The sequence below is a fragment of the Mesorhizobium delmotii genome, assembly GCF_900149755.1.
Taxonomy (GTDB): domain Bacteria; phylum Pseudomonadota; class Alphaproteobacteria; order Rhizobiales; family Rhizobiaceae; genus Mesorhizobium; species Mesorhizobium delmotii.
Window position 1 is genome coordinate 1,063,603 of record NZ_FUIG01000013.1, and the last position, 57,671, is coordinate 1,121,273.

Here is a 57,671-nt window from a genome sequence, read left to right on the forward strand (position 1 = left end):
GGGGCGCCATAGAACGCCACCCTCCGCACTCCGTCCAGCACCCCTCATCCGTCTCGGCGCTACGCGCCGATCCACCTTCTTCCACAGGGGGAGAAGGGAAGGGCGCCTGCCATGACCTCCCGCTACCCCGCCATCGCATCAGACATCACAAAACTCTTCGCCGAGCGCGGCACGCATGCGGTAGAGGTGGCGGTGCTGCAGCCGGCCGACCCATTCCTCGACATGGCGGGAGAGGATCTGCGCCGCCGCATTTTTCTCACCGAAAGCGAGACTGGCCTCACACTTTGCCTGCGGCCCGAGTTCACCATTCCGGTCTGCCTCGACCACATCGCCAGCCAGGCCGGCACGCCGCGCCGTTATTCCTATCTCGGCGAGGTATTTCGCCAGCGCCGCGAGGGCGGCAATGAGTTCTTCCAGGCCGGCATCGAGGATCTCGGCGACCGCGACACGCCGCAGGCCGATGCGCGTTCGCTGGCCGATGCGCATGCGCTGCTTTCGCTGGTGCTGCCGGACCAGGCACTGGCGATCACGCTCGGCGACCAGACCATATTCGAAGCGGTACTCGCTGCGCTCGGCCTGCCGCGCGGTTGGCGCATGCGGCTGGCGCGGGCCTTCGGTTCGGCGGCGATGCTGGAGGCAGCGCTTGCCGACCTCGCCAACCCGCCGCGCAACGGCCAGCTCCCCGGCCCGGTCGCTGCCCTTGTCCTCGATGGCGACCTGGAAGCGCTTTCGTCGCACATCGCCGGCGGCATGGAGCAGGCGGGTCTGTCGGCGTCGGCCGGGCGCTCGCCGGCCGACATTGCGCGCCGTCTGATCGAGAAGGCCGAGCTGCGCAGCGTCAGGCTGTCGAACGAGGCGTTTTCGGCGCTGAAGGATTTTCTGGCGATCGACGTGGCGCTCGACGGCGCCGCACTGGCGCTCGAAACCTTTGCGGCCGAAGCCGGCCTTTCGCTGGGTGCGGCGCTGGACAATTTTTCCGCACGCGCCAAGGCGATCGAATCTCTTGGCCTGCCCGCGGCAAAAATCCGCTACGATGCCGCCTTCGGCCGTCCGCTTGATTACTACACCGGCCTGGTCTTCGAGGTCGCGGCGCAAAACGGCGACCGGCCGCTGGCCGGCGGCGGCCGCTATGACCGCTTGCTGACGCTGCTCGGCGCGAAAACGCCGATCCCCGGCGTCGGCTTTTCCGTCTGGCTCGACCGCATCGAAACGTTGCGGGAGAAGGCGCAATGATCACGCTGGCGATCCCGTCGAAGGGCCGGCTCAAGGAGCAGGCGCTGGAGGTGCTGGCCAAGGCCGGGCTTGCCGTCAGCCTGCCCGGCGACGAGCGTAAATACCGCGCCCGCATCGAAGGCGTGGAGAGCGTCGAGGTGGCGTTCCTGTCGGCGTCCGAAATATCGGGCGAGATCGGCCAGGGCTCGGTCGACCTCGGCATCACCGGCGAGGATCTGTTGCGCGAAAGCCTCGCCGACTGGGAGGCGCGCGCGGAGATCGTCGCCCGCCTCGGTTTCGGCAATGCCGACGTCGTGGTGGCGGTCCCCGACATCTGGCTCGACGTCGATACGATGGCCGATCTCGACGATGTCGCCGCCGATTTCCGCCAGCGCCACGGCAGGCGGCTCAGGATCGCCACCAAATACTGGCGGCTGACGCAGCAGTTCTTTTCGCAAAAGCACGGCATCCAGGTCTATCGCATCGTCGAGAGCCTGGGCGCTACCGAAGGCGCGCCGGCGGCGGGATTGGCCGATGTCGTCGTCGACATCACCACGTCAGGCTCGACGCTGCGCGCCAACCATCTGAAGGTGCTCGCCGACGGCGTCATCCTGCGCTCACAGGCCTGCCTAGTTGCATCTAGAAAGACGCGTGCGGCGGCCGACGAGGCAATCCTGCGCGATATAGCGGCGAAGATGGCAGGCGCAATCCCTCCCCCTTGAGGGGAGGGTGCCTCGCGGAGCGAGGCGGGTGGGGTCGTCTCACGTCGAGCACTGCCGCAACGACCTCACCCCTCCATCCGCCTTCGGCGGCTGTCCAACCTCCCCTTAAGGGGAGGGATGGCGCTCCTTAACCATCAACGGGATTTCCACTACCCCTGCAGGCTGATAGACTCGGTCGCCTGCGGAGGAGACGGCGATGCCGATCAATCTCGACGAGTTGAAGAATGCCACCAACCTGCGCGGCCGCCGCCCGCGCAACGGCGCCACGTTCGTCGCGCCGATCGACGGCAGGGCGCATGTATCGGGCGAGCGCACCGTGCCGTTGCTGCAGCAGACCATCCCGGCACTGCTTTCCGATACCGTCAGCAAATACGGCACGCTCGATGCCGCCGTCTTTGTCGACCAGGACAAGCGCTTCACCTGGAGCGAACTTTCAGACACGGTGGACGCGCTGGCCGCAGGCTTCCTGGCCCTTGGCCTGGCAAAAGGCGACCGCGTCGGCATCTGGTCGCCCAACCGCTGGGAATGGCTGGTGACGCAGTTCGCCACCGCGCGCATCGGGCTGATCCTGGTCAACATCAACCCGGCCTACCGGCTGACCGAGCTGGACTATGCGCTGAACAAGGTTGGCTGCCGAGCGCTGGTCACGGCCGTCAAATTCAAGAGCTCCGACTATCTCGGCATGATCGAGACGCTGGCGCCGGAGATCGCGACGGCGACACCGGGCGAGCTCAACGCGAAGAAATTGCCGGCGCTAAAAATCGTCATCCGCATGGGCGAGGAGAACTCGCCGGGCATGTTCAATTTCGCCGACGTGCTGGCGATGGCCGGGCGCGACGAGCATGACAGCCTCGACCGGATCTCCGAGGGGCTGAAGCCCGGTGACGCCATCAACATCCAGTTCACGTCAGGCACGACAGGTGCGCCAAAGGGCGCGACGTTGACCCACAACAACATCGTCAACAATGGCAATTTCGTCACCTCGGCGATCCGGCTGACCGTCGAGGACCGGTTGTGCATCCCGGTGCCGCTCTATCACTGCTTCGGCATGTCGATGGGCACGATCGGCTGCGTCACCAAGGGCGCGACCATGGTTTTCCCCGGCGAGGGCTTTGATGCCGGCGCCACGCTGAAGGCGGTGGCGGGCGAGCGCTGCACCGGCCTCTACGGCGTGCCGACCATGTTCGTCGGCATGCTCGACCATCCGGATTTTGACACCTTCGATCTCACCAGCCTGCGCACCGGCATCATGGCCGGCTCGCCGTGCCCGATCGAGGTGATGAAGAAGGTGGTGTCGCTGATGCACATGGCGGAGGTGACCATCGCCTATGGCATGACCGAGACCAGCCCGGTGTCGTTCCAGAGCAGCGTCGACGATCCGCTGGAAAAGCGCGTCTCGACGGTCGGGCGCGTCCACCCCCATGTCGAGGTCAAGGCGATCGATGCCGATGGCGCCACCGTTGCGGTCGGCGCGCCGGGCGAACTCTGCACGCGCGGCTATTCGGTGATGAAGGGCTATTGGGACGACGAGGAAAAAACCCGCGAGGTGATCGACGCCGACGGCTGGATGCACACCGGCGACCTCGCCACCATCGACGCCGAGGGTTACTGCAATCTCGTCGGCAGGGTCAAGGATATGGTCATCCGCGGCGGCGAGAACGTCTATCCGCGCGAGGTCGAGGAATTTCTCTACCGCCACCCCAAGGTCAGGGAAGTGCAGGTTTTCGGCATTCCCGACCCGAAATACGGCGAGGAGCTTTGTGCCTGGATCGTGCTCAAGCCGGGCCAAATCGCCACCGAGCAGGAGATCAAGGCCTTTTGCGCCGGCCAGATCGCCCACTACAAGATCCCGCGCCACATCCGCTTCCGCACCGAATTGCCGATGACGGTGACCGGCAAGCCGCAGAAGTTTCTCATGCGCGAGGCGATGGTTGACGAACTGGGGCTGGTGACGCCGAAGACCGCCTGAAGCGGGGTGTCCGCATCGCGCCACGCGGCCGTTAGCTCCACGATTCCAAGGCGGGATTCGGTCACCTCGATCTGGCCAAATCAGCAATAGAATTGCCGTCAGAATGGAGTGTCCAAAAATGAAGGTCTTGTTCATTTCGAGTATGGCCATCGTTGCGCCGGATCCAGCCGAGAGCCGCAAGCTCTTCATTGACGTGCTGGGCTTGCCGCTCAAGCGCCACGAGGGCGATGAATACTACTTCAGCGAGAGCATCGGCGGCAGTAAGCATTTTGGCGTATGGCCGCTCTCGCAGGCTGCCGAAGCGTGCTTTGGCACACGCGAGTGGCCGGCAGATCGGCCGATACCGCAAGCCTGTATCGAGTTCGAAGTCGAAACCCCAGACAGCGTTGCTGCCGCCGCGCAGGAGCTTCAGGAAAAAGGGTATGACCTGCTCCATGGTGCACGCACCGAACCCTGGGGCCAGACCGTCGCCCGAGTCCTGACGATTGAAGGAGCAATCGTCGGCATGTCCTATGCACCGTGGATGCACTTCGCTTATCGTCGGGAACCCGGGCCAAAGCGGACAGCGACGTTAAGGTAAGCTGCCCTTTGCGATCGCCCGGGCGAGACGGACGCTTCCGGGGGTGGAGAAAAGCGGTTGGCTACCTATTTCGGAAGAGGGAAACAAGGCCGAAATCTTGGCCTCAAAGCGAAAGGGACCCACAATGGCAAAGAATACGATTTGCCTCTGGTACGATAAGGACGCCGAGGCTGCCGCCCGCTTCTACTCCGAGATCTTTCCTGACAGCGTGGTGAGTGCCGTGGACCGTGCACCCAGTGACTACCCGGCCGGCAAAGAGGGCGACGTGTTGACGGTCGAATTCACAGTTGCGGGCCTTCCTTGTATCGGCCTCAACGGGGGTCCCGAGTTCAAGCACAACGAAGCCTTCTCGTTCCAGATCGCCACCGACGATCAGGAGGAGACCGACCGCTATTGGAATGCCATCGTCGGCAACGGCGGCCAGGAGAGCGTGTGCGGCTGGTGCAAAGACAAATGGGGAATTTCCTGGCAAATCATTCCGCGTGTACTGACTGACGCGATTGCGGCTGGCGGCGACGAGGCAAAGCGCGCGTTTGATGCCATGATGACCATGGTGAAAATCGACGTCGCCGCGATCGAGGCGGCGCGGCGCGGTTGACGCTCTATCGCGTCTTGCGGCCAAATTGCTGCCAGAGCGTGTCAGCTCGCCACCCAGTGCGGAAGTCGCCAGCTTGCATTGCGGCGACGATCAGTCACCTACGATTGGGTAGCGCCAAATGCGGACCTCTGTATCCTTGGCGAGAGCGGTCATTCAGTAGCGAGATGCGTAACTGCTACTCGCCCACTGCTTGGGAAAATCCCAGCACCTGTCCTTAAGAGAGAACCGCACTAGTTTAGGCGATAGGACGTGCGCTGCAATTTTTGCTGGGCCGTCTTTGAGTGGCTATTGTCGGACGTGGGTTTGAAAAGCCCGACACCTTTGGGAGGAACCGATGACCAAAGCAAGGATCCAGAATATGAGGTCGCGCCGCAAGTTCCTTGGCGAGGCGGCCGTGGCAGCTGCGGCGATCGTTGCCGCGCCGAGCGTCGTCAAGGCACAGGGGCCGGTCAACATGCGCTGGCAGAGCACATGGCCTTCCAAGGATATCTTTCACGAATTCGCGCTCGATTTCGCCAAGAAGGTCAACGACATGACCGGCGGCGACCTGAAGATCGAGGTGCTGCCGGCGGGCGCCGTGGTGCCGGCCTTCGGCCTGCTCGACGCGGTGTCGCAAGGAACGCTCGACGGCGGCCACGGCGTGGTCGTCTATCACTATGGCAAACAGTCGGCGCTGGCGCTGTGGGGTTCCGGTCCGGGCTTCGCCATGGATGCCAACATGCTGCTCGCCTGGCACAAATATGGCGGCGGCAAGGAGCTGCTCGCAAAGCTCTATGAATCGATCGGCGCCAATGTCGTTTCGTTCCTCTACGGGCCGATGCCGACGCAGCCGCTCGGCTGGTTCAAGAAGCCGGTGGCGAAGGCCGAGGATCTCCAGGGCCTGAAATTCCGCACCGTCGGCATCTCGATCGACGTCTTCACCGCGCTCGGTGCCGCAGTCAACGCGTTGCCGGCCGGCGAGATCGTCGCGGCTCTGGATCGCGGCCTGATCGACGCGGCCGAGTTCAACAACGCCTCGTCCGATCGGGTCCTCGGCTTCCCGGACGTCTCCAAGATCTGCATGCTGCAAAGCTATCATCAGAATGCCGAGCAGTTCGAGATCTTGTTCAACAGGGCGAAATACGACGCCTTGCCTGACCAGATGAAGGCCATCATCACCAATGCGGTCGAGGCGGCCTCGCAGGACATGCACTGGAAGGCGATCGACCGCTATTCGAAAGACTATGTGGAGATGCAGACGACCGATAAGGTCAAATTCTACAAGACGCCGGAGGCGATCCTCAAGAAACAATTGGAGGTCTACGACGAGGTCGTGAAGAAGAAGGCGGCGGAAAACCCGGCTTTCAAGGAAATCATCCTCTCCCAGATCGCCTTTGCCGAGCGGGCAACGCGGTGGGAGCAGGACACCGTCGTCGGCCGGCGGCTGGCGTTCGATCACTACTTCGGACAGGGCGGCGTGGCGAAGGAGTTCTGACCCGAAAGTTCGGGCATCACCGGGCAGCGGCCCGGTGATGCTTCTGACCAAGGTACCCGTCATCCGGGGGCGCGCATGAACGTCCAGCATTTCCTGAATACAGTCGATGCAATCAGCACGTGGGTCGGCAAGGCCGCGGCGTGGCTTATCATCGGGCTGATGACGCTGGTCTGCGTCGAGGTCTTCAAGCGCTACATCCTGAACATGCCCACGGCATGGATATTCGACGCCAGCAACATGTTCTACGGCTCGCTGTTCATGCTCGCCGGAGCCTATGCGCTGGCGCAGAATGCACATGTGCGCGGCGACTTTCTATACAGCTCGATGCAGCCCCGGACTCAAGCCGCGCTCGATCTGTTGTTGTATGTGGTTTTCTTCCTGCCGGGGATCGCGGCGCTCGTCTATGCAGGCTACGACTATGCCGCGATTTCTTGGCGGATCGGGGAGCATTCGACCGTGACAGCGGAGGGTCCGCCGATCTACCATTTCAAGTCGGTCATTCCGCTGGCCGGCGCCTTGGTGATGCTCCAGGGTGTGGCGGAGATCGTGCGCTGCATCGTCTGTCTCAGGGCCGGGCAATGGCCCAGCCGGCGCAAGGACGTTGCGGAGATCGACGTCGTGGAGGAACAGCTCGCGCTTAGCGAATATGTGGATGAAGAGACGCGCAAGACCGCGATCGAGCGCGCACAAAAGATAGACGAGCAAGCGCGCCAGCGCGGAATGGGTGGAGACCTGCAGAGTTGAGCGATCCAGCCCTCGGACTCACGATGCTTATGCTCATCGTGGTCGTCATAGTCATGGGTTTCCCGACAGCCTTCACGCTGATGGGCCTTGGCATGTTTTTCGGGTTCTACGCGTTCTACAACCCGGCGGAGCACTGGATCGACAACCGCGTCTTCGATCTGATGGTCCAGCGCACCTATGGGGCAATGACCAATGACGTTCTGATCTCCATCCCGCTTTTCGTGCTCATGGGATATGTGATGGAACGCGGGGCGCTGGTCGACAAGATGTTCTACAGCATCCAGCTTTCGTTCCGACGAGTACCGGCGTCGCTGGCCATCGCTACGCTCATCGTCTGCACCTTCTGGGGCATCGCCAGTGGCCTCGTCGGCGCCGTTGTGGTTTTGATGGGGGTGATTGCCTTCAATCCGATGCTGCGCGCCGGATACGATGTGAAGCTCGCTTCCGGCGTGATCACCGCGGGCGGCACGCTGGGCATCCTGATCCCGCCGTCAGTCATGATCATCGTCTATGCGGCAGTTGCAGGCCAGTCCGTCGTGAAGCTCTATGCCGCGGCGATGTTCCCCGGTTTTTTCCTCGCCTTCCTCTATCTCATCTACATTCTTGGCTGGGCGACAATCAGTCCGAAGATCGCCCCGCCTTTGCCGGAGAATCAAACAAAGGTTCCCGTGCCTGCGTGGATGCGAAGCCTTCAGACAGTTTACTCGCGCAACATGCTTGTTGGACTTCTTTCCGCATTGTTCTCGCCGTCCAGGGCGATGGCGCTCGAGACGGAGAACGGACGCCTCACATATTGGGTGCTGTTCAAGAATTTCTGCGCTGCGCTGGTACCCCTCGCCTTGACAGCACTCACCCTCCTGCTGGTGTGGTGGTATGTCGTCATCCATCCGCAGGCATCGGCCGACGTCGAAGCTCCAGAGGGATTGGAGCAGCTCGGCGCTCCGGCAGTGGAGGAACTCGGCGCACCCGCAGTGGACGCAGGGCCGGCAACCAGCTTCTACGCCACCTTCGGCATCATCGCAGCACTCGCTGCAGTGGTGCTCGTCCGTTACTACCGGAACATGACTGCCGAACGGCTCGAGGTCGTAAAGCTCCTGGTCTCGTCGGTCATGCCGCTGGCCATACTTACTGTCGTCGTGCTCGGCGTCATCCTATTCGGAATCACGACGGCGACCGAGTCCGCGGCAGTCGGCGCCGCTGGTGCCTTTCTGCTGGCGTTACAGGCCCGAACGCTCGACTGGAAGCGCATCAAGGAAGCAGTGTTCCTGACGGCCAAGACCACAGCCATGGTTTGCTGGCTCTTTGTCGGCTCGGCGCTGTTCTCCGCCGTTTTTGCGATCCTCGGCGGCCAGGCACTTCTCGAGCAATGGGTACTCGCGCTCGACCTGACGCCCGTGCAGTTCATGATCCTGTCGCAGGCGATCATCTTCATTCTCGGCTGGCCGCTCGAATGGACCGAGATCATCATCATCTTCGTGCCGATCTTCCTACCGATGCTGACGCACTTCGACATCGATCCGGTTCTCTGGGGCGTGCTCGTTTTCGTCAATCTGCAGGCGGCGTTCCTGTCACCCCCGGTCGCGATGTCGGCCTACTATCTCAAAGGCGTTTCGCCTCCGCATGTCACGCTCAACCAGATATTCGCCGGGATGATGCCCTACATGCTGATCGTCATCCTTTGCATGATCCTCATGTATATCTGGCCCGGCATGGCGCTGTGGCTTCCGAACTATCTTTACGGCGGCTGAGAAAGACTCCGTTCTCGGACGCCTTCCGCGACCGCGCGTTTTCGGCCGCTTCGACCCACGGGATGTCCTTTTGAACGCTAAAGCAGGATCTCGGAGATACAGGCGATCGGAAGGTCTACATCGGCGCGAGCGAATGACGGCTTAGGGTATGGGCGTGAACTCGGCCGAGGGCGAACGAGCTTCGGCAACAGGCTCATAACAGACTTTCCGTTGGATCGTACGACGCGCCTCACGCCGCCAGCACCGCCTCATCCAGTCCGCGGATGATCTTGGCCAGCTCAACAAACTCGTCGTGCCGGACCTTGTTGCGCCGCTGCGGCTTCGGTTCCTGGAACGGCACGATCTTCAGATCGCGCATGTTGGCAAAGGCTAAACCGCCGGTCCTTCGAGCCCGCTTCTCTCGTGCGATTCCCACAGGTACCAGCCGAGGACGGTACCGAAGAAGAATGTGTGGGCAATGAACTGCACGACCGGGCTTGCTTGCAGGAACCAGGGGAAAGCGATCGGCGCGATCACATAGAAATTGACGAGCCACAAGGCGAGGCCAAAGATGCTGCCGAGACCGATGAAGGCTGCTCGCCCTCGCAGCATTGCGGCAATCTCCCCGAACACGATCCCATAGGCGATGGCCAGGATCAAATGCACGACCACGCCAGCGATGCTGGCCGTCAGGAGCGGGTAGCCGGGATCGAGAGCTTCCGGTCCAAGCGCGATGGCGCCGATCATGCGCAGGGGCATGAAGAACGCTTCCGCCCCCATCATGAACGCACTCGCCGCCATTTCGAACGCCGCAAAGACGATGCCTGCGACAATGCCCGCAACGGCCCCCTGCTGGAGTCCCCATCGGATGTCGCGCGGCGTCACCGGCGTATGGATGTAATCACGGTAAGCCATAACACTGCTCCCTGTCCTGGACGCAGACTTCTCCGCAAAATCAATGCCGTAGACGCGTCGACGGTTCCGGGCGTTCGGTACAATTCACGGTGATTTGATTGAAGTTGACGTTTCCCAGGCCGAGCGGACGGGGAATGATACGTCCCCGTAGCATACACTGACTGCGCCCCCTAACTCTCTCCGCACCCGTTGCACGCTCCACCTGGAATGCCTGAGATCCCGAACGCCATCCTTCAGGAGGTGCAGCTGCTTTCGTCCCCTTGGCGTATTCCTGACTCTCAGTGCGATGATTTGAACATTTGCTTTGGGTCATAGCAGACTTTCCATTGGATGGTGCGACGCGCCTCACGCCGCCAGCACCGCCGCATCCAGCCCACGAATAATCTTCGCCAGTTCGACACATTCGTCGTGCCGGACCTTGTTGCGTCGCCAGGCGAGGCAGATCGTGCGCTGCGGCATCGGCTCCTGGAACGGCACGATCTTCAGATCGCGCATGGCGCTGGCCGGTCCTGCCGCCATTTCCGGGATGAGCGTGACGCCGAGCCCGTGCGCCACCATCTGCAGCAACGTCGTCAGGCTGGTCGCGCCATAGCTTGCCATTGCCACCGGCCGCACGCTGCCGCAGACGGCAAGCGCCTGTTCGCGCAGGCAATGGCCTTCCTCAAGCAGCATCAGCCTTTCCAATGCCGGGCTTTCCGGCGGAACCGGCGGCGAGGCGAAGGCGGGGTCGCCGGCCGGTACGGCAAGGAAGAACCGGTCGGAGAAAAGCGCCTCGGTGATCAGCCCGGGCTGTTCGAGGGGAAGCGCCGCTATGAAGGCGTCGAGCTTTCCCAGGGCGGTGTCCTCGACCAGCGACGCGGTCACCGCTTCGCGCAGTTCGAGCTGCAAGGCCGGGAAATGCCGTTTCAGCTCCGGCAGCACATGCGGCAGCAGATAGGGCGCCACCGTCGGGATGATGCCGAGCCGGAAGCGTCCCTCCATGGCGGGGCGGCCACGCCGGGCCGTGGTCTCGATTTCGCGGATGTCGGCAAGAATACGCTCGATACGCGGCAGCATGGCCAGTGCCTCGTCGGTCATCCGCACCGATTTGCCGCCGCGCTCGAACAGCCGGCAGGTGAGCCGCAGCTCCATTTCGGCAATCTGTGAGGACAGCGCCGGCTGGCTGACGCCGGCCAGCTTCGCGGCGCGGCCGAAATGCAGCGTCTGCGCCAGCGCCTCGAAATATTGCATTTGCCGGACGGTGAGACCAATCATAAGGAAAACCTATCGCAACAAACAGGAAAGGCAATTTGTTTTTATCGGCAATGCGGCCTAGTCTGGAACCGTTCCAGAATGGCGTGGCTCAGGGCCCGTCCGGAAAATCAACAAATCCCCGGAAAATCAACAAATCCCGGAAAACGACAAATCGGAGAGAACGATGGACGCAAAGACCGATGACACCAGCGCGGGAAAATGCCCGGTCGTGCACACGACTGTCGCCAGGGCCAACCGTGACTGGTGGCCGAACCAGCTGAATGTGCAGGTACTCCACCAGCAATCCGCACTGTCCGATCCAATGGGCGAGGCGTTCGACTACGCCAAGGAATTCAGGAGTCTCGATCTGAACGCCGTGATCAAGGACCTGCATGCGCTGATGACGGACTCGCAGGAGTGGTGGCCGGCCGACTTTGGCCATTACGGGCCGCTGTTCATCCGCATGGCCTGGCACAGCGCCGGCACCTACCGTATCGGCGACGGCCGTGGCGGTGCCGGAGCCGGCCAGCAGCGCTTCGCGCCGCTCAACAGCTGGCCGGACAACGTCAACCTCGACAAGGCCCGCCGGCTGCTGTGGCCGATCAAGCAGAAATACGGCCGCAAGATCTCCTGGGCCGACCTGATGATTCTCACCGGCAACGTCGCCCTGGAATCGATGGGCTTCAAGACCTTCGGTTTTGCCGGCGGTCGCGCCGATGTCTGGGAGCCCGAACAGGACATCTACTGGGGCCCGGAAGGCAAATGGCTGGCCGACGAGCGCTACAGCGGCGACCGCGATCTCCAGAACCCTCTCGCAGCCGTACAGATGGGTCTGATCTATGTGAACCCGGAAGGGCCGAACGGCAACCCGGATCCGTTGGCCGCGGCGCGCGACATTCGCGAGACCTTCGCGCGCATGGCAATGAACGACGAGGAGACCGTCGCACTCATCGCCGGCGGACACACCTTCGGCAAGACCCACGGCGCCGGCGATGCGACGCTGGTGGGTCCGGAGCCTGAAGCCGCCGGCATCGAAGAGCAGGGCCTCGGCTGGGCGAGCACGTTTGGCACCGGCAAAGGCGGTGACGCGATCGGCAGCGGCCTGGAAGTGACCTGGACGACGACGCCGACCAAATGGGGCAACAACTTCTTCGACAATTTGTTCGGCTTCGAATGGGAGCTGACCAAGAGCCCGGCCGGGGCGCACCAGTGGACGCCGAAGGGCGACGCCGGCGCCGGCACCGTGCCGGATGCGCACGATGCAGCCAAGCGTCACGCGCCATCGATGCTGACCACCGACCTCGCTTTGCGGTTCGATCCTGCCTACGAAAAGATCTCGCGGCGCTTCCATCAGAATCCGGACCAGTTCGCCGATGCCTTCGCCCGCGCGTGGTACAAACTGACCCACCGCGACATGGGCCCGATCGTGCGCTATCTCGGCCCGCTCGTTCCCAAGGAAGAGCTGCCGTGGCAGGATCCTATCCCTGCCGTCGATCATGTTCTGGTCGATGAGCTGGATGTGGCCGCCCTGAAGGCGAAGATCCTCTCCTCCGGCCTTTCGGTGCCGCAGCTGGTGTCCACGGCCTGGGCGTCCGCCTCGACGTTCCGTGGCTCCGACAAGCGCGGTGGCGCCAACGGCGCGCGCATTCGCCTGGGGCCGCAGAAGGATTGGGACGTCAACCAGCCGGCTCAGCTGGCCAAGGTCCTGCAGAAACTCGAAGCGATCCAGAAGGAGTTCAATACTTCGCAGTCCGGCGACAAGAAAGTCTCGCTTGCCGACCTGATCGTCATTGGCGGCGGCGCCGCAATCGAAAAGGCCGCGAAGGACGCCGGCAACGACGTGAAGGTTCCGTTCACGCCGGGTCGCATGGATGCCTCGCAGGAGCAGACCGACGTCGACTCCTTCGCCCCGCTCGAACCGACCGCCGACGGTTTCCGCAATTATCTGCGCGGCCCGCAGCGTTTGTCGCCCGAGGAGGCGCTGGTGGACCGGGCGCAATTGCTGACGCTGACGGCGCCGGAGATGACGGTCCTCGTCGGCGGCCTGCGTGTGCTCGGCGCAAATACCGACCAGTCAACGCACGGCGTCTTCACCAAACGGCCTGAGACGCTGACCAATGACTTCTTCCTCAACCTGCTCGACATGGGCACGGTGTGGAAGTCGACATCGGACGCCAAGGAATTGTTCGAAGGATGCGACCGGGCAACAGGCGAGCTCAAGTGGAGCGGCACCCGCGTCGACCTCATCTTCGGCTCGCATTCCCAGCTGCGCGCCCTAGCAGAAGTCTATGCGACCGCGGACGCCAAGGAGAAATTTGCCAACGACTTCGTGGCGGCGTGGAACAAGGTGATGAACGCCGATCGCTTCGAACTCGCCTGATCTAGGAGCATGATCCCGAAAAGTGGAATCCGGCTTTCGGAAAAGATCATGCTCAATAGAAAGACAGAGCCCCATCCCGATTCCATCGGGATGGGGCTCTAGCTAGCGCCAAGGCGCTCTGGCCACAAAAAGGCGCGGGCTTGGCCCCGCGCCTTTTTGTTTTGAGGCTTCTTTCGGCCGTCAGTCCTTCTCGAAGATGCGTGTCTTGGCGACCACGCCGGCAATGGCGCCGCCGATCAGCGGTGCGACGATGAACAGCCAGAGCTGGCCGATCGCGGCACCGCCCGAAAACAGCGCCGGGCCAATCGAGCGGGCCGGGTTGAGCGATGTGCCGGTCACCGGAATCATGGCGAAGTGCAGTCCTGCCAGTGTCAGGCCGATAACGAGACCGGCAAAGGCCGTCGTATGGCTGGCGCTGGTGACGCCGAGGATCACCGTGACAAAGGTGAAGGTTCCGATCAGCTCCCACAGGAACGCCGAGCTGACGCCCCATTTCGTCGTATCCCAGCCATTGGCGCCGAAGCCGCCGGTGTGTCCGCCGACTTGTCCGGAGACGATGATCCACAGCGCCAGCGACGCAATGATGGCGCCGATGACCTGTGCGATCCAGTACGGGATGACGTCCTTGGCCTGCATTCGGCCGGCGAGGAACACGCCGAGCGTCACCGCCGGGTTGAGATGCGCGCCCGAGATCGGGCCGATCGCATAGGCCGCCGCAATCAGGCCGATGCCGAATGCTAGACCGATGCCCTCCTGGCCCAGCGGCAGCGCGCCACCGAAGCCGCCCGTCACCACCGAAGCCGTGCCGATGAACACCAGTAGAAATGTGCCTAGAACTTCCGCCAGATAAGTCTTCATTGCCCTCTCCTCGCAATTTCCCGCCGATCCGCTTGCAGTTCTTCGCGAATCACGCAGCGGAAGACTACCGCAACTTCAAAAGTTTGAAAGTACAAGCAATGCGCCGGTTGAAGTCTCGGATGCCGACAAGGCATTCGATCTGATATCCAAGACTCTCCCCGCTTGTGTGCGCCAGTCGAGCGCTTTAGAGCAGGGCCGGAAATAATTTGCTGAGTAACGGAATAACAAGATGCGACTGGGCGGACGGCTGGCGGCGGCCATCGAAGTGCTGGAGGATATCGGCCGGCGGCACCGGCCGGTGGCCGATGCGCTGAAGGATTGGGGCCTGTCGCACCGCTTCGCCGGCGGCGGCGATCGCGCCGCTATCGGCAACATCGTCTACGACGGGCTGCGCCGGAAGCGCTCGGCCGGCTTTTTGCTGGGCGAAGATACGCCGCGCGCCGTCGCTTTCGGCGCGCTGCTGCTCGAATGGAACCAGACTGCGCAATCGCTGAACGAAGTGCTCGACGGCGACAAATTCGCGCCGCCGCTGCTCAACGACAATGAGTTGCAAGCGGTTGCCGGCCGCCGGCTCGACGCTGCGCCGCCAGCGGTGCGGGCCGATATTCCGGATTGGTGCGAACCGCTTTTCGAGCAGGCCTTCGGTGCCAGCTGGGTCGATGAAGGTGCGGCGCTGGCGACCCGCCCACCGCTCGACCTCAGGGTCAACACGCTGCAGGCCGATCGCGGCAAGGTGCTCGCTGAACTGGCCGAGACCGGCGCCAAGGCTGCACGGATAGCGCCGCACGGCATCCGCATCCCGCCGATCGCGGGCGACGGCAGGCACCCGAACGTGCAGGCGGAACCGGCCTTCCAGAAAGGCTGGTTCGAGGTTCAGGACGAAGGTTCGCAGCTCGCCGCCATGCTGGCTGGCGCCGAGGCCGGAATGCAGGTCCTCGACTTTTGCGCCGGAGCCGGCGGCAAGACGCTGGCACTGTCGGCGGCGATGGACAATCGCGGCCAGGTGTTTGCCCATGATGCCGAAAAGGCGCGGCTGGCGCCGATCTTCGACCGCATCCGCCGCTCGGAAAACCGCAACGTGCAAATCGTCACCAAGCCGGCGGAACTCAGCCCCCTCTCGCGCCACATGGATATCGTCCTGGTCGACGCGCCCTGCACCGGCAGCGGCACTTGGCGGCGCCGGCCCGATGCCAAATGGCGGCTGTCGCAGAAGCAGCTCGATGCACGCAAGGGCGAGCAATCGGCGATCCTCGACGCGGCCAAAGCCTTCGTCAAACCCGGCGGGCTGCTGGTCTACATCACCTGCTCGGTGTTCGACGAGGAGAATGGCGAGCAGGTCGCTGCCTTCCTGGATCGTAACAGCGGCTTTGCCCCGGTCGATCACCGCCAGCTCTGGGACAGCCGCTTTCCGGGCCACGAGACGGCCGCGCGTATCGGCGCCGCGGGCGGCATTTCGCTGTCGCCGGCGCTGAGCGGTACCGATGGGTTTTATGTCTGCGCACTGCGCAAGGGCGGCTGAACGTTGCCGGCGGCCTGATTGCTGCAGTGCAGCAATAGCGATTGCCTGCCGCTCATGCCTCTGCAATAAGCTTTTCTGACAGGAGCGTGACAAGCCATGGCAGCAGAGATCGTACCCGCCCCCAACTATGAGGATCGCGTCAGGACGTCCTTCGCGCGCCAGAACGCCATGACCACCATCGGCGCCGAACTGACGCTGGTGACGCCCGGCATCATCGAGATCGAGATGCCCTATTCGGCGGCGCTGACCCAGCAGCATGGCTTTCTTCATGCCGGCGTCATTTCGACGGCGCTGGACTCAGCCTGCGGCTATGCGGCGTTCTCGCTGATGCCGGAAAGCTCCAGTGTGCTGACCATCGAGTTCAAGGTCAATCTGCTGGCCCCGGGCCGGGGCGAGCGCTTCCTGTTCCGCGGCTCGGTGACCAAGCCCGGCCGCACCATCATCGTCGCCGACGGCCAGGCCTATGCCTTCGCCGTCGACGGCGAGGCCAAGCTGATCGCCACCATGACCGGAACGATGATGACGGTGGTCGGTCGCGATGGCATTGAAGGCTGATCCGATGCGCAAGGCCGTCAGAATTGCGAGTAGGGACGTCCTCTTCGTGATGGCGGCGCAGGCCGAATACGGTCCGCATCTGCAGCGGCTGTTCACGCCTGTCATGACAGGGGTGGGGCCGGTCGAGGCGGGTGTCAGGCTGGGCGCGGAACTGTCATGGCTGAAGTCTGAAAAGGCGCTGCCGGACCTCGTCGTGTCGCTCGGCTCCGCCGGCAGCCGGACACTGGAACAGACGGAGATCTACCAGGCCGTTTCGGTCGCCTACCGCGACATCGACGCCTCGCCATTGGGCTTCGAGAAGGGTGCGACGCCGTTTCTCGACCTGCCGGTGACGGTGCCGCTGCCGTTCAGGATTCCAGGCATAAGCGAGGCGACGCTGTCGACCGGCGCGGCGATCATTTCCGGCAGCGCCTATGATGCGATTGTCGAGGACATGGTCGACATGGAGACCTTCGCCTGCCTGCGAGCCTGCCAATTGTTCGGCGTGCCGCTCATCGGCCTGCGCGGCATTTCCGACGGGGCTGCCGATCTCAGGCATGTCGGCGACTGGAAGGAGTATCTCCATGTCATCGACGAGAAGCTGGCGGATGCGGTGACGCGGCTGGAACAGGCGATCGGCTCCGGTGCGCTGCAGTTTGGACCATCGCATGACGCGGAAACGGAGTGAGAGAGACGCCTTCGCAACCCATTGCGCCGACTCGTTTCTTTCTCTAAACGCTCGCCATGAAGATAGCCAATCATCCCGACACCGTCCTGATTGTCGATTTCGGCAGCCAGTTCACGCAGCTCATTGCCAGGCGCATCCGCGAGGCCGGCGTGTTTTCCGAGATCGTGCCGTTCCAGTCGGCCGAAGCGGCGTTCAAGCGAATCAATCCGAAGGCGGTGATCCTCTCCGGTGGCCCGGCCTCGACCGGCGACATCGGCAGCCCGCGCGCGCCGCAGATCGTCTTTGATGCCGGTGTGCCGGTGCTCGGCATCTGCTATGGCCAGATGGCCATGTGCGTGCAGATGGGCGGCGTCGCCGAAAGCTCCGACCATCGCGAATTCGGCCGCGCCTTCGTCGAGATCCAGAAGGACAGCCCGCTGTTCGAGGGCCTGTGGGCGCCCGGCCAGCGCCACCAGGTGTGGATGAGCCATGGCGACCGCGTCATCTCCCTGCCAAAGGGTTTCGAGGTGTTCGGAAAATCGGAAGGATCGCCGTTCGCCATCTTCGGCAGTGTCGAGCGCAAGATGTACGGCATCATGTTCCACCCCGAAGTGGTGCACACGCCGGACGGCGCCCGGCTGCTCCAAAACTTCGTCCATAAGATCGCCGGCATCGAGGGCGACTGGACGATGCGCGCCTACCGCGAGCACGCGGTCGAGACGATCCGCAAGCAGGTCGGCAAGGGCAAGGTCATCTGCGCGCTTTCGGGCGGCGTCGATTCCTCGGTCGCCGCACTGCTGATCCACGAGGCGGTCGGCGACCAGCTCACCTGCATCCTTGTCGACCACGGGCTGATGCGCAAGGACGAGGCCGCCGCCGTCGTGGAGATGTTTCGCCAGCACTACAATCTGCCGCTTATCCTGGTCGACGCTTCGGACCGTTTTATCGGCGCGCTCGAGGGCGAGTCGGACCCGGAAAAGAAGCGCAAGACCATCGGCCGGCTGTTCATCGAGGTGTTCGAGGAAGAGGCCGAGAAACTCGGCGGCGCCGATTTCCTGGCGCAGGGCACGCTCTATCCCGACGTCATCGAAAGCGTCTCCTTCACCGGCGGCCCGTCGGTGACGATCAAGTCGCACCACAATGTCGGCGGCCTGCCCGAGCGCATGAACATGCAACTGGTCGAGCCGCTGCGCGAACTGTTCAAGGACGAGGTGAGGGCGCTCGGCAAGGAGCTCGGCCTGCCCGACAGCTTCATTGGCCGGCATCCGTTTCCCGGCCCCGGTCTCGCCATCCGCTGCCCGGGCGGCATCACCCGCGAAAAGCTGGAGATCCTGCGCGAGGCCGATGCCATCTATCTCGACGAGATCCGCAAGGCCGGCCTCTACGACGCCATCTGGCAGGCCTTCGCCGTGCTGCTGCCGGTGCAGACCGTCGGCGTGATGGGCGACGGCCGCACCTATGAATTCGTCTGCGCGCTGCGCGCCGTCACCTCGGTCGACGGCATGACGGCGGATTTCTACCACTACGACATGGCCTTCCTCGGCGCCGCCGCCACCCGCATCATCAACGAGGTGCGCGGCATCAACCGCGTCGTCTACGACGTGACGAGCAAGCCGCCGGGCACAATCGAGTGGGAATGAGAGGAGAGTGGCGCGCAGTAGAATAGAGTAGAAGAGGATAGCTAGGGAAACTGTTATGCGGCCGTTGTAATCTATAGTGCTCGAACGGCTCCGCGATACCCCTGGCAAAGGAGACGTCCCGATGGACCCGAACAGCGGAACGACGAAGCAATCAAAGGGGTAGCGAAAAAGATGACGCTAGAGTGTATCAATCCGCGCGATCTACCGACCCCAACGACCTATACTCAAGTCGTTGTCGCAAGGGGGACCAAGCTCATATTCGTCGCTGGTCAGGAACCGGAAGACATCGACGGGAAGCTTGTAGGCCCCGGTGATCTAGCGGTTCAAGCACGCCAGGTGTTCGCCAATCTTGGTCAAGCCCTTGCCGCCGCCGGCGCCTTTCCCGAACAAGTGGCAAAGATTACGATCTACGTTGTTGATTACGAGCGCGATCGCCATCTGGCGATCATCGAAGAAGCTCGAGTGGTGCTGTTCGGCGATCACAAGCCGGCCGACGTGCTTGTAGGGGTCACCGCCCTTTCTCCCGGTTATCTCATCGAGGTTGATGCGTTCGCGGTTGTGGACGGGTAGGCCACGACCGGGCAACCGAACCAGCAGAGTCTGTCCAACGACTGGCCGTGACGGTCTTTTTCCGACGACGCTGATCGTCAGCACGTTACGAAAGCCGAGAATGATCAAGTGGGAATAGGGGGGAGTCGCCCGCATCCACGGTTAACGTCTGGTGAGAAATTTTTCTGAACGGATTATGCTTCGATGAAATCCAAGCGCCAACGCCTGAATTCCGCGATCAAGCCGAACCGGGAGCCTAAGCTCTCGCGCACCCACGCGCCTGCCGATCTTTCGCCGGTCGACTGGCAACGCGGCTTGCGCCGCCAGTTCGGACGCGAGCAGGACTTCGGGCTTGAAAATCTGACCAGCGAACCGTTTTTCTCCGAATTTCGGGTCAGCAATCCTGTTTCGAAGTCCAGCTACCGCGTGGCGATCCGAGGCTTGGGGCCGGGTGGCAATTTCTGTTCATGCCCCGATTATGCCACCAGCGAATTGGGAACCTGCAAGCACCTCGAATTCACACTTGCCTGGTTGAAGAAAAAGCGCGGTGCCAGGACAGCGTTTGCGCGCGGTTACCAGCCGGCATTTTCTGAGCTGTATCTACGCAATGAAGGCAAGCGCTGCGTGTATTTTCGCGCCGGAACGGACTGCCCGCCGGCGGTCAGCGAGGCCGCCGACGGGTTGTTCGATGCCGAACACGACGGGATGCTGCCGGACGAGCGGTTTGGTGAGTTGGAGCGCTTTATGACCGTGGTGTCGAAGTGCGGCCATGAGTTGCGGGCCTATGACGATGCGCTCGATTTTATCGCGGGAAGGCGCGATGCGGACCGGCGCGCCGCAAAGCTCGAACAATTGTTCCAGCGCGGTGCCGCCGATCCCAAGCTGCTGGCACTTCTGAAGGTGCCGCTCTATCCCTATCAGGCCGAAGGTGCGCTGTTTGCGGTGCGAACCGGCCGGGCATTGATCGCCGACGATATGGGATTGGGCAAGACCATACAGGCAATTGCCGCAGCTGAAATACTGGCGCGACACTTTGGCGTCTCGAAAGTGCTGGTGGTCTGCCCGACCTCGCTCAAATACCAGTGGCAAAGCGAGATTATGCGTTTCTCGGGGCGGGAAGGTGAAAATGCGGCACGCGTGATCAACGGCGGTCGGGCGCAGCGGCAGATGGACTACGCCTTTGACGATTTCTGCAAGATCACAAATTATGAGAAACTCAAGCCCGATCTCGACCTGATCGCGGCATGGGGACCCGAACTGGTCATCGTCGATGAAGCGCAACGGGTCAAGAACTGGAACACAATTGCCGCGCGCGCACTGAAGCGCATCGATAGCTCCTATGCGATCGTGCTTACCGGGACGCCGTTGGAAAACAAGCTGGAGGAACTGGTGTCCATCGTCCAGTTTGTCGATCAGCACCGGCTGGGGCCGACCTGGAAGCTGCTGCACGAACATCAGGTCAAGGACGATACCGGGCGTGTTACCGGCTACACCGGGCTGGAGAAGGTCAGCCAAACGCTGGCGCCGGTCATGATCCGCCGGCGCAAATCCGAGGTGCTGCGGCAACTGCCCAGCCGGACCGACCAGAATCTGCTGATGCCGATGACCGAGATGCAAATGCTCTATCATCAGGAAAACGCTGACGTGGTGGCGAAAATCGTCCAGCGCTGGCGCAAGACCAGGTTTCTGTCGGACAAGGATCAGCGCCGGCTGACCTGTGCGCTACAGAACATGCGCATGTCGTGCAACAGCACCTATCTGCTGGACCAGGAAACCGATCATGGCGTTAAGGCCGACGAACTGGCGGCGCTGTTCGAGGATTTGTTCGCCGAGCCCGACGCCAAGGCGGTGGTGTTTTCGCAATGGATGCGGACCCACGAGATCGTCATCCGCCGCCTCGAAGCGCGTAAGCTGGGCTACGTCAGCTTCCACGGCGGCGTGCCGTCCGAGAAGCGGCCGGCATTGGTCGAGCGGTTTCGCGACGACCCCGCCTGCCGCGTGTTTCTGTCCACCGATGCCGGCAGCACGGGGCTCAATCTGCAGCATGCTTCGACCCTGGTGAACATGGACTTGCCGTGGAACCCGGCGATCCTCGAACAGCGCATCGCGCGCATTCATCGCATGGGTCAGAAACGGCCGGTGCGGGTCATCAATTTCGTGGCCAAGGGCACCATCGAGGAAGGCATGCTTTCGGTGCTGGCGTTCAAACGCTCTTTGTCGGCGGGAATTCTCGATGGTGCCAGCGGCGAGATTTCGCTCGGCGGTTCGCGTCTCAACCGCTTCATGAAGGACGTGGAAAATGTCACCGGGAGCATGGGTGAGGGCGAGGCCGTAACACCGGCCGAGGAAGTGAGGAACATCGCCGCTGCAGATGCGGCCGGTTCCGCGGAAGATGTAAATGCGGATGTAGACGCTGGAGCGGGCGAGACGGCGATTGCGCGAACTGATGCGGCCGGAGCACCGCCGAGCGATACGGGTGCCGATGCCGATCCCTGGCGCGCCTTGCTGCAGGTCGGCGCCCAGTTTGTCGCCGCGCTGGCGTCCGCCAACGATCCCAGCGCACCGGCGCATCCATGGATTGAGCGCGATCCCGCCACCGGCGCGCAAAGCCTCAAAATGCCGCTGCCGCCACCGGAAACCGCGAGACAACTTGCCGATACGCTTTCTGCACTCGCGGACAGCTTGCGGGGGAAGATTGCATGACGAGCCGTGGCTGAACGCATGATCGCTTCAATCGCGCAGTACTCTTCACCGCGTAGTCGAGTGCCGCTTCCTCGCAGGCTCATCTCAGCCGGAGATCACGCACAAAGCCTCTGGGCCATTTTCGCCGCCGGGCACCCGGTCGTATGTCCAAATGGTGAGCATGCTGTTCCCGCGAATTAGTCACTGTCTGTCGCTCACTTGCCATTGCGACTGGAGCAAGATGAGATTCTCCGCCGACCACGGGCTGATGCGCAGGGAAGAGGCATCAGGCGTGGTGGAGATGTTTCGCCAGCAGCGCCGGGCACAATCGAGTGGGAGTAGCGCGGAAACCGCGGCAATAGCATGTTCAAGCTTCCATCAACCTGGAAGACAGGAATTCGATGAAGCGCTGGGTCTTGGCTGGAATAAGGCGAGTTTCGGTGACGGCGTGAATGCTGACCGACGACCCCTGCCATTCGGGCAGGATGCGTCGGAGCCGGCCAGAGGCCAAGTCTTCGGCGACGATCTTCTCGGCAAGCAGGGCGATGCCCTGGTGGTTGACCGCCAGGGCGCGGATCATCCCGACGCTGTTGAGCGTGAAGCGGCCGCGAACGCCGACATCGACCTTGTTCATCTCCTGGTGCAAAGTCCAGGTCGGGCTCCGCGGCATGCAGATGCATTCATGCTCCGCCAGGTCAGCCGGTGTCGCGGGCTCGCCTGACGCTTCGATATAGCCAGGAGACGCATAGAGGTGGCGCGAATGCCGCCCGATCAGGCGAGCGATCAGGCTGGAATCTTCCAGTTTGCCGATGCGGATCGCCACATCGAACGGCTCGGCCACCAAATCGACGCGGCGTGGGGTCAGGTCGAATTCGAACGTGATGCCGGGATAGTGCCGCGCGAAATCGCCGATGATCGGAGTGAGGTAAAGCGTGGCGAGGTCGACCGGGAGCGAAACCCGTAGGACGCCGCTCGGCTGCTCGAGCATGGCGCCGAGCTGTTCGTGCGCCAGCCGTGCCTCGTCGACGATTCGCTTGCTTCGCTCATAATAGAGCTGGCCGGCCTCGGTGAGCTCGATCTTGCGCGTCGTGCGATGCAGCAGTCTCAGGCCGATCGCCTTCTCCAGCTCGCTGATACGTCGCGACAGCGTAGAGTTTGGCATGCCGAGAGCCTCCGCCGCCTTCCGAAAGCTCCTGGCTCTGGCCACCTCCACGAACAGCGCCATGTCGTTCAAATGGCTCAACTGATTGCTCCACAGATGGGAATATGATTTCAATTCTGCCAGGTTTATCCCAAGTTCGGAATGGTGGACAAGGACTCCAACGAATGGAGAACCCTAATGAATCCACTGTTCACCCCGGCCCGCATGGGCCGCTACGTGCTTCCCAACCGGCTGGTCATGGCGCCCATGACCCGCAGCCGCGCAGCCTTCGACGGTACGCCGGGAGAGCTGGCTGCCGAATATTATGCCCAGCGCGCCGGTATCGGCCTGATCGTCACCGAAGGCACTCAGCCCTCGGATGACGGCCAAGGCTATCTCACCACCCCGGGCATCTACACGCCCGCCCATGTCGCCGGCTGGCGGTAGATCATTTCCGCCGTGCACGCCAAAGGCGGCCACATCTTCATCCAGCTCATGCACGCCGGGCGCATGTCGCATCCCGACAACACGCCGCATCACCGCCAGGGCGTCGCGCCGTCCGCGATCGCGCCGGGGACGGGCATGTTCACCGCGACCGGGCTGCAGGACATTCCCACGCCGCGCGCGCTGACGACCGAAGAAGTGCGCCGGACCGTCGCCGATTTCCGCCATGCGGCCCGCTCAGCGATCGAGGCCGGCGCCGACGGCATCGAGATTCACGGCGCAAACGCCTACCTCGTCCAGCAGTTCTTCGCGCCGAGCGCCAACGCGCGCACGGACGAATATGGCGGCTCCCTCGAGAACCGCGCCCGCTTCGCCATCGAGGTCGCAACGGCGATCGCCGAGGAGGTCGGCGCGGACCGCACCGCGATCCGCCTGTCCCCGGGGACGACCATGTGGGGGATCGATGAAGGCGCCGAAGGGCCGGACCTCTACCGCCATCTTGTCGCCGAGCTCGACAAGCTCGGGCTCGCCTATGTGCACATCATGCACCAGGGCAACGAGCCGTTGCTGGCCGATATTCGCAAGCTCTGGCACCAATCGCTGATCCTCAGCCGGCCGGGTCGTCCGCGCGACCAGATCGGAGCCGACGCAGCTTCGGGGCTGGCCGATCTCGAAGCCTATGGCCAGATGGTCCTTGCCAATCCGGACTTCGTCGTCCGGCTGAAGGCCAATGCAGCGATGAACGAGGCAGACCAAAACACCTTCTTCGGCGGCACCGCGCGAGGCTACATCGATTACCCCGCCCTAAGCGTCTAGGGACGCGGCCGTACCCGTTTTCGAGCTCCGATCAGAGCAGGGCTGGGGGAGCCACGGACCGATACCAGTTCATGACAGGAGATTAGATTGACTCAATCACCGCATCCCTCGACTGCCTCGGATAAGAAGGCACTTGCCGAGACCGCAAGCGCGACGGGGGCAAAAAAGGTCCTGCTCGTCGGCGCCACAGGATTCCTCGGAGCCAAGATTCTCCGCAACTTGGCGCTTGATGCGAGCGTTGCCGTCGTTGCGATGTCGCGAAAGGGCGCGCCCTCAAATGAGAGCGCCGACGTCGAATGGGTGCGCGGCGATATGATGGATCCAGCGTCATTGGATCGTGCGTTGCAGGGCGTGGACGTCGTAGTCAGCTCGGCTAACAGTTACATGAAGGGAAGCCTCGACACGGACTTTCAGGGCAACAAGAATCTTATAGAGGCCGCAGCAAGAGCCAATGTTGGCCGATTTGTTTTTCTCAGCATCGTTAGCTGCGAGGCGGCGTCAGCAGTGCCACATTTCCACGCCAAGAAAGTGGCCGAGGATCTAATTAAGGCCTCTGGTGTGCCATATGTATTTGTCCGCGCGCCCTCATTTCTCGATCAGAGTTCCGACTATATTGCGAAGGGTGTGAAAGCTGGCCGGTTCCTGGCGATGGGCGATAAGACTACAAAATGGTCCTATGTTTTGACAGATGATCTGGCCTCATATCTTGCAAAAGCCGCGACGTTTCCTGGTAGTGAAATCAACAACCAAACGATCGATGTCGGCTGGCGCGATGGGCCCAAGAGCCAGCAAGAGGTCGCCGATCTCGTCTCCGAGGTTATAAAGAAACGCCTCAAGGTCCGGGTTGTGCCGTGGCTGGTTTTCCGCTTGCTCGCACGCCCGGTAAGGCTGTTTTCCGAGCTTGGGTATGATCTGATTCAGATGTTCCTGTTCTTCAAGAAGGGCGTCTATGTTTCGCATATTTCGAAGCAAGAACACTACTTTGGACCCGCCCCTACATCCCGAGATGCGATCACGCGATGGGCGAAAAGTCATCAGCTAATTTCCTGATGCATATGGACTGGCTCCCAAGAGCAGCGAGATGGGGCGCCTGTTCTTCAGAATGACGGTGTTGGAAACGGGTTCGCCCGCGCGCTCACGCGCGACAACCATGCTCAGACTTTGATGGGCGGTGGAGAACTACGGTCAGTCTGCGATGCCAAGGCCCGCTTTCCTCAGCGAGCCGAGGAAAAACTCGACATCTTGCGAACGGGCCAACCGCGCCGAAACCACCTGGCGCATGTTCTTCACCAAATCAGGTTGATTTTGGTTCAGCCATGCGACCTCGCGATCAGCCGCGATTTTGTATCCTCCCTCGCCGAAAACGGCAGCGGCAAGCAAATGATAGACCGGATTCGACGGAAATGGCGATTTGTTGATCCACATAGCTGCCTGCGGATAATCCCCGCTGAAATACGAGCAAAGGGCCAGATCCACGTCATAGTAGCCTGGCCCTGGGTTCTTCTGACGCGCCTCCGCAATCAATTGGCATCCGTCATGCCAATTTCCAGAAACCGCCAGGCGCTCTCCATATTCGCCCATAAACTCGGTGTCGTTCGGGTTGATGGTCAAAGTCTGCTTGCCCACTTTCAATGCGGCATCGATCTCCTTGTGGAAATAGAGCGCAACCATTTCTGCCTGGCGTCCCCGGATGTTGACAGGATCAAGCCCCACAGATCGCCTTGCCGCCGCCAAGGCGCGATCGAGCGCAGCGGCGGACTCTGCGGGGTCGCCTGAAAACTCGAATCGATAGTCATCTATGTAGATCAGCGAGAGAAGACCCCAGGCGGTGGCGTAGGTCGGAAAGCGGTCCACCGCCTTCTCAAGGCACGCGCGTACCGATGACCGGCTTTCTGCATCGACACCGACCCGATATGCGTAGAAAGAAAGCGTGCAAGAGTAGGCGGCCCAATCGTCGGGCGGATTGACGACGTCGAGATTGGCGTCTGCCTGGAAGATGACGCCATATGCCTGGGCCAGGCTCGATGACACATTACGCGCGATGTCCGTCTGGACTTCCACAAGCTCCGCCACTTTCAGCCCGCCATCATAGCTTTCTGCCCACAGAACCGAGTTGTCCGCCCGGTTGAGCAGCCGGACCCGAAGCCGGAAGGCATCGGTCGACAGGTTCACGCTTCCGGCCAGGACAAATCGTGCCGGCGAGATCGATGGATCCTCCCCCTTTGCGGCCGACTCCACGACCACGATATCCTTGAACTTGGAAAGCTGGCTGACGACTTCCTGCCTCAATCCACTCGCGATGGCCGCCGCGGCGTGAGTGCCGTTCAGATCGTCGAATGTCTCGACCAGCAGTCGCGGAATCTCAGGCGAAGTTGGGCGGACGCCGCTCCTCGCCAATCCCAATGCCAGAACAGCCAATGCCGCGACGATTGCCGCAAGAACCACTGTCAGCCATGATGCCCTCATCCATCGACGAGGGGTCGGGACTTTCTCTGCCCACTCAACCGGCAAGGCCGGCTCAACGGTCTCGTGGGGCGATCGCGCCGAGAACGTTGGAACGTAACCGCCCTTCGGGATCGTGATGAGAATTGGATCGGCGTGTCCGGCAGTCAGGTAGTAACGCTCGAGCCCGCGCCGGAGGTGGCCAGCCTCGATGCGGACAATCGGATCCGTCTGTGGGTCGAAGGACATGTCACGGCCGAACACTTCGACTGCGATCGAATAGGCCTTGATGCGATCACCGCGACCCGCCAACGTCTCCTCCACCACATGGCTGAGGAAGCGGCGCTCGCGACCGGTTGCATCGAAGTCCGCGCTGTTGAGGATCAGGGCAAGCTGGGCACGACAATTCTCTGGGGCGAGCCTATGCTCCCTCCCTGCGGCTGGTTCGGCCCGGATCACCTTGGTTCCCTCACCTGACGTTCTGGGGGTGACCACTCCCAGTTATATTTCATTTTTCGCCGGTTACCCTCGCTGCGTAATTTATATCCGCGAGCCTGTTCTTGCAATACTCCTAGTAGTCTGAACGGATAACGCTGGGATGACGGCGATGGTTCGCGCAATGCGCCCGCGGATGACAACGGATCAAATAGTTTAGTTAGGCGGCCTCGCCGGCAGCGCAGTTTGAATTTGCGATTTTATAGGCTTGGTGCCGACCGAGTTCGCTATGGATGTTCAGAAATTACCCTGTCGCCCACGTAACTTACATTCCGCAGCCGCCTCCATGCGATAGGCTACGGTGGTTTCGGGAAAACACGAATTTGCGCCATGAGGATGGACGACGAACCGGCTGATAGGCAAAGAGCGGTCTCGGCGGCAGTGCGTCGATTCCCGCAGTTTGAATTGGCGATCCATCGGCTGATGGACCGAAGTGAGGGCTTTCAGGATATGTGCGAGGAACTTGCAGAAGCGGAGCTCGCACTGTCGAGGATCGACAAAGTCCCGCCGGCATTGCGCGAGGCTAGACGAGCCGAATGGCAGGAACTGGTGGATCGGCTGGTTGGGGAAGTCGGAGCCGTGCTGCACGCGGATGCCGCCCGCAAACCGCATGTCATTCCTTGGCCGCCACGCCAGAACTAAGCGGAGGCTGGCTTGGAATTTCTGTCTGGCAATCGAGCTGCGTGCGGTATTGGGCGGCCCCGACAGCGGACCCGACGGCTTCGGATTCCGCACGGAATCTCCCTGCTGTTCCCGAAGTAGGCCCAGAACTGTCCGTGACAGTCACGAACCAAACGAACCGCTGTCGAGATCAAAAAATGATCGGAATTTGATATCCATTAGCTGAGCAGCGCGAATACATGTAATGTTGTCACTGCGGGCGCGATCGCATCGGACATGAAATGAAAGACAGACTTAGAGGGGACTTTATATGGGGATCATCCGAGCTCTCGTGGTGGCTTCGGCGGGAACAGCGGCAACGCTGGTTGGGGTGCCGGCGATCGCTGCAGACGCTGCGACGCAACTTCCTGAAGCCGCACCCGTGCCTGCTGAAGCCGCGCCAGCCTGGACCTTCACCGCAGAGCCCTATTTCTGGATGGCAGGCATGAAGGGCAGGGTCGGCGTCAGGGGCCTGTCGCCGGTAGATATCGACGTCGATTTCAGCCAGATTTTCGACCACATCGATTGGTCTCCCCCGCCGCTCATGCTTACCGGTGAGGCGCGCAATGGCCGTTACGCTCTGTTCACCGACTTCATCTATCTGGGACTCGAGGCCGATGGCACGTCGCCCGGCCCGTTGGCTCTTTTTTCGGCCAAAGCGAACATGAACACGGTGGTGTGGACCTTCGGCGGCTCCTATCGGGTCGTCGACAATGGCACCGCGACCTTGGACGTTCTGGCCGGCGGACGGCTTTGGTACCTCGATGCGGATCTGACCGTTACTGGCCCTCTCGCCGTAAGAGAGGCCAGCGGCAGCAAGACTTGGGTCGACCCCATTATTGGTGTGGCCGGCGATGTTGCTCTCGGCAACGGATTCGGACTCCATGGCGAGGCGGATGTCGGTGGCTTCGGTGTTGGCGCCGACATCGATTGGCAGGTGCTGGGCACGCTTCAATACCGGTACAGTGATTCGGTCACGCTGGAAGCGGGCTATCGCTACCTTGCCGTAGACTACGCCGACGACGGATTTGTGTTTGACATAGCAATGCAGGGACCAATCATCGGCGCCAGATTTCGGTTCTGATCGGATCTGCGCCGGGGATAACTTCGAAACGGGAGAAGAGTTTGGGAAACTGTTTCGTGAGTCTGTCCAAAGTCAGGCGTATCAGCAACGTTTTGTTGGCGTCGGCGTTGGTTGGCCTGCTGTGGGGGTGCGCGTCCCGTCCGACGAATGTGCTGCTGCCCGTGGCCGATACCTCGCCTTCCTCCAGCAAGGTGGAGATGCTGGTCGCAACGACACGCAGTCGTTCCTCCAATCCGGCACAAATGTATACGGGCGAGCGCGGACTGGCCCCCTCGTTTGCCGAAATTACGGTTTCGATCCCTCCGCCATCCGTCCGCAAGGTTGGAGAGGTTGCATGGCCCAAGAAGCTGCCTTCAAACCCGGCGACTGATTTCGCCGTCGTGCAGGCCCAAGAATTGACGCTCCAGACAGCGAAGGGGTGGCTTAGCGCCTCTGTCAGGAAGAGCCCGGATCACAGTGTCCTCGTCTTTATTCACGGATTCAACAATCGCTTTGAAGACGCGGTCTATCGTTTTGCGCAGATCGCAAAGGACACGGACACGCAGAGCGTCCCGATCCTGGTCACATGGCCCTCCCGAGGCAGTGCGCTGGCGTATGGCTACGATCGTGAAAGCACCAACTACACGCGAAATGCGCTTGAACTGCTGTTCCAATATCTTGCACGCGATCCCCAGATAAAGGAAGTTTCGATCCTCGCCCATTCGATGGGCAACTGGCTTGCGTTGGAAGGCTTGCGCCAGATGGCCATCCGCAATGGCGGCCTTCCGGAGAAGTTCAAAAACGTCATGCTGGCCGCGCCAGACGTCGACGTCGATGTGTTTCGCACTCAGATTGCCGACATGGGCAAACAGCACCCGCAGTTCACCCTCTTTGTCTCGCAGGATGATCGCGCGCTCAAAGTTTCGCGACGGGTCTGGGGCGATATCCCCCGGCTCGGATCGATTGATCCGGAACAAGCTCCATACAAGGAAGAGCTTGCGAACAACAATATAACCGTCATCGATCTGACGAAAATCAAATCCGGAGATCCTTTGCATCACGGCAAGTTCGCGTCGTCACCGCAGATCGTTCAACTGATTGGGGCGCGTATGGCCGGCGGCCAGACCTTGACCGACAACAGGATAGGCCTCGGCGACACGATCATTCATGCAACGACCGGTGCGGCGGCAGCGGCGGGCAGCGCGGCAGGGTTGGTGATTGCGGCACCTGTTGCAGCGGTCGATCAAAACAGCAGAGAAAATTTGGGCAACCACATCGGCGCCTTGACGGGGTCCCAGACCAGCCGGAAATCGAGTGCTGGCAAGGAATGCGTTGGTTCCGCCACAAAAGATTGCAAGAAATAGTCCCTCGATTGGCCTGCGCGGAGTAACTTCGAGGTTGGCGTATCGTCTCCGGCCATATCAATGGGTGGCAGACCTGGACGCGGCACTGGATTCAACTATCGCCCGCTGCGAGCGTATTCTCTCAAAGCCGTAAGCTACAGTTATTTACGTGGTACGCGGCACACAAATAACGCAACGTAAGGTCGTATCCCCCAAGGAGGACGGCCATGAAATTCTCAAGACACGCCCGCCTGCTGATGTTTCTCGCGGCATCCAGTTTCCTCGCCGGCACGTTTGGGGCCAGCGCCCAAACGGCCATTCCCCCATCTCTCGTCACCCCGGATAAGGTCGAGACGCGCCTCGGCACGCTCGAGTTCAAGGACGGCGTGCCGAGCAGGGAAACGGCCAAAACACTCTACGACAACCTCGACTTCACCTACGCCTACCGCGCGTTCATGGACAATCTGCGCGGCGTCAGCATCGCCTCGCTGCGCAGGGGCATGATGAGCATCGGGATGAAGGATAACGAGGTTGTTGTTTTCGAACAGTTGATGGATGCCAAGTCGCTGTTCCTGACCGCGAACGCGGACACGATCTACGTCATGGGTTTCCTCGATCTCAGCAAAGGACCGGTGGTGATGGAGACGCCGCCCAAGTTTCTTGGCGCTGTGCAGGACGCCTGGTTCCGCTGGGTGATCGACGTGGGCGGACCGGGGCCTGACCGCGGAGAGGGCGGCAAGTATCTGATCGTGGGGCCGGACTACACCGGACCGCTGCCGCAGGGAGGGTTCTTTGTCGTGCGCTCCCGCACCAACGCCATCCTGTGGTTCGGCCGGTCTTTCCTTGAAAATAACGATCCCAAGCCGGCGGTCGAGGTGATCAAAAAGTTCATGAAGGTGTATCCATACGAAGTCGGCGGTGTCGGTACTCCTGTCGCTGACTTTCTGGCCGGGAAAGTCAAGCTTGGGAAAGTCGCCCCGCCTCCGCCGACTGTGTTTCACAATGGAAGCGGCAAAGTGATGAATACCCTTCCGCCGAATGACTGGAGCTTTTACGAGACGCTCAACGAGGTCGTGCAGAATGAACCGGCGACCTCGCTCGACCCGGAGTTGATGGGCCCGGTCGTCGCCATCGGCATCGTCAAGGGCAAGCCGTTCGCGCCAGACGAGCGCATGAAGAAGATCATGACCGAGGCACTGGCGCTGGCGAATGCAACCTCGCGCAGCCTGTTCATGAGTCGACGCGATCCGAGTTGGTTCTACTATCCGGATTCGTCGTGGTCGAACCTGCTGTTTCAGACCGGTTACGAGTTCGAAACACCGATCCCAGAGATCACGGCCGAGGGCGTCAAGCCCTATCCAGATACCGGCTACCGCACCATGGACGCGCGGACCTATTTCTTCTACGCATCACCGGCATTACACCGGGCATGGCCATGCGGCTGCCCGGCATCGGGTCGCAGTATCTTCTGAATTCTCTGGATGCCGACAAGAATTTCTTTGACGGGTCCAAGACCTACAAGGTGATGCTGCCGAAGGGCATCCCGGAAGAGAACTTCTGGTCGTTCACGCTGTACGACAACATGACGCGCTCGATGCTCGACACGCCGCAGCGCTATCCACGCGCCGGCAGCCAGAGCTATCCGTCGCCTGCCGCCGAGGCGGCCGCGGACGGCTCCACCACAATCTACTTCGGCCCGACCCAGCCCGACGGCGTCGCTCGGGGCAACTGGATCCAGACCGACCCGAAGAAAGGCTGGTTTACGCTCCTGCGCCTTTACAGCCCGCTCGAGCCGTTCTTCACGAAAGAATGGCGGCCGAGCGAGATCGAGCTGGTGAAGTGATGGCCGCTGGTTGTTGAAGATCGCATCCCCTAACCCAGCACGGGAGTGTGCTCGCATGAACCCGACAAGGCATTTCGCAATGCTCGCCCTGTTCATCGCCTGCTTAGTGCTGCCGATATCCGTAACGGTTACCCAAGCGACAAATTGTCGAAACGGGCATCGTCGAGCTAAAGGACTGGCCGCTGGCGGGAAGGTCCAACCCGCACCGCCCGCGGCCAGAGCATTGGAGATTATCTTCAACCCCGCGTCCACCGAGGCCGAGATTCTGGCGGTCTTTCCATACCTGGTTCCAATCCTGTCGATTCCGCCCCCGTCTGGAAGCTTCTGAAGCCCTCTCTCGATCCGGGAGCGGCGACTATTGAAAAGGCTGCTGCGGAAAGCACTCCCCTAGACGCCTGGTGGGCGCCTCCGGGAGAGACCAAATATCTGATCCTAAAGAGCGCGGAGGACCAGATTGCGCCCCCTGAAAACGGGGTGCAGCTTCAGAAGGAACTCGGCGAACGAGCGACGCTCGTCAATGTCCCCGGGGCGGCGCATCTCCTACCCTTGGAGCAGCCGGAGGAAGCCGCGTCTCGAATAGTCGATTTCCTCCGAAAACTTGACGGCTAGTGCCATCTACCCTTATGACGTCGTCCAGTTGCCGGGTGCGTGGCGAGGGTCGCCTGCGCGCTGGCGCTACGGCAGCTTTTGGCGCTTCCTGCCGGTTCTGATCGACGAGGCCGACGACGGCCTTCCACCCTGCGACGCTCAAGACGGCGTTGGAATTGCACCTTTCTTCTGCCCGCAGATCGGCGGACCATGGTGCTCCGCGCCACCCAAGAAATACACCCGCGCCCGGTGCCCAATTAGGCGTCGGGTGGAACAGAATTGCCAATTCAATTCTGTGTTTCAAACGCCAACCTCGCGTTCCGGACCCATGAAGGCAAATGAGTGGTCAGAGCGGGGTCACTGCGTGAGGCACTTGTGGCCCATTGCCATTGCCTTGTAAGTCCCCTTCAGATCGACGACAAAGGCCCCCTTGGTTTCCGGAAACACGGTCATTTTATATTTCTTCGCTACGTCGCGCTTGAACTTCGGGTCATCTGTCAAGATGTAGCCGCCAGAGTATCCACCCTTGAGTTCGCCGCTCGTGCTAGTGGCCACACCACGATAGAGATGGCCGTCAATGGAGACGAAGATGTCCGACTTGGTCCCGTTCTGAAGGCCGATATCCACCTTCGTGAACACGCCAAGATACCCGACCTCCTGATTTGCGGTAACGCCCATTTGCACCGAACTTGGGCCATCTTGGCGCACGATCAAGCAATCTCCGCGGGTTTGATTGGCATAGACCGTCCAGCCCTCGACGTCGTCCCCGTATCGGACAAGCACATCGCTGGCCTTGGGAAGGGGGTTTTGATCTTGTGCGTAGGCTGCCATCGCAGACGAAAGCGCTACTGACGTTGCCGCGATAAGTGTCATGAATTTTCGCATTGATATTCCCCTTGTGTGCAGGATTGTTTCTGGCTATGGGCGCCCCATTTCGATTGCTCAGAGTCTGCTGTCCTCTTGCGGGGTGAGGCGATATTAGGCGCTGTGAGTGACCTTGGCCGATCGGCTCACGTCAGGGAACGTAAATAACTGTAACCTACGGGCGAATGCTGGCCAGCGCACTGCGGACCGTTCAGTCCTCGACGCCATCGACGACGGCATGATGTCAGGTTTGACCCCATTGCGGCCGTTCCTGAGAGATGAGATAGCCGACATCCAGCGAACGACTGTCACGCGATAGCCATTGCCCTTTGGTCGGCTTTGGCACGGCCCGAATTCCGTTCTCTCGGAATGCGTTGTGAACCGCCTTCAGTGCCGCCCGGCAGATCGCGAATTGCTTGCCCGGTTTCGCCGTAAACCCAAATGACCAGGGCGCCGTCCTCGAGATCGGCAACCTTTGCTCTTGAATGGCTCCGATAGGTCGGGGGCAAGCTCCGGGTCCGCCGCAATTTCCTCACCGATCTCATTGAACAGCTTGAGTACCAATTCGACGTCGGTCTGAGCCACGTACACGGTCAACATCGATGCCTTTCTCAGAGAGGTCAGGCCGAGTTCGGATGACGTGGACAGGACCGCGCAGCTCTATGGCGTGTCCCTCACCGCCTCCAAGGGGGCCTTGCTCTTTTTCAGGGTTTGGCTTGCCTGATGAGCAGCGGCCGCGGTCTCCCCGCCGCCCTCGACGTGAACGGTGGGAACCGCGATCTTGATACCGTTTTCCGCGAATGCCGCCTTGATCATCATGAGTGCGCGCCGCTTGATGCCGAATTGGGTCCCGGCCTTCGTCGTCAACTTTATCCTCAGAACGATCGCGTATTCCCCAAAACTGTCGATGCCCTGCCCCTTGAGCGGCTCCATCGTGTCGGCCGCAAATTCCGGGTCTGCCGCCAGCTCCTGGCCGATCTTCTTGATGAGCTTGCGCGCCAGATCCACGTCGGAATCGTAAGTAATGTTGATTATCATCTTGTCGATCACCCAATCCCTGCTCATGTTCTGGACCGCCCCGAGCTCACCGAATGGGACGGTGTAGACGGGGCCGCGATGATGCCGCAGACGCACCGAACGCAGGCTGAAGGATTCGACCGTGCCTTTGTAGCTGCCGCTCTGGATGTATTCACCGACCCGGAAGGCGTCGTCCATCATGTAGAAGACGCCGCTCAGCACATCTTTGACCAGAGTCTGCGAGCCGAAGCCGATGGCGACGCCGAAAATTCCGGCACCCGCAATCAGCGGCGCAATCTGCACGCCGAGCCCAGCGAGGATGGTCAGAATGGTGACGGCGACTATGAACACGGCAACAGCGTGCGAAGCCGGCCGCTGCGAGCCAGTTCATCGGCGCTGCTCCCATCCGTCGGCGCGAGGTTCATCCGATATTCGATCAATGCCTTCGACAGTTGCCAAAGCATGTCGGCGATGAGCAGGATGATGATGCCGTTGAGCAGCCCGGCTATCAGGAAGCCGCCGGTCTCGCTGCCGGCGAAAGTTGCGGCCCTGAGCCGCCAGATATAGGCGAGCCATGCGACCTCCGCGGCAATGACCGCCGCCCTGGCGCCCCTGACAATGAGCACGTTGAGTACGACGCCCATCGCGCCGCTGCGCTTCGACCTGCCGGCGAAGGCCTGTGCCGCGGCGCCGACGCCGCGCAAGGCTGTCGGCAGCACCAGGGCGAAAATCCCAAGCCACAGGACGCCGAGCAGGCCGGCGACCCAAGCCACCCAGAGCACGATCAGGAACAAGGTGAGAAACGATTGCTTGACCAGAGAGCCTCGCCCGTCGGGCCGTTGCCAGACGACGTCGATTGCGGTCGCCAGAATGCCAAGCCCGAACAGGAAGGCGGCGAGCCCTGCAACCTCTCGAGAGAAGCCCAGGCCAGGCATGAGGCTGGCGATCGCCCAGCCGAACAACAGGAACCCGGCCACAAGGCTGACTCGCCAACGCCAGAAACGGGTCGAACCCTCGCTTTCGAAAAGCGGAGTCGGCCTGTCCGAGGGGTCGCTCGTCGCACCGCCGAACGCAAACAGCAATCGGGCTGCCGCGCGAACGACACGGAACGCGATGAACGCAAGAAGCAGGGTCAGAATGATCCTGCGGAGTAAGGGTGGCCATCCGAATGCCAAGAACGAACCGGCGCTGGCGCGCGCAAAAGTCAGCAGGGCGACAGTCTCGAAGAGGATCGCTTGTCCGGCGTCTTCCTGAGCAACCGCGCTCCTCGTCCTGGCGAGCGCTCGTCGGACCGCCCACTCGGCTCCGAATCCGACCGCGATCAAGGCCGCCAGAATGCCCTCGGCGAAGGGATCACAGCTCGGGATGGCATGGAGCAGCCCATCTATTACTGGGATCCGGTAATCGCGCCGAGCGGCATGGTCTTCTACGATGGGAGCCTGTTCCCCGAGTGGCGAGGAAGCATCCTCGTCGGCGGGCTGTCCAGCCTATCGCTTGTACGCCTAACGCTCTCCGCTGACCGCGTCACTGGCGAAGCTCGCTATTTGGAAGGAGCTGGTCGCATTCGCGACGTTGCTGTAGCGCGGGACGGTTCGATATTGCTTCTAACTGACGACGGCGGACAAGTTCTTCGCCTGACACGCGGGAACTAACTCAGCTAGCTTACAAAGATGGTATCATTCTCATGTGGTTTGGCGGAGCAAACAGGCCGGACTGAGCTATTTTAATGGTTGGTGGGGCCCGCCGAAAACAGAGGCATATAACGAACTGACTCAGGCGTATCTGTTCTTCGGTGCGGGTAAAGAGACTCCCGGCGAGCGGCGCGGCCCCTCATCTCCCCCAACTGGCTTTAGTGCTATGACGGGCACCATGTGCGGCAAGGTGTGCGACGTCAAAAAAATTTTCTAAACAAGATAAAAGTTATGGTGGGCCCGGAGGATGTAACAAGAACTTTGATTTCATTGACGTTTTCGTGGGCGAGATTCAGAAGTATTCCCGTATCGTTCCGCATGGCCCGCACAGCCGCCACGAACTCGAACTCAATTGTCACCTTCCCAAACAGCTACGTATCGAGCCGCTTGGTCCCACCACCAGTGCACAAACTTGCCAATTGACTACGTCGCAGCCGTGACTATCCGGAATGCTCAGGTTGCTCCGGGATTAGATGTCAGTGGCTTTGGGACGGCCTTAATGCCGTGTTCCTGAAATGCCTGGTGCACGGCGATCAAAGCGGCGCGGCGGATCATGAAGTGTCTGCCCGCTTTCGCCTTGAATTTGGCCCGGATGACCAGCGTGCCGTCCTCAACCTCGGCAATTCCCTGGCTCTTGAACGGCTCGAGCAGATCTCCGGCAAGTTCCGGGTCGGCCGAAATATCCTGGCCGATCTTCTTGAAAATCTTGCGGACTTTTTCGACATCGGTGTTGAATGCAACGCGAAAGATCAGTTTCTCGATCATCCAGTCGCGGCTGAAATTCTGGATCTTGCCAATCTCGCCATAGGGAATTGTCGCCAAGGCACCGCGCTGATGGCGTAGGGAAACCGACCGGACCGAGATTTTTTCCACGGTTCCCTTGGCGCCTGACGTTTCGATGTATTCGCCGAAGCGGAATGCATCGTCGATCAGGAAAAACAGCCCGGAGACCAGGTCCTTCACCAGCGTCTGCGAGCCGAAGCCGATGGCCAGCCCGAACACGCTCAAGCCGGCGATCAGCGGCCAGACATTGACCCCGATCGACACCAGGATCGAGAGCAGCGCCAAGGCCAGAATGCTCGATTTGCCGACCGCGCTGATCAGCGGCACCAGCGTGCCCAGCCGTGAGCGCGGCGCACCCAGCGCCTCCTCGTCACCACCTACGGCGGGCAACTCCGCGCGCAAGGCGCGAGCAGTCGCTGTGCCGACCACGTTCCACAGAAACGCCGCCACCAACATGATCAGCGCCACACCGGATGCGCCCTTGGCGACCTCCCACAGATCTATGCCGAACCCGGCAGCCAGCGGTGTCGCCCATAGCGTTCCCAGCATGGCAATCATGATAGCCACAACGGTGAAGCGGGCGGTCTGTCGCCCTGCCGCTGCCAAGATCGAGATGTCAGGAGACTCCAATCCGCGCTGCGCCCAGTTCCCGATCATTGCGTCGAGATGCGGCGCGGCGAGAAACATCAACGCGGTCAGCACAACGGCCGACCCACGAAGCGATGCTCCCAGGGTCAGCGCGGCCTGAGTGCTGAGAAAGGTGATTATCAGGAACGCGATCACGATTCCCGGCCACATTTTGGCGAGACGGGTGCGCCAGCGGCTTCTGGGGCGCGGACCGGCGACGGCGGCTGCCATTGTGCGTCTGTGCCGCCATACCGCCCATGCAAACAGAAGGTAGATCGGAATTCCCAAGCCTGTTCGCAGCAGATCCCCCAAGGCCGGTCCGACGCTCCAGAGCCGCAACGTCGCGAGCAGCGTAACGCCGATGATCGCCAAGCCAATAGCAAGCGAGAGGTCGCGCACGAGCGCCGCCAGATGGACGGAGCGCTCCGCGAACTCGGTTCGCCGCGATGCCATCAAGAGTGATCTGACGGCGGCGAGGATGATGAGTCCGAGCACGGTCGTTACCGTCCAAAGGCGAAGGGTTTGCAAAGGCACGCCAGAACCGGCCAGCAGCCGCGCAGCAATGAAACCGATCACCAGCGCCACCACAGTAGCCGCCACGCCCGCGAAGAATCTGCGCCATGCACTGCTTTTGGCACTCGCCTTCTTGAACCGCCGGGCGAGCAGGATGAACACGCCCGCGACGAGCGCGACAACCAACACAATCTCGAACAGGAGCACAAGGATAGATGTTCCCCCGGCCGCCAGCGAGGCCCTCAGGTTTTCAAGCTCGACGGGGACGTCGCTCAAAGCGGCAAACCGCGCGAACAGTCCGGAGATGAAACGCTCGGCGAGCTGTTCGAAGCCCCAAATCAACGAAGTAACGTCCGTTTCCGCCGTCGTGTCCACGATTTCTCCCCCTTCAGCGCCTCGGAAGCCAGTTCCGGCGGTCGCTCGTCGGCCGCTGTCTCGCTATCCAGCGCCCAACCATCGAACAATTCAAGCTTTTCTGCCCAGCCCTTTACCCGCGCGGGGTCCGAGCGCACTGAACTGGTCGGCCCAGAGCGCAACGACCGCGCCGTCGCGGGCGGCGATGGTATCGGCGAAAGCAAACAAGCGCGTATCTTTGCCGCGCGCATCACCGATCTGTTGCACAAGCGATTTCCATTCACAATCGAGCATCGTCTCAAGCCGCGGCCTGGACACGTAGCGTGTTCCGGAGCCGTAAGGGTCGTCGCTCACTTCCTTGTCGTAGGCTGAGACGGTCTTGGCCACCGTGCCCGACGCGGCGCCAACGCGCAGAAACCATCGCGCCACTTCCTGACCCGCGCCGATCTCGGCGAACGAGCCGAAACTCGTTGCGTCGAGATTGACCTCCAGCGCCTTCCGATGCGTGTCAGCAGCGGCGTTATCCGATCGACCAGTCGCATCGGTAGTGGCAGTATAATTCATGGCGGGGTCTCTGCGGTGGACTGCGGTTGCGTTTCAATACTGCCGCCCAACGCCAGGTGCAAATTGATCCGCTGGGCGAGTTGTTCGCTCTGAACGAGCAGCAAACCAGCTGCGCCCAATGCGCATTCACCTGTTGCTTTTGAACCGCGCGAAGATCGCCGCTGCCTATGAGGCCTACAGAACTTGCAATAAGCATAGCGAGTCCGCTTTAGGGCGGCTAGCAGCGTCGCTACGCCAGTCGACAGGTTGCCGCTCGTTCGACCGCATTTGTCGGAAATCAGTGCCCTGCGATGCCCAGTGCCTTCATGTCGAAAAGTGGCAACGCCAGGAATGCCTTCGCAACGAGAGCGTTGGCAAGATCGACGAAAAACGATCCGGCCAGGGTGATCAGCAAGAACGCCTTCGGGGCTGGACCGTAACGGCGCGCCACCTCGTCCATGGTCGCCATCGCGACGGGCATTGAAGATATCCCGAAGCCGAGGAAACCACCGACCGTAACCGCTGCCTCATAGTCACGGCCCAGCAACCGGAATAGAACGAAATAGGCAATCGCCACGATGACGATGATCTGCAGCAGTACGTTGACGAAAAGTGGTCCGAGGACAGCGGCAACGGCAATCAGCTTTGTGCTCATGAGGCTGAGCACCAGAAACAGGTTCAGAGCGACCTCGCCGCCCTTTTGGATCGGCTCGAAATCCAGCCGAATGCGAGTCCAGTCAACAAGGTTCGTCAGGAAAACTCCTGCGAGCATCGCCGACAGGAAGCCAGGCAGCAGTAATCCTGCGTCCTTGGCCCAGCTATTGAGCTTGTCGCCAAGAAGGACCGATACCGCAATAATCAGGATGGTCGCCAGAATACTCTCGAGCGATCCTCCTGAAACTGCTGCTGGTGCGTCTTTTTGGGGCTCGGCGAAGGAGACATCAATCTGCGTTGCCGCAACCGGGGAGAGTCTATGACGCCCGATCAGCCAACCGGTAATGGGTCCCGACACCAGAGCGCCAGTGATGACCGCAAGAGTCGCCGCTCCTGCTCCGACCGCTTGCGCGTTCTGAAGCCCGACGGCCTCCGCCTCCTTCGCCCAAGCAAGTGCCGTCCCTGGCCCTCCGACGAAGGAAAGGCTCCCTGCAAGGAGCCCGTAGAAGGGGTGTGCACCCCAAGCCGTAGCGACACCGATGCCAACCAGATTCTGGCAGATCAGCAGAAGCACTGTCACGGCGCAGAGGATGACTAGCGGACGGCCACCGGCTCGCAGCGCTTTCAACTTCGCCGACAGGCCGATCGTCGTGAAGAAGACAAGCAGCAGAAGATCGCGGAGCTTTGTGCCGAAGGCGACCTCAGTTGCGAACATGACCTGAGCAAGGAGAACCAGCAGAGCCACTATCATGGCACCGATCACCGCGTTGGGCATGTCGATGCGTTTCAGCACTGGAACCATTTGACGGATGCGGGTTCCCGCGACCAGCGCGATCAGACCAATGATCAGCGTTGCAAGTTCCGAGAATTCAACATGGTCCGCGGCCATCGGCTCAATTCCCCGGCCCCTGGAGCGACAGGCGGTCTTCAGGCCGCCTGGTTTGCTGACACTGCGAGGAGACATCCGAGCATATCGGACGCGGCACTTGGCCGGAAGAGCAAAACCTTGCAGGCCAAGAGGATCCGGGGATCCGCGAGGCTCTTCCCAGATCAATAGCCAAGGCGGGGAGACGGCACATCGACCCGGATCAATCTCGAAAAATCCGGCGAAAGGCCCGACTTCCGCGCACGGTCGTCTATGTGGGCTAACTCCCTCAAAGTCGACAACGGCAAGCGGGTGTCGAGTGCACCCCGTGCATAGGCATAGTCGGGAAGATAGCCGTTGACGATGAGGCGCCATGAGAAGCAGGCGGCCATGGCTGCGGCTAATGTGATATCGCTTGCCCAGCAGAAAGCAGCCCAGCCTGTACAGGGTGAATAGAAAGCGGCGATCATCGAGTCGGCGTCGAGAAGCAATGGTTGGAGCAAGGACGTCGGTTGATCTGTTGACTCTTGTAAATGTGCGACTCTGGCGGACTGACCAAAGATGTTCACGCACGGACCGCTCAGTGTGAACGCGCCTGGCTCGAAAAAACGTGCCGGATTTGGTGAAGAACACGCAGCAAGCGGTCTCGTTGCGGATTGCCCGTTCGCAGAACGTGGAGTTCTTCCTTGGCCCATTGAGGAAAGTCGGACTGACCTCAAGGACCGACTCTTGCGCTGGCCTAACGATTCTGCCCGTAGGTTACCGTTATTTACCTTCCGTCCCGAGCGGCAATAGGCAAACCTCACGAAGGACGATTTTGAAGAAGGCATGGGTGAAGCGTCCTGCCACGAGTTTCGTCTCGTCGATAGAACGCGGAGCATGTTTTCTCGCCAGGGAACCGAAAACTCAGCTTATCTTGGAAGAAGCGGTACAATCAAAGGAGGACGTCAGATGAGTGACAAGCAAGCGAATCCAGACCGACAACCGAACCGGCGCGACATTTTGCTGACCGGAGGATCTGTGCTCGCCATTTCAGCTGTCGCATCCGGAATAGCCACGAGCGCGAAAGCTCAAGCAGCCGGTGCAAAACCCAACATTCTCGTCATCTTCGGCGATGACGTCGGTTATTGGAACCTCAGCGCCTACAACCGGGGCATGATGGGCTATCGCACGCCGAACATCGATCGGATCGCGAAAGAGGGCGCGATCTTCACCGACCACTACGCTCAACAGTCCTGCACAGCCGGGCGCGCCGCATTCATTACCGGCCAATCCTGCTTCCGCACCGGCCTGCTGAAGGTAGGCCTGCCGGGTGCCAAGGAGGGGCTGTCGGAGAAGGACCCGACGCTCGCCGAACTGCTCAAGCCGCAGGGCTATGTTACCGGGCAATTCGGCAAGAACCATCTCGGCGATCGAAACGAGCACCTGCCAACCGTTCACGGCTTCGATGAATTCTTCGGTAATCTCTATCACCTCAATGCCGAGGATGAGCCGGAGCATCCCGACTACCCGAAGAATCCCGAGTTCAAGGCCAAGTTCGGTCCACGCGGCGTGATGAAATGCAAGGCCAGTGCAACCGACGATCCTACCGAGGATCCGCGCTTCGGACGGGTGGGCAAACAAGAGGTCGAGGACACCGGCCCGCTGACGAAGAAGCGCATGGAAACCGTAGACGAAGAGTTCCTCGGCAGCGCGCTCAACTTCATCGACCGCTCGAACGCCGACGGGAAGCCGTTCTTCTGCTGGTTCAATTCGACCCGGACCCACATCTACACCTTTCTCAAGGCGGCCTCGAAGGGCAAGACCGGCTTGGGCATCTATGCGGACGCCATGGTGGAGATGGACGGCATGGTCGGCCAGCTTCTGGGCAAGCTCGATGACCTCGGCATCGCCGACAACACCATCGTCCTTTGGACGACCGACAACGGCGCGGAGGTTTTCTCGTGGCCGGACGGCGGCACCACGCCCTTCAAAGGCGAGAAGAACACAAACTGGGAAGGTGGTTACCGCGTGCCGTGCATGATGCGCTGGCCGGGCGTCATCAAGCCCGGAACCGAAATCAACCACATAACGTCACATGAAGACTTCGTGCCGACGCTGGTCGCCGCCGCAGGCGAACCAGACGTGACGGCTAAGCTGTTGAAGGGATACGATGCCGCCGGCAAGAGCTTCAAAGTGCATCTGGATGGCTACGACCAACGCGACGTGCTGGCCGGCGAAGGCGAAGGCAAGCGCCACGAATACTTTTACTGGACAGATGACGGCAACCTCGCCGGCTTGCGTTACGAACGCTGGAAGATGGTCTTCCTCGAGCAGCGCGAGGAGGGGCTTGCCGTGTGGGAGAACCCGCTGATTCCACTGCGGTTCCCGAAGCTCTTCGACATCAAGGGTGACCCGTTCGAACGGGCGCAGACGGACGCCGGGGAATACGCCAGATGGCGTGTCGAGCACGCCTTCGCGCTCGTGCCGGCGCAGGCTTATGTCGCCAAACACCTGCAGACCTATGTCGCGTTCCCGCCGCGGCAGAGGCCCGGCAGCTTCGCGCTCGACCAGGTCCTGGCGAAACTGCAGGAGGGTGGCAGAAACTGAGTCTTTGCCCTGAATAGGCCGCGCTCGCGCTATCGGCAGGCGCGGCCTCCAAGCTAACTCGGAAGCAGATCAATGGCAGTCGCGAACAACCATCCTTCGACCAAGACCATTGCTCAGAGGGCAAAGAACGAGCTGCGCGAGTACGCGATCCTGTCCTTGTATCTATTCATCTGCTTTGGTGCGCTTATTCTCTACAAGGCAGCGATCCTTGGCGAGGAGGGCATCAGCTATCTGCCATCAGGGCTGGCGGCCATCAAGGCACTGATCCTGGCGAAGTTCATAATGCTGGGACACATGATCCGATTGGGCGACCGGCGTCGAAGCAGGATAGTCTACGTCATAGCCTGCAAGGCCCTGTCATACCTGATCCTGCTTCTCGTCCTCTCGGTCGTAGAGGAAGTCATCGTCGGGCTGGTTCACGGGCGCACGATCGCCGCTTCGCTCGCTGAATTCGGAGGAGACAAGCTGCCGCAGACGCTCGCGACAAGCCTGATCATGCTGCTGATATTGATCCCCTACCTGGCGTCCAGGGAAGTCAACGTCGCTCTTGGGGAAGGCAGGCTTTGGACGCTGCTGTTCGAACACCGTCCCGCTCAAATTACAGAAAGCAAAGGTGTCAAGCCATGACCGTTCTCGCTCGCGCCGCCAGCCGCTATTTGCTGCCCCTTTTTCTGTTGATGGCGATTGCGCCTTCCGCGCAAGGCGCGGAAGTACTCGCGTCATGGAACGAAGGCGAGGCGAAGCAATCCATCGTGCGGTTCGTCGAAAGCGTGAGCAAGGAAGGGTCGGCGGATTTCGTGCCCGTCCCCGAACGCATCGCGGTGTTCGACAATGACGGGACGCTGTGGGGCGAACAGCCTATGTATTTTCAGCTTCTGTTCGCGCTCGACCGGGTCAAGGCGCTCGCTCCCCAACATCCTGAATGGAACACGCAGGACCCCTTTGCATCGCTGTTGAAGGGCGATGTGAAAGCAGCACTTGCTGGCGGAGAACACGCGATCCTGGAGGTCGTGATGGCCGCGCATTCGGGCATGACCACCGACGAGTTCGAAAAGATCGTCCGCGATTGGTTTGCGAGCGCAAAACATCCGAAGACAGGTAAACCCTACACGGAGATGATCTACCAGCCGATGTTGGAGCTGCTGGACTATTTGCGCGCCAACGGGTTCAAGACATTCATAGCCTCGGGCGGCGGCATCGAGTTCGTGCGAGTATTCAGCGAGCAGGTTTACGGCATTCCGCCCGAGCAGGTGATCGGCAGCAGCGGCAAAATGAAATTCGAGTTGAAAGGGGACCAGATGGTTCTCAACAAGCTGCCGGAAGTTGATTTCATTGACGACAAGGCGGGCAAGCCGGTGGCCATCCAAAAGCATATTGGGCGGCGGCCGATCGCGGCCTTCGGCAATTCCGACGGCGATCTGCAGATGCTGCAATGGACCTGCTCGGGACCTGGCCCGCATTTCTGCCTTTACGTGCACCACACCGACGGTGAGCGGGAATGGGCCTACGACCGGCAGTCAAGCATCGGCCGTCTGGACAAGGGTCTCGACGCGGCAGCCGATTCTGGTTGGACGGTTGTCGATATGGAGAAGGATTGGAACCGGGTGTTCGCCTTCGAGAAATAAGGATTCGGAGCAAGACGATGAGTCGAGTTGTGGAACGCCAGGCTCAATCTACACAGGTCGAAGAGCCATTCCTGAACATGGTGTGGATTCCCGGCGGTACATTCCTCATGGGATCGGACAAGCATTATCCCGAAGAGGCGCCGGCGCATAGCGTGACAGTGGGCGGCTTCTGGATGGACGTCTGTACCGTCACCAACCGCGAGTTCGCTCGCTTCGTCGACGCAACTGGTTACGTCACCTCGGCCGAACGTCCCGTAAATCCCGACGATTATCCCGGAGCGAAGCCGGACATGCTGGCGCCATCATCCGTGGTGTTCAGCAAGGCCAAACAGCGTGTCGATCTTCGCGACCATTACAATTGGTGGGTCTACGTCCGCGGCGCCAATTGGCGCCATCCGCGCGGGCCGGCGAGTTCGATCAAGCGGCTGGCCGACCATCCGGTCGTGCATGTGAACTTTGAGGATGCCGAAGCCTACGCATCGTGGGCGGGCAAGGAATTGCCCACCGAGGCAGAGTGGGAATTCGCGGCGCGTGGCGGGCTCGACGCGGCCGAATTCGTCTGGGGCGATGAAATGACGCCCGTTGGACGACACATGGCCAATACCTGGCAAGGCGAGTTCCCATGGCAGAATCTCTGCGAGGACGGCTACGAGGGGACGTCACCCGTCGCCTCCTTTACGGCCAACGGCTACGGCCTCTACGACATGGCTGGCAATGTCTGGCAATGGACCACGGACTGGTACCAGGAACACGGCAAGATCGACAGCCCGTGCTGCACGGTTGACAATCCCCGCGGTGCCAAACGGGACGACAGCCTCGATCCACGGCAGCCGCAGATCAGAATCCCGCGCAAGGTCATGAAAGGCGGATCGCATCTTTGCGCGCCCAACTATTGCCGGCGCTACCGCCCGGCCGCGCGGATGGCGCAGCCGATCGATACGTCTACGTGCCATCTGGGGTTCCGCTGCATTGCACGCAGAACGTGACAAATACTGCTAGAAAGGCCCGGCGGCCTAAGGCTTGCCGAGACAGAGACAGACAGGGAGGATAGAAGCATGACGGGCAATGATATGTTGAAGGTCGGCGCTGCGGCGCTGGCGCTGCTGCTTGCCGGGTTTGGCTCGGCGCATCCTGTCTTTGCACAAGAACAGGTTGCGGCGGCTGACGCTTCGAGCGATGCGACGACTTCGCCGGAGCCGCTGAGCGCCGACGAGATGGAGGTCTTGGTTGCGCGGATCGCGCTCTATCCGGACGAGCTGATCGCGGTGATCACGGCTGCTGCACTCTATCCGCTGCAGATCGTCGAGGCGGCGCGCTTCCTCGACCGCTACGAGAAGGACAAGGGCCTGAAGCCCAAGGACAGCTGGGACGGCTCGGTGGTGTCGCTGCTCAACTATCCGGACATTGTCAAGATGATGAGCGACGACCTCGAATGGACGCAGACGCTCGGCGATGCCATCGCCTACCAGCAGAAGGACGTGCTGGTTGCCATCCAGCAGCTGCGCGACGAGGCGGTCGCCAAGGGCGTCATCAAGACCGACGACAAGATCCAGGTGGTCAAGGAGAACGACAATTTTGTCATCAAGTCGGCGAGCCCCGAGGTGATCTACGTCCCGCAATATCCGCCGCAGATGTTTTATGAGCCGGATTACGTGTGGGAACCGATCCGCTATTATCCCGATCCTTACCCCTATTATGTGTATCCGGGGGCGACCTTTTTTGCCGGGGCGGTGACGGGCGCCATTTGGGCCGCCGCCGTCGACTGGGACGATTGGGGCGTGTGGGGCGGCCGCTGGAACGGCAACGACATCAACATCGATTGCAACAACTGCTTCAACAACCGCGACTTCAACGGCAAGATCAACTTCAACGACGTCGACTGGAAGAACATCGATCGCGACAAGATCAATATCGACCGCAACCAGTTCAACAAGTTCGACCAGACCAACATCAAGAACCGGATCGAGAAGAATAGCGACAACGCCATCCGGGACCGCGCCCGCGACATCAAGAAGAACGACAAGCTCGCTAACAGGGTGCCGGGCAAGACGGCTGCAACGAGAGACATCCGCAAGAGCACGCTGGACGGGCTGAAGGCGAAGCCCGCCAACGTCACCCGCCCCGCCAAGCCCGCCGACATCCAGAAACCTGCGGCCAGGCCTACCGCCAATCGCCCGGCGGCGAAGCCGGCCAAGGTGAACCGTCCGGCTGGCAAGCCAAAACCTGCGGCAAGGGTCGACAACCGGCCGAAGAAACCGTCGGGGCTCGGCAACGTTGATCGCGGCAAGGCGACCAAGGTCAGCTCCAACCGTGGCCACAAGTCGATGGGCGGCGGCCAGCGCGGCGGTGGCGGCCACAAGCAGATCAAGCGCGGCGGCGGCGGACGCGGGCGTTAACGGAACGGGAGGACAGGATTATGACACAGATGTTCAGCACCACCCGTCACACGGGAGTTTTGCATACGATCCTTCTCCGCTCTGTCTGCGCCGTGGCGCTTGCAGTGGGCATCGCTGTCTGGCAGCCAGCCGCCGCACAGGATGCGCCGGAGATCACTGCGTTTGCGGCCGCCGCTGAGCCGCCCGTCTTCGACACGCCGGAAGCGGCTGTCGATGCGTTCAAGAAGGCGCTGGGCGACGCCGGCAACGGTGCGGTTGCGGCCCTTCTCGGCCTCGATGCGGAAAAGCTGAAGGCTGACGAGAACGCGGACGAGACGCTGGCGGCGATCAAGGAGGGTGTGGCCAAGCGGCTTGTCGTCGATGGCGAGGGCGACCGCCGCACGCTGCAGATCGGCGACAAGCTGTGGCCGCTGCCGTTTCCGATCGTCAAGGGCGAGGACGGCAAGTGGGCTTTCGACACCTATGCCGGGCTCGAAGAGATCGTGAACCGGTATGTCGGCGAGAACGAGCTCACCGCGATCGAGACGATGCGCGCCTATGTTGACGCGCAGGAGGACTATGCATCGCAGGACCGCGACGAGGATGGCGTGGAGGAGTTCGCGCAGAAACTGATAAGCTCGGAAGGCGCGACCGACGGGCTCTACTGGCCGACCGACGACATCAACGGCGAGAGTCCGGCCGGTGACGCCGTTAGTGAGGCCGAGCTCGAGGACGCGGCCAAGGGCGAAGGCTATTTCGGCTACAAGTACAAGATTCTGACCGGCCAGGGCGACCATATCGCCGGCGGCGCCTACGACTACGTCATAAACGGCAACATGATCGCCGGCTTCGGCCTCATCGCCTGGCCTGCCAAATATGGCGAGACAGGCGTAAAAACCTTCGCCGTCAACCAGCACGGCGTCGTCTACGAGACCGACCTCGGGCCAACCACCGAGCAGATCGTCAAATACATCGACCGCTTCAACCCAGACGATACCTGGCAGGTCGTGGCCGACTGAGAGAAAGGCGTTCTAGTTGTCTGCGGACAATATCGTCGACGCGCGCGACTCTGGGCGGCGGCGGTCTCCGCCTCGGCGCTGCATCGCGCGGCAAGGATAAGCCCGTTCGCAAAAGTCGACTTCTTGATTGGCTCGCTGAGAAAAGCCGGCCTCACCATCGCAGACTGACCGTAATTCTTCGAGTAGGATACAGTTAGTTACGTTCCGCACGGAGCGGCAATGCCGCAACGTCACCTGGGCGCAACAAGCCGGAAGGTGACTGGCATGAAAACCAACAGACGATCTTTTACAAGTCAAGCATTGGTCGGAAGCTTTGCGGCACCTGTTGTGGCGCTGGTTCTGGCGATTGGCCTGGGAGCGCCCGCAAGGGCCGACGAGGCTGCGGCCAAGAGCATGCTCAAGGCGATGTCGGATTATCTGACCGCGCAGACGACCATATCGTTCGGATACGACACCAATCTCGAGATCGTCACCAAGGATCACCAGAAGCTGCTGCTGGCGAGTTCGGGCATGGTGGATCTCAGCCGGCCCGACAAGTTCCGCGGCAGCCGCCACGGCGGGTTTGCCAATGTCGAAATGGTCTTTGACGGCAAGACGCTGACGCTGCTGGGCAAGGACGCCAATCTCTATACGCAGGTCGATATCCCCGGCACACTCGATCATCTGGTCGACGAGCTGCGGAACAAATACAAGAGGCCAGTCCCCGGCGCCGATCTTCTGCTGTCGAACGTCTACGACGAGTTGATGCGCGACGTCACCGACGTCAAGGATCTCGGCAGCGGCGTGATCGGCGGCACGGAGTGCGATCATCTGGCGTTTCGGAAAAGGGAAGTCGATTGGCAGATATGGATCGCGCAAGGTGAGCATCCCTATCCCTGCCGTTATGTCATCACGTCCAACGCAGTCGACCAGGGTCCGCAATACAGCATTCAGATCAGCGACTGGAAAACCGGCGCTGATGTTGCCGCGGACGATTTCGCCTTCAAGGCGCCGGACGGTGCCAAGAAGGTCGATCTGAAGGAACTTGTCGACTTCGATGAACTGCCCACACATCTTTCGCCAGGAGCCCCCAAATGACCGTGTCGAGAAAACTGAGAATCGTCGTGCTCGCTGGAGCCGTTGGACTGTTCGGGCTTGAAGCCTCGCAGCAGCTAGCGCTTCCCGGCTTTAGCAGCCTTGTCTCCAGCGCCGAGGCCAGGGTCGGGCGTCCCCTGACGCCGGTCAGTGTCGCCGGGGTGGCGCGGCGCACGGTACGGCGCTGCGCGGCCGGTGTGTACTGTTGAGTTCGCGGCGAGCATTGATAGCGGTGCCGGTTGTTTGGTTACTTGCGGCAGCAGGTGTCATCGAGGCCGCCATGGGTGTGGCCCTGATCGTCGTTCCGAGCACGGTCGCCGTGTTGTTGCTCGGCGACGGTCTGACCGGTACGGGGCTGACAGTCGCCCGCGTCACCGGCGTCGCGCTGCTCGCCGGCAGGATCAGGGAAGGAGCTCGCCGCTGGCGGGAATGCTGACCTACAACGTCCTTGCCGCCATCTACCTCGCCTATCTCGGGATGGAAGGTGCCCAGGTCGGGAAACTATTGTGGCCGACCGTTGTTCTCCATGCCGCGCTGGGCCTGCTTTTTGTTCACGCCTGGGTTTCGTTCCAACCTGGATCACCGCAGAAATTCTGAGGGTGTGGCCCGTGAGATCCCTGCCTGGCCACCCCCAACGGATTCCGCCTGTAGGATACAGTTAATTACGTTCCGTGCCGCCGAACAATGCGCGAGCCTCACCAAGGGCAGGCAAAGCCCTCGCAGCGGCCAGCCCGGCTGGACGACGCGACCTTCCTATTAGGTGGGAGCATTATGAGAGTTCTGGCGTTGAGAAACTCCGGCGTTGTCTGGCTAACCCTGATGGCTGGGGTGATGGCCCCCTCTTCGGAAGCAGTCGCGTGCGGCTATGACAGCCCGCAGTCGGTTTCGCGCGGCGTTTTGAACTGGGCCTATCCGGATTCGCTTCATGTCATCGGTGCCATATCGCGGGAGGTCGCGGCGCGGCGGCTGCCCTTGGCGAATTTCAATCGGGCCGGAGCAGATTTGTTCGGGCAGCGATTTCGCGCGACCCAGACGGCGCTCACCGGGTTCGCCGAATTGCTCCGCGCCGCGTCATCCGAGCCATCGCAGCCAGCCTTTTCCCTTGTCCTTGTCGAGCCGGTGCTTTGGACCCGCTTCGAGCCGAGCGCCGAAGGCTTGCATGCCAAGCTCCATGTTGCCTCCGCCGAACCGGGCGATCTGGTTCTGGTTACCGGCGAGGCTGTCATCAGCGAGATCGCGCTCGGCCGGCTGGCTGTCGGCGAGGCCGGTGAGCGCGGCCTCATTCGCTTCTACGGATCCGAGAAGCAGAAGTCGGACTTCATCGGCACCTATCGACACGCCGGAGGCCAACCTATTGCCAAGTTGGGCGCGAGCCATGCGACGACGTCGCCTGCCGCCCAGCTCATCACTGACGCAGTTCAACCATCAGGAGGGAATCCATGACCAAGACATTGCTGTACGGGACGGCACTAGCAAGCCTGATGGGCTTCGCGCTTCCGGCGATTGCGCAGGACGCCGGGGCCTTGGACAAGGGAAAGGCCGACGCCGCGCACCAGCACCCGCCGGCCTACTCGCCATACGCGGAGCGCGACTTCCCGACGCGCCCATTCTTCGGCGATACGCATCTGCACACCGCGTTTTCCATGGACGCCGGCGCATTCGGCGCCAAGCTGACACCGCGGGACGCTTACCGCTTCGCCAGGGGCGAGGAGGTTACCTCGTCCACCGGCCAGCCGGTGAAGCTTTCCCGCCCGCTCGACTTTCTCGTGGTCGCCGATCACTCCGACAATATGGGCTTCTTCCCGGATCTGTTCGCCGGCAAGCCTGAGGTGCTGGCTGACCCTACCGGCAAGAAATGGTACGACATGATACAGTCCGGCAAAGGCGCGGATGCGGCGATCGAGATCATCGTCGCCTTCTCGCACGGGACGTTCCCGAAGGATATCATGTATTTCCCGGGCACGGCCGCCTACAAGGGCGCGTGGCAGGAAACGATCGCCGCCGCCGAGGATTACAACAATCCCGGCCTTTTCACCGCCTTCATCGGCTTCGAGTGGACGTCGAACACCGGCGGCAACAATCTGCACCGCAACGTCATCTTCCGCGACAATGGCGACAAGGCGAGCCAGGTCGAGCCGTTCACCGTCTATCCGCCCTACGGCAGCGACAACCCGGTCGATTTGTGGAAATGGATGGGCGCTTATGAACAGAAGACCGGCGGCGATGTGCTCGCGATCGCGCATAACGGCAATCTCAGCAGCGGCCTGATGTTCCCCACCGTCGAGCAGTTCGGCAAGCAGGTCGACCGCGAATATGTCGAGCAGCGGGCGAAATGGGAGCGGCTCTACGAGACCTCGCAGACCAAGGGCACCGGCGAGTCGCATCCGCTCCTCTCGCCCAACGACGAGTTCGCCAGTTTCGAGATCTGGGACAAGGGCAATCTGGACGGCAGCGTTCCCAAGACCAAGGAGATGCTCGAGTTCGAGTATGCCCGCTCGGCCCTCAAGAACGGACTGAAGCTCGAGCGCGAGCTCGGCACCAATCCCTACAAGTTCGGCCTCATCAGCAGCAGCGATGCGCACACCGGCCTCACCGCCATGGAGGAGGACAATTTCTTCGGCAAGACCACACCGCAGGAGCCGAGCCCGGAACGCATCGGCGCAACCTTTATCAGCAATGCCCAGACCGGTGTCAAAATCATGGACTGGGAGGTCGGCGCCTCCGGCTACGCAGCCGTCTGGGCCAAGGACAACACCCGCGCATCGATCTGGGATGCCATGCAGCGCAAGGAGACCTACGCCACCACCGGCCCGCGCATGCTGGTGCGGTTCTTCGGCGGTTGGGAGTTTGAAAGCAAGGATGCGCAAAATCGACTGCCGGGGCATATCGGCTACACCAAGGGCGTGCCGATGGGCGGCGATCTTCGCGCAGCCCCTGAAGGCAAGAAACCGACCTTCCTGGTCGCCGCCTTGAAAGATCCGCTCGGCGCCAACCTCGACCGCTACCAGATCGTCAAGGGCTGGCTGGAGGCGGACGGCAAACTGAAGGAGCAGGTCTATGACGTGGCTTGGTCCGGCGACCGGAAGCCCGACGCGGGTACCGGCAAGCTGCCATCGGTCGGCGACACTGTGGATGCCGCGAACGCCGGCTGGACCAATACGATCGGCTCCCCGGAGCTCAGCGCGGTGTGGGAGGACCCGGATTTCGACGCGAGCCAGCCGGCCTTCTACTATGGACGGGTGATCGAGATCCCGACCCCGCGCTGGACCGCCTACGACGTCAAGCGGTTCGGCGTAAAGGCCTTGCCAGGCACGGCGATGACCATCACCGAACGGGCCTACACCTCGCCGATTTGGTACACGCCAGGCACTTGAGGAAGGAAGCGACGCATCAAGACAAGGCAGACGCCCAGAGGCGTCTGCCTACCGCTCGCCACTCGCCAAGGCGGCACCAACTCATCGACACCGCCTAGCTAGCAAGGACGCCGCCCAATGAAACTTTTTCATGAACCCTTGCTGCATTTTGTCGTGGCGGGCACCGTGCTGTTCGCTGCCTTTGCATGGCTTGGCGACAGCGAAGAGCAGACGAAAAGCATCGAGCCGGTGCGTGTCGGCGACGGCGAGCTGAAGTGGCTCACCGAAACTTTCAAGGGCCAGTGGCAGCGTCCCCCGGATGGCCAGGAGCTGCAAGCCTTGATTACTGAGCTGATAAAAGAGGAACTATTCGCTCGCGAGGCGCGGGAAATGGGTCTCGAAGAGCACGACACGATTGTCAGGCGCCGGCTGGCCCAGAAACTGGAGTTCCTGCTCAAGGACACTGCCAAGGTCGTCGAGCCGACGGTAGCCGATCTTAGAAAATACTATGAAGCCAACCTCGACCTGTTCCGCGTCGCAAGCAAGGCAAGTTTCCGACAGGTCTATTTCAATCCGGACGGCCGCAAGGACGCCGCCGCCGATGCGGCCGATATGCTCGAACGGCTCCAGGCCGGCGATGCCGGCGACGTGGCGGAATTCGGCGACAGATTTCTGCTCGGCACCGAGTTCAAGAACCTCGACGAACAGGAGGCGACCGGCATGCTCGGCGAGGAGCTTTCGCGCGAGATCTACGCCGCGAGAACGGGAAGCTGGGCCGGCCCGTTCAAGTCCGGCTATGGCTACCACCTGATCAATGTCTCCGAGCGGAACGAACAGGGTTCGCGTCCTTTCGAAGAGGCGCGTGAGGCCGTGTCAGCCGAATGGCTCAGAGATCGCCAGGACGAAGTCAGCCGCGACTACATTGCACGGCTGCGCGAGAAATACGGTGTCGTCTATGGTGACGAGGTGGCGAAGCTGCTTTCTCCTGGCCCGAAAGCCGATGTGGCGTCGCGATGAGCCCGGTCCGTTTCCTAGCCTTACTCCTGCGGTTCGGGCGCGCTGCATTGCTTTTGGTTGCGGCATGCGTTGGGGCCTCCCCGGCCCTGACACACGAGATGCGCCCGGCATTTCTGGAGCTTCGAGAGGAAAGCCCGGGTGAGTTCAGCGTAACCTTCAAGACACCGATGCAGGGCGACTTCAGGCTCGCGCTTTCGCCGCGCTTTTCTGGCGCGGTCGAGAATCTGACGCCGGTGGTGTCGCGCGCGACGGGCGACGCCATGGTTCAGACGTGGCGGATTGCAGCGATCGAACCGCTCGCCGGCCAGAAAGTGAGCATCGAGGGCCTATCGCAGACCATGACCGATGCGCTGGTGCGCATCGAATTCGCCGATGGCGGCACATGGGTCGAGCGGCTCACCCCTAGCGCGCCCGACATGGCGATCCCCGCGACGCAGAACCCTTGGGAGGTGGCGGCGACCTATTTTCGCCACGGCATCGAGCACATCGCCTCCGGCATCGACCACCTCCTGTTCGTCGCCGCGCTGATGTTGATCGTGCGCGGCTGGCGACGGATAGTCGAGACGATCACCGCGTTCACCGTCGCCCATTCGATCACGCTGACTCTCGCCACCATCGGCTGGGTCACTTTGCCGTCTGCGCCGGTGGAGGCAATGATCGCCCTCAGCATCCTGCTTGTCGCGACCGAAATCGTTAGGATGGAGCGCGGGCAGTCGAGCCTGACCATCCAATGGCCTTGGGTCGCCGCCTTCGCTTTCGGCCTGCTGCACGGCTTCGGCTTCGCCGGCGCCCTGGTTGATCTTGGGCTGCCGCGCGGCGATATTCCGCTCGCTTTGCTGTCGTTCAATGTCGGCGTTGAAATCGGGCAGCTCCTATTCATCGCGGCGATCCTGCTCGCCGTTCATTCGATACGGCGCATCATCACGCTACCGCGGCGGGCTATCGTCGCTTCGGCCTATGTGATCGGAACCGTCGCGGCGTTCTGGAGCATCGAGCGGCTGGACGCGATGTTTCTATGAGGGAGGCATGAACACATGCGTGATCGGTCGAGGCGGCAGCGGTCTTCTGCGAGTCGATGCCGGATCTGCGCGTCAATATTCAGGGGATTTCGGTTGCGCGTTTTTGGCGGGAGCGTTGCTGCCTCCCACTGCGAGCGCATTGGAAGGAAGCTTTATGACCTTTGCACAAAAGCTAAAGCACGATTTCACCAGTCTAGCCTTCTACAAAGCCTGGAACGACAACATCATCTACTACGGCAAGCGCACGGCCGACCCGTCCGACTTCCTGCTGTTCCATGTCTGCCTCGATCCGCACTCGGCTCAGGGCGCGGATCTCGAGGTGCCGCTTTGGGAGTTCGGCCTCTCCGACGACGCCTCGATCGAAGTGGAGGACATGGTCGCCGCCCGCGCTTCACCTGGCACGGCAAAATTCAGCACATCCATCTCGATCCGTTTTACAAGCCCTATGCGGTGTGGCGACTCATCCCGCCGGCACACGCAGGGCTGTCTCGACCAAGCCAGTCATAAGCGAAGCAACATCCGTGCTTGATGACAGGAATTCGCTCACGGTCCTCGACCCCACGCTTTTGAGACCACGGCCCCTCTACCGTCGATCTTGTCGACACGACGCTTTTTTCACCGACAGGACATTTCCAGGCGGCGCCGATAATGCAAGTCGCCCGCGTTCCACGCGCGTCGCGTTCGATCTGGTAACTCTGTGTCTCGAGCTGTGACGAACTGACCGGAAGGAGCCGCTGCTGTCGAGAAGATCGAGGCCCTGGCGCGGCTCGGATCATGCCAGAAACTGCGTCGCCACGCCGAGCAACGGTCCAGCCTCGGCGAGCTTTTGGTCGAGCGTATGTATCGTGGCGCCATGCTCCGATGCCGTTGCGAGATGCAGCGCGTCACCAGCGCGAAGCCCGAGACTATGCTGATCGGCGAACTTTGCCGCCGTGCGGAAATGCCCGCCCGTGACAGGCAGCACGGTGAAGCTCTCGGCGGCCAGCTTGTGGAACATCGCGAGCGCTGCTGCGCGCTGCTCCAGGTTGATCTGCCCGGTTCGCAGTTTGATCGCCATGGCCGACGACATCTCGGTGATGGTCCAGTCGCTGATCAGAAGCTGCGCCGGGTCCTGCTCCGCCAGCCAGCTCTGAACGCGCGGCGTCGTCGCTTCATTTGAAAGGGCGGCAACGATTAGCGACGTGTCGAGATAGTGCATCAGTAGCGGTCGCCATCCCGCATCGACCGTACCAGATCGGCAGAACTCTCGGCCTGAGGCGGCATGGTCGCGGTCAAGGATTGCAGGAGGGTCGCGTCGATCCGCCGCCGCGGTCTCGCCACGGCGGTGAGCCGTGCGACCGGTTTACCCCGCCGGGTGATGTCGATCGTATCTCCTGCCTCGACACGATCCACTAGCTCGCTCAGACGGGCTTTGGCATCTGCCAGGTTGATCACACTCATGTCACGCTCCTGACCATGTAGATGGTCATATAGCGTATTGCGCTCAACAATTCCAGTGAGAGGTTTTTCACGCTTCACGTTCTGCCCCGGCAGCAGCTCAATGATATGCGAGCGTCCGTGTCCGAAGTGCTGCTGTCGGGCTGAAAATGCGTCCTTCCTTGAAGAATGCAGCCTCATCGATTGTCGAGGTCTGGCAACAACGAGGCGGCCAGGGCCTCTTCGGCGATGGCCACGCGGTGCTGACGCATCGCCGGCGCCAGCGCTCCGTCCCATGACGCTTCGGCCACCTTTCCTCCAAGCGGGTGCGCCAGGCCCGGCGCCGTCCGCGCGGCAGCAATATAGTCCGCGGCGCCAAAGCGCCATGGCTCCGCACCATGTTCTCGCATGACCTGGTTGCCGATACGCAATCCGGGCCAGTCGAAATCGCCGTGATAGCGCAGCCGCGCGCCGGCCAGCGCGAGTTGAGCCAGGAGGCATCGTTGCGCGGCGGCCGGCATCCCGTCGGTACACACCAGCGGCGCGCAGCCTGCCCCCCATCGGTCCGCGGCGATGGCAAGCAGGTTGGGATTTTCGCAGACGTAAACGTTGCGGCCCGCTACCTCCCATCGCGGCGGCGAGCGCAGCAGCGATCGCAGTGATGCATAGGCCGGTTCTCCCAGGGGCAAACGATCGCAGTCGGTCCCGCCTGTCGGCAGGTTCAGGAAGAGGGCCGGGCGTGCCAGTTCGTTGACCAGAATGCCTGCTCTGGCCCATGTCTCGCGTATCCGCTCCGCGCCGGCGGCCGGTTCCGCAACGACGTCCTCTCTCGATTCCCGTACCGTCTCGCCATCTTCGTCGGCAATCGGTGCTGCGGCGTCAGGAGCGGGCCTGGCGGCGTGGCGCAGGACCGCCAGCACGAGCGCCGCGGCCCCGCGACCATTGTCAAGCGCATGGGCATCGCCCAGCGCGTCCGCCGCCAATTGCGATCGTGTTATGCCTTTTGCCGGCAGGAGCCGCAGCACCACTTCGGCGCGCCGGCAAAGCTCCGCAGCCGCGACCGTATCCCGCCGAGCGAGTCGCTTGACGAGGCCGATGCCTCCCGGCGTCAGCAGCAGCCTGGCCAAGTCGGGATGGCTGCAACCATCTACCACGCTCGACCACAATGTTTGCTGTCGAAGGCGTGCTCCGGCGAGATGAAGGATGGAGCCGTCAAGCCTTTCCAACGCCTCGCACAGCGATGTGGCGATGCCGGCGCGCCGCAGGTCGGCATCGACGCGGCGGACGTCGATCTGCAGGGATTTCGATCGGCGCTGCGGGCGGCCGAGCAGCGCCGCCAGTGCCGCGTGTTCCTCTTCACTGAGCCCGACGACGCGCATATGATCGACGGCGCCTTCGAGCGGCTCGCGCTCGAACCGTTGGCGCAGCCGCTTGC

General features: G+C 61.5%; 48 protein-coding genes and 5 pseudogenes (1 of these 53 running past the window's edge). 38 read left to right on the top strand and 15 right to left on the bottom strand.

The window, feature by feature from the left end:
* Positions 1–111 precede the first annotated feature (111 nt).
* From BQ8482_RS06595 to BQ8482_RS06630, 8 genes are all read left to right on the top strand, one after another.
* Positions 112–1,233, top strand: a complete 1,122-nt coding sequence (locus BQ8482_RS06595) for an ATP phosphoribosyltransferase regulatory subunit (protein ID WP_123146739.1) — start codon at positions 112–114, stop codon at positions 1,231–1,233.
* On the top strand, positions 1,230–1,934 hold the full coding sequence (gene hisG / locus BQ8482_RS06600) for an ATP phosphoribosyltransferase (RefSeq protein ID WP_095494940.1): 705 nt from the start codon (positions 1,230–1,232) through the stop codon (positions 1,932–1,934). The genes BQ8482_RS06595 and hisG overlap by 4 nt, the downstream gene beginning before the upstream one ends.
* 196 nt (positions 1,935–2,130) lie before the next feature.
* Positions 2,131–3,903 carry an AMP-binding protein gene (locus BQ8482_RS06605; protein WP_123146740.1) on the top strand — a complete coding sequence of 591 codons (1,773 nt, stop codon included), beginning with the start codon at positions 2,131–2,133 and terminating at the stop codon, positions 3,901–3,903.
* A 118-nt stretch (positions 3,904–4,021) separates the two neighbouring features.
* Positions 4,022–4,483, top strand: coding sequence for a VOC family protein (locus BQ8482_RS06610; RefSeq protein ID WP_123146741.1), 462 nt, complete (start codon positions 4,022–4,024; stop codon positions 4,481–4,483).
* Between the two features lie 124 nt (positions 4,484–4,607).
* Entirely contained in the window at positions 4,608–5,081 is a 474-nt protein-coding gene (locus BQ8482_RS06615; protein WP_123146742.1) for a VOC family protein, read from the top strand.
* A gap of 334 nt (positions 5,082–5,415) precedes the next feature.
* Positions 5,416–6,555, top strand: a complete 1,140-nt coding sequence (locus BQ8482_RS06620) for a TRAP transporter substrate-binding protein (protein WP_123146743.1) — start codon at positions 5,416–5,418, stop codon at positions 6,553–6,555.
* 75 nt (positions 6,556–6,630) lie between these two features.
* Complete coding sequence (locus BQ8482_RS06625; RefSeq protein ID WP_123146744.1) at positions 6,631–7,299, top strand: TRAP transporter small permease subunit; 669 nt, start codon at positions 6,631–6,633, stop codon at positions 7,297–7,299.
* On the top strand, positions 7,296–9,047 hold the full coding sequence (locus BQ8482_RS06630; RefSeq protein WP_123146745.1) for a TRAP transporter large permease: 1,752 nt from the start codon (positions 7,296–7,298) through the stop codon (positions 9,045–9,047). Before BQ8482_RS06625 ends, BQ8482_RS06630 begins: the two co-directional genes overlap by 4 nt.
* Positions 9,048–9,276: 229 nt before the next feature.
* Here the strand turns inward: BQ8482_RS06630 and BQ8482_RS40010 are convergent.
* From BQ8482_RS40010 to BQ8482_RS06645, 3 genes and pseudogenes are all read right to left on the bottom strand, one after another.
* Positions 9,277–9,405: pseudogene (locus BQ8482_RS40010) on the bottom strand (hydrogen peroxide-inducible genes activator); the annotation flags it as partial.
* A gap of 11 nt (positions 9,406–9,416) precedes the next feature.
* Positions 9,417–9,941 carry a hypothetical protein gene (locus tag BQ8482_RS06640; protein ID WP_123146746.1) on the bottom strand — a complete coding sequence of 175 codons (525 nt, stop codon included), beginning with the start codon at positions 9,939–9,941 and terminating at the stop codon, positions 9,417–9,419.
* A 345-nt stretch (positions 9,942–10,286) separates the two neighbouring features.
* Positions 10,287–11,195 carry a hydrogen peroxide-inducible genes activator gene (locus BQ8482_RS06645; protein WP_123146747.1) on the bottom strand — a complete coding sequence of 303 codons (909 nt, stop codon included), beginning with the start codon at positions 11,193–11,195 and terminating at the stop codon, positions 10,287–10,289.
* Positions 11,196–11,358: 163 nt separating this feature from the next.
* On the opposite strand from BQ8482_RS06645, the gene katG reads away from it, so the two are divergent.
* Positions 11,359–13,554: a catalase/peroxidase HPI gene (gene katG, locus BQ8482_RS06650; RefSeq protein WP_123146748.1), complete on the top strand. Its 2,196-nt coding sequence runs from the start codon at positions 11,359–11,361 to the stop codon at positions 13,552–13,554.
* A 180-nt stretch (positions 13,555–13,734) separates the two neighbouring features.
* On the opposite strand, the gene BQ8482_RS06655 is transcribed toward katG, so the two are convergent.
* Positions 13,735–14,412: an MIP/aquaporin family protein gene (locus BQ8482_RS06655; protein WP_123146749.1), complete on the bottom strand. Its 678-nt coding sequence runs from the start codon at positions 14,410–14,412 to the stop codon at positions 13,735–13,737.
* Positions 14,413–14,641: 229 nt separating this feature from the next.
* On the opposite strand from BQ8482_RS06655, the gene BQ8482_RS06660 reads away from it, so the two are divergent.
* From BQ8482_RS06660 to BQ8482_RS06685, 6 genes are all read left to right on the top strand, one after another.
* The gene (locus tag BQ8482_RS06660; protein WP_123146750.1) at positions 14,642–15,931 is read left to right on the top strand and encodes an RsmB/NOP family class I SAM-dependent RNA methyltransferase; all 1,290 of its coding nucleotides are present in this window, start codon (positions 14,642–14,644) and stop codon (positions 15,929–15,931) included.
* Between the two features lie 96 nt (positions 15,932–16,027).
* Positions 16,028–16,486, top strand: a complete 459-nt coding sequence (locus tag BQ8482_RS06665; protein ID WP_095494954.1) for a PaaI family thioesterase — start codon at positions 16,028–16,030, stop codon at positions 16,484–16,486.
* A 4-nt stretch (positions 16,487–16,490) separates the two neighbouring features.
* Positions 16,491–17,153 (top strand): 5'-methylthioadenosine/S-adenosylhomocysteine nucleosidase, encoded by a 663-nt coding sequence (locus BQ8482_RS06670; RefSeq protein ID WP_123147431.1) that lies wholly within the window; start codon positions 16,491–16,493, stop codon positions 17,151–17,153.
* A gap of 56 nt (positions 17,154–17,209) precedes the next feature.
* A complete protein-coding gene (gene guaA / locus BQ8482_RS06675) occupies positions 17,210–18,772 on the top strand; it encodes a glutamine-hydrolyzing GMP synthase (RefSeq protein WP_123146751.1) in 1,563 nt (520 codons plus the stop codon).
* A 171-nt stretch (positions 18,773–18,943) separates the two neighbouring features.
* Positions 18,944–19,342 carry a RidA family protein gene (locus tag BQ8482_RS06680; RefSeq protein ID WP_123146752.1) on the top strand — a complete coding sequence of 133 codons (399 nt, stop codon included), beginning with the start codon at positions 18,944–18,946 and terminating at the stop codon, positions 19,340–19,342.
* A gap of 183 nt (positions 19,343–19,525) precedes the next feature.
* On the top strand, positions 19,526–22,024 hold the full coding sequence (locus BQ8482_RS06685; RefSeq protein ID WP_123146753.1) for a DEAD/DEAH box helicase: 2,499 nt from the start codon (positions 19,526–19,528) through the stop codon (positions 22,022–22,024).
* A 346-nt stretch (positions 22,025–22,370) separates the two neighbouring features.
* On the opposite strand, the gene BQ8482_RS06690 is transcribed toward BQ8482_RS06685, so the two are convergent.
* Positions 22,371–23,246, bottom strand: coding sequence for a LysR family transcriptional regulator (locus BQ8482_RS06690; RefSeq protein ID WP_123146754.1), 876 nt, complete (start codon positions 23,244–23,246; stop codon positions 22,371–22,373).
* A gap of 96 nt (positions 23,247–23,342) precedes the next feature.
* Between BQ8482_RS06690 and BQ8482_RS06695 the strand changes: the two are divergent.
* Positions 23,343–24,404 (top strand): annotated as a pseudogene (locus tag BQ8482_RS06695) (alkene reductase).
* Between the two features lie 87 nt (positions 24,405–24,491).
* Positions 24,492–25,454, top strand: coding sequence for an SDR family oxidoreductase (locus BQ8482_RS06700; RefSeq protein WP_123146755.1), 963 nt, complete (start codon positions 24,492–24,494; stop codon positions 25,452–25,454).
* 135 nt (positions 25,455–25,589) lie between these two features.
* Here the strand turns inward: BQ8482_RS06700 and BQ8482_RS39000 are convergent, their stop codons facing one another.
* A complete protein-coding gene (locus BQ8482_RS39000) occupies positions 25,590–26,576 on the bottom strand; it encodes a hypothetical protein (protein ID WP_244602632.1) in 987 nt (328 codons plus the stop codon).
* 426 nt (positions 26,577–27,002) lie between these two features.
* Here BQ8482_RS39000 and BQ8482_RS39005 point away from each other — a divergent pair, with 426 nt between their 5' ends.
* The 5 genes and pseudogenes from BQ8482_RS39005 to BQ8482_RS06725 all read left to right on the top strand — a co-directional run bounded on the left by BQ8482_RS39005 (position 27,003) and on the right by BQ8482_RS06725 (position 32,250).
* Positions 27,003–27,323 carry a hypothetical protein gene (locus BQ8482_RS39005; protein ID WP_244602633.1) on the top strand — a complete coding sequence of 107 codons (321 nt, stop codon included), beginning with the start codon at positions 27,003–27,005 and terminating at the stop codon, positions 27,321–27,323.
* Between the two features lie 441 nt (positions 27,324–27,764).
* Entirely contained in the window at positions 27,765–27,983 is a 219-nt protein-coding gene (locus tag BQ8482_RS06710; protein WP_425294075.1) for a hypothetical protein, read from the top strand.
* A gap of 463 nt (positions 27,984–28,446) precedes the next feature.
* Entirely contained in the window at positions 28,447–29,085 is a 639-nt protein-coding gene (locus BQ8482_RS06715) for a porin family protein (RefSeq protein ID WP_133254701.1), read from the top strand.
* 62 nt (positions 29,086–29,147) lie between these two features.
* A complete protein-coding gene (locus BQ8482_RS06720) occupies positions 29,148–30,428 on the top strand; it encodes an alpha/beta hydrolase (RefSeq protein WP_425294082.1) in 1,281 nt (426 codons plus the stop codon).
* 236 nt (positions 30,429–30,664) lie between these two features.
* Positions 30,665–32,250 (top strand): annotated as a pseudogene (locus BQ8482_RS06725) (DUF1254 domain-containing protein).
* Between the two features lie 945 nt (positions 32,251–33,195).
* Here BQ8482_RS06725 and BQ8482_RS06735 read toward each other — a convergent pair.
* Both BQ8482_RS06735 and BQ8482_RS40290 read right to left on the bottom strand, forming a co-directional pair.
* On the bottom strand, positions 33,196–33,723 hold the full coding sequence (locus tag BQ8482_RS06735) for a hypothetical protein (protein ID WP_123146760.1): 528 nt from the start codon (positions 33,721–33,723) through the stop codon (positions 33,196–33,198).
* Between the two features lie 639 nt (positions 33,724–34,362).
* A pseudogene (locus BQ8482_RS40290) lies at positions 34,363–36,056 on the bottom strand (mechanosensitive ion channel domain-containing protein).
* Between BQ8482_RS40290 and BQ8482_RS39020 the strand changes: the two are divergent.
* The gene (locus tag BQ8482_RS39020) at positions 35,955–36,371 is read left to right on the top strand and encodes a PQQ-dependent sugar dehydrogenase (RefSeq protein WP_244602636.1); all 417 of its coding nucleotides are present in this window, start codon (positions 35,955–35,957) and stop codon (positions 36,369–36,371) included. The pseudogene BQ8482_RS40290 and the gene BQ8482_RS39020 overlap by 102 nt on opposite strands.
* 492 nt (positions 36,372–36,863) lie before the next feature.
* Here the strand turns inward: BQ8482_RS39020 and BQ8482_RS06755 are convergent, their stop codons facing one another.
* The 4 genes and pseudogenes from BQ8482_RS06755 to BQ8482_RS40505 all read right to left on the bottom strand — a co-directional run.
* Positions 36,864–38,708 carry a mechanosensitive ion channel domain-containing protein gene (locus tag BQ8482_RS06755; protein WP_244602637.1) on the bottom strand — a complete coding sequence of 615 codons (1,845 nt, stop codon included), beginning with the start codon at positions 38,706–38,708 and terminating at the stop codon, positions 36,864–36,866.
* A gap of 90 nt (positions 38,709–38,798) precedes the next feature.
* Positions 38,799–39,251, bottom strand: coding sequence for a hypothetical protein (locus BQ8482_RS06760; RefSeq protein WP_208867597.1), 453 nt, complete (start codon positions 39,249–39,251; stop codon positions 38,799–38,801).
* 277 nt (positions 39,252–39,528) lie between these two features.
* Positions 39,529–40,848, bottom strand: a complete 1,320-nt coding sequence (gene gltS / locus BQ8482_RS06765; RefSeq protein WP_123146763.1) for a sodium/glutamate symporter — start codon at positions 40,846–40,848, stop codon at positions 39,529–39,531.
* A gap of 86 nt (positions 40,849–40,934) precedes the next feature.
* Positions 40,935–41,129 (bottom strand): annotated as a pseudogene (locus tag BQ8482_RS40505) (DUF4105 domain-containing protein); the annotation flags it as partial.
* A gap of 571 nt (positions 41,130–41,700) precedes the next feature.
* Between BQ8482_RS40505 and BQ8482_RS06775 the strand changes: the two are divergent.
* The 15 genes from BQ8482_RS06775 (at position 41,701) to BQ8482_RS06840 (ending at position 55,349) form a co-directional block, all read left to right on the top strand.
* Positions 41,701–43,338: an arylsulfatase gene (locus BQ8482_RS06775; RefSeq protein WP_123146764.1), complete on the top strand. Its 1,638-nt coding sequence runs from the start codon at positions 41,701–41,703 to the stop codon at positions 43,336–43,338.
* A 72-nt stretch (positions 43,339–43,410) separates the two neighbouring features.
* Positions 43,411–43,965, top strand: a complete 555-nt coding sequence (locus BQ8482_RS06780; RefSeq protein ID WP_123146765.1) for a hypothetical protein — start codon at positions 43,411–43,413, stop codon at positions 43,963–43,965.
* A complete protein-coding gene (locus BQ8482_RS06785; protein WP_123146766.1) occupies positions 43,962–44,963 on the top strand; it encodes an HAD family hydrolase in 1,002 nt (333 codons plus the stop codon). Before BQ8482_RS06780 ends, BQ8482_RS06785 begins: the two co-directional genes overlap by 4 nt.
* A 17-nt stretch (positions 44,964–44,980) precedes the next feature.
* Entirely contained in the window at positions 44,981–45,949 is a 969-nt protein-coding gene (locus tag BQ8482_RS06790; RefSeq protein WP_123146767.1) for a formylglycine-generating enzyme family protein, read from the top strand.
* Positions 45,950–46,033: 84 nt separating this feature from the next.
* Positions 46,034–47,359, top strand: a complete 1,326-nt coding sequence (locus BQ8482_RS06795) for a DUF3300 domain-containing protein (RefSeq protein WP_123147433.1) — start codon at positions 46,034–46,036, stop codon at positions 47,357–47,359.
* A 20-nt stretch (positions 47,360–47,379) separates the two neighbouring features.
* Positions 47,380–48,357: a DUF2950 domain-containing protein gene (locus BQ8482_RS06800; protein ID WP_244602639.1), complete on the top strand. Its 978-nt coding sequence runs from the start codon at positions 47,380–47,382 to the stop codon at positions 48,355–48,357.
* Positions 48,358–48,750: 393 nt separating this feature from the next.
* On the top strand, positions 48,751–49,434 hold the full coding sequence (locus tag BQ8482_RS06805; protein ID WP_425294083.1) for a DUF2092 domain-containing protein: 684 nt from the start codon (positions 48,751–48,753) through the stop codon (positions 49,432–49,434).
* Complete coding sequence (locus tag BQ8482_RS06810; protein WP_077377871.1) at positions 49,431–49,640, top strand: hypothetical protein; 210 nt, start codon at positions 49,431–49,433, stop codon at positions 49,638–49,640. The genes BQ8482_RS06805 and BQ8482_RS06810 overlap by 4 nt, the downstream gene beginning before the upstream one ends.
* Positions 49,637–49,867: a hypothetical protein gene (locus BQ8482_RS39025; RefSeq protein WP_244602640.1), complete on the top strand. Its 231-nt coding sequence runs from the start codon at positions 49,637–49,639 to the stop codon at positions 49,865–49,867. The genes BQ8482_RS06810 and BQ8482_RS39025 overlap by 4 nt, the downstream gene beginning before the upstream one ends.
* A complete protein-coding gene (locus BQ8482_RS39030) occupies positions 49,861–50,028 on the top strand; it encodes a hypothetical protein (protein ID WP_244602641.1) in 168 nt (55 codons plus the stop codon). Before BQ8482_RS39025 ends, BQ8482_RS39030 begins: the two co-directional genes overlap by 7 nt.
* Positions 50,029–50,202: 174 nt before the next feature.
* The gene (locus tag BQ8482_RS06820; RefSeq protein ID WP_133254702.1) at positions 50,203–50,874 is read left to right on the top strand and encodes a hypothetical protein; all 672 of its coding nucleotides are present in this window, start codon (positions 50,203–50,205) and stop codon (positions 50,872–50,874) included.
* Positions 50,871–52,805 (top strand): DUF3604 domain-containing protein, encoded by a 1,935-nt coding sequence (locus BQ8482_RS06825; RefSeq protein WP_123146771.1) that lies wholly within the window; start codon positions 50,871–50,873, stop codon positions 52,803–52,805. The genes BQ8482_RS06820 and BQ8482_RS06825 overlap by 4 nt, the downstream gene beginning before the upstream one ends.
* Positions 52,806–52,922: 117 nt before the next feature.
* A complete protein-coding gene (locus BQ8482_RS06830) occupies positions 52,923–53,801 on the top strand; it encodes a peptidyl-prolyl cis-trans isomerase (RefSeq protein WP_123146772.1) in 879 nt (292 codons plus the stop codon).
* Positions 53,802–53,899: 98 nt separating this feature from the next.
* Positions 53,900–54,820 (top strand): HupE/UreJ family protein, encoded by a 921-nt coding sequence (locus BQ8482_RS06835; RefSeq protein WP_244602642.1) that lies wholly within the window; start codon positions 53,900–53,902, stop codon positions 54,818–54,820.
* A gap of 7 nt (positions 54,821–54,827) precedes the next feature.
* Complete coding sequence (locus BQ8482_RS06840) at positions 54,828–55,349, top strand: hypothetical protein (RefSeq protein WP_133254703.1); 522 nt, start codon at positions 54,828–54,830, stop codon at positions 55,347–55,349.
* Between the two features lie 243 nt (positions 55,350–55,592).
* Here the strand turns inward: BQ8482_RS06840 and BQ8482_RS06845 are convergent, their stop codons facing one another.
* The 3 genes from BQ8482_RS06845 to BQ8482_RS06855 all read right to left on the bottom strand — a co-directional run.
* On the bottom strand, positions 55,593–56,018 hold the full coding sequence (locus tag BQ8482_RS06845) for a type II toxin-antitoxin system VapC family toxin (protein ID WP_123146775.1): 426 nt from the start codon (positions 56,016–56,018) through the stop codon (positions 55,593–55,595).
* Entirely contained in the window at positions 56,018–56,260 is a 243-nt protein-coding gene (locus BQ8482_RS06850; protein ID WP_123147434.1) for a type II toxin-antitoxin system Phd/YefM family antitoxin, read from the bottom strand. The genes BQ8482_RS06845 and BQ8482_RS06850 overlap by 1 nt, the downstream gene beginning before the upstream one ends.
* A 173-nt stretch (positions 56,261–56,433) precedes the next feature.
* On the bottom strand, positions 56,434–57,671 hold the 3' portion of the coding sequence (locus BQ8482_RS06855; RefSeq protein ID WP_123146776.1) for a TIGR02679 family protein. Its footprint extends 64 nt past the window's final position; the window shows 1,238 of its 1,302 coding nt (coding positions 65–1,302); its start codon lies beyond the right edge, outside the window — the gene reads right to left on this strand; it ends in the stop codon at positions 56,434–56,436.

Excerpts from the sequence above, each read along its gene's own strand:
- BQ8482_RS06595 (WP_123146739.1), top strand. The coding sequence starts at position 112 with ATGACCTCCCGCTACCCCGCCATCGCATCAGACATCACAAAACTCTTC.
- hisG (WP_095494940.1), top strand. The coding sequence starts at position 1,230 with ATGATCACGCTGGCGATCCCGTCGAAGGGCCGGCTCAAGGAGCAGGCG.
- BQ8482_RS06605 (WP_123146740.1), top strand. The coding sequence starts at position 2,131 with ATGCCGATCAATCTCGACGAGTTGAAGAATGCCACCAACCTGCGCGGC.
- BQ8482_RS06610 (WP_123146741.1), top strand. The coding sequence starts at position 4,022 with ATGAAGGTCTTGTTCATTTCGAGTATGGCCATCGTTGCGCCGGATCCA.
- BQ8482_RS06615 (WP_123146742.1), top strand. The coding sequence starts at position 4,608 with ATGGCAAAGAATACGATTTGCCTCTGGTACGATAAGGACGCCGAGGCT.
- BQ8482_RS06620 (WP_123146743.1), top strand. The coding sequence starts at position 5,416 with ATGACCAAAGCAAGGATCCAGAATATGAGGTCGCGCCGCAAGTTCCTT.
- BQ8482_RS06625 (WP_123146744.1), top strand. The coding sequence starts at position 6,631 with ATGAACGTCCAGCATTTCCTGAATACAGTCGATGCAATCAGCACGTGG.
- BQ8482_RS06640 (WP_123146746.1), bottom strand. The coding sequence starts at position 9,941 with ATGGCTTACCGTGATTACATCCATACGCCGGTGACGCCGCGCGACATC.
- BQ8482_RS06645 (WP_123146747.1), bottom strand. The coding sequence starts at position 11,195 with ATGATTGGTCTCACCGTCCGGCAAATGCAATATTTCGAGGCGCTGGCG.
- katG (WP_123146748.1), top strand. The coding sequence starts at position 11,359 with ATGGACGCAAAGACCGATGACACCAGCGCGGGAAAATGCCCGGTCGTG.
- BQ8482_RS06655 (WP_123146749.1), bottom strand. The coding sequence starts at position 14,412 with ATGAAGACTTATCTGGCGGAAGTTCTAGGCACATTTCTACTGGTGTTC.
- BQ8482_RS06660 (WP_123146750.1), top strand. The coding sequence starts at position 14,642 with ATGCGACTGGGCGGACGGCTGGCGGCGGCCATCGAAGTGCTGGAGGAT.
- BQ8482_RS06665 (WP_095494954.1), top strand. The coding sequence starts at position 16,028 with ATGGCAGCAGAGATCGTACCCGCCCCCAACTATGAGGATCGCGTCAGG.
- BQ8482_RS06670 (WP_123147431.1), top strand. The coding sequence starts at position 16,491 with ATGCGCAAGGCCGTCAGAATTGCGAGTAGGGACGTCCTCTTCGTGATG.
- guaA (WP_123146751.1), top strand. The coding sequence starts at position 17,210 with ATGAAGATAGCCAATCATCCCGACACCGTCCTGATTGTCGATTTCGGC.
- BQ8482_RS06680 (WP_123146752.1), top strand. The coding sequence starts at position 18,944 with ATGACGCTAGAGTGTATCAATCCGCGCGATCTACCGACCCCAACGACC.
- BQ8482_RS06685 (WP_123146753.1), top strand. The coding sequence starts at position 19,526 with ATGAAATCCAAGCGCCAACGCCTGAATTCCGCGATCAAGCCGAACCGG.
- BQ8482_RS06710 (WP_425294075.1), top strand. The coding sequence starts at position 27,765 with ATGGACCGAAGTGAGGGCTTTCAGGATATGTGCGAGGAACTTGCAGAA.
- BQ8482_RS06715 (WP_133254701.1), top strand. The coding sequence starts at position 28,447 with ATGAAGGGCAGGGTCGGCGTCAGGGGCCTGTCGCCGGTAGATATCGAC.
- BQ8482_RS06735 (WP_123146760.1), bottom strand. The coding sequence starts at position 33,723 with ATGCGAAAATTCATGACACTTATCGCGGCAACGTCAGTAGCGCTTTCG.
- BQ8482_RS06760 (WP_208867597.1), bottom strand. The coding sequence starts at position 39,251 with ATGAATTATACTGCCACTACCGATGCGACTGGTCGATCGGATAACGCC.
- gltS (WP_123146763.1), bottom strand. The coding sequence starts at position 40,848 with ATGTCTCCTCGCAGTGTCAGCAAACCAGGCGGCCTGAAGACCGCCTGT.
- BQ8482_RS06775 (WP_123146764.1), top strand. The coding sequence starts at position 41,701 with ATGAGTGACAAGCAAGCGAATCCAGACCGACAACCGAACCGGCGCGAC.
- BQ8482_RS06780 (WP_123146765.1), top strand. The coding sequence starts at position 43,411 with ATGGCAGTCGCGAACAACCATCCTTCGACCAAGACCATTGCTCAGAGG.
- BQ8482_RS06785 (WP_123146766.1), top strand. The coding sequence starts at position 43,962 with ATGACCGTTCTCGCTCGCGCCGCCAGCCGCTATTTGCTGCCCCTTTTT.
- BQ8482_RS06790 (WP_123146767.1), top strand. The coding sequence starts at position 44,981 with ATGAGTCGAGTTGTGGAACGCCAGGCTCAATCTACACAGGTCGAAGAG.
- BQ8482_RS06795 (WP_123147433.1), top strand. The coding sequence starts at position 46,034 with ATGTTGAAGGTCGGCGCTGCGGCGCTGGCGCTGCTGCTTGCCGGGTTT.
- BQ8482_RS06800 (WP_244602639.1), top strand. The coding sequence starts at position 47,380 with ATGACACAGATGTTCAGCACCACCCGTCACACGGGAGTTTTGCATACG.
- BQ8482_RS06805 (WP_425294083.1), top strand. The coding sequence starts at position 48,751 with ATGCTCAAGGCGATGTCGGATTATCTGACCGCGCAGACGACCATATCG.
- BQ8482_RS06810 (WP_077377871.1), top strand. The coding sequence starts at position 49,431 with ATGACCGTGTCGAGAAAACTGAGAATCGTCGTGCTCGCTGGAGCCGTT.
- BQ8482_RS39030 (WP_244602641.1), top strand. The coding sequence starts at position 49,861 with ATGCTGACCTACAACGTCCTTGCCGCCATCTACCTCGCCTATCTCGGG.
- BQ8482_RS06820 (WP_133254702.1), top strand. The coding sequence starts at position 50,203 with ATGAGAGTTCTGGCGTTGAGAAACTCCGGCGTTGTCTGGCTAACCCTG.
- BQ8482_RS06825 (WP_123146771.1), top strand. The coding sequence starts at position 50,871 with ATGACCAAGACATTGCTGTACGGGACGGCACTAGCAAGCCTGATGGGC.
- BQ8482_RS06830 (WP_123146772.1), top strand. The coding sequence starts at position 52,923 with ATGAAACTTTTTCATGAACCCTTGCTGCATTTTGTCGTGGCGGGCACC.
- BQ8482_RS06835 (WP_244602642.1), top strand. The coding sequence starts at position 53,900 with ATGCGCCCGGCATTTCTGGAGCTTCGAGAGGAAAGCCCGGGTGAGTTC.
- BQ8482_RS06840 (WP_133254703.1), top strand. The coding sequence starts at position 54,828 with ATGAACACATGCGTGATCGGTCGAGGCGGCAGCGGTCTTCTGCGAGTC.
- BQ8482_RS06845 (WP_123146775.1), bottom strand. The coding sequence starts at position 56,018 with ATGCACTATCTCGACACGTCGCTAATCGTTGCCGCCCTTTCAAATGAA.
- BQ8482_RS06850 (WP_123147434.1), bottom strand. The coding sequence starts at position 56,260 with ATGAGTGTGATCAACCTGGCAGATGCCAAAGCCCGTCTGAGCGAGCTA.